At 66.7% G+C, this 57,671-nt stretch carries 49 protein-coding genes, 1 tRNA gene and 1 pseudogene (2 of these 51 running past the window's edge); 26 read left to right on the top strand and 25 right to left on the bottom strand.

What is annotated here, in order from left to right; all coding sequences use genetic code 11:
• The 7 genes and pseudogenes from selA to IEW24_RS26505 all read left to right on the top strand — a co-directional run.
• A protein-coding gene (gene selA / locus IEW24_RS26535; RefSeq protein ID WP_188583923.1) for an L-seryl-tRNA(Sec) selenium transferase crosses the window boundary here: on the top strand, positions 1-1,163 show its 3' portion. Its footprint begins 262 nt before the window's first position; 1,163 of the gene's 1,425 nt are visible here — the last part of the coding sequence; its start codon lies beyond the left edge, outside the window; its stop codon occupies positions 1,161-1,163.
• The gene (locus IEW24_RS26530) at positions 1,150-1,962 is read left to right on the top strand and encodes a tetratricopeptide repeat protein (RefSeq protein ID WP_188583922.1); all 813 of its coding nucleotides are present in this window, start codon (positions 1,150-1,152) and stop codon (positions 1,960-1,962) included. Before selA ends, IEW24_RS26530 begins: the two co-directional genes overlap by 14 nt.
• Positions 1,962-3,791: pseudogene (gene selB / locus IEW24_RS26525) on the top strand (selenocysteine-specific translation elongation factor); the annotation flags it as partial. The gene IEW24_RS26530 and the pseudogene selB, both read left to right, overlap by 1 nt.
• 186 nt (positions 3,792-3,977) lie before the next feature.
• Positions 3,978-4,073: transfer RNA gene (locus IEW24_RS26520), tRNA-Sec, on the top strand.
• Positions 4,074-4,105: 32 nt separating this feature from the next.
• Entirely contained in the window at positions 4,106-4,579 is a 474-nt protein-coding gene (locus IEW24_RS26515; RefSeq protein ID WP_188583921.1) for a hypothetical protein, read from the top strand.
• Positions 4,566-5,024: a hypothetical protein gene (locus IEW24_RS26510; protein WP_244644690.1), complete on the top strand. Its 459-nt coding sequence runs from the start codon at positions 4,566-4,568 to the stop codon at positions 5,022-5,024. The genes IEW24_RS26515 and IEW24_RS26510 overlap by 14 nt, the downstream gene beginning before the upstream one ends.
• 403 nt (positions 5,025-5,427) lie before the next feature.
• On the top strand, positions 5,428-6,717 hold the full coding sequence (locus IEW24_RS26505) for an MFS transporter (RefSeq protein ID WP_188583920.1): 1,290 nt from the start codon (positions 5,428-5,430) through the stop codon (positions 6,715-6,717).
• A 104-nt stretch (positions 6,718-6,821) separates the two neighbouring features.
• On the opposite strand, the gene IEW24_RS26500 is transcribed toward IEW24_RS26505, so the two are convergent.
• From IEW24_RS26500 to trxB, 3 genes are all read right to left on the bottom strand, one after another.
• On the bottom strand, positions 6,822-7,487 hold the full coding sequence (locus tag IEW24_RS26500; RefSeq protein WP_188583919.1) for a M15 family metallopeptidase: 666 nt from the start codon (positions 7,485-7,487) through the stop codon (positions 6,822-6,824).
• 778 nt (positions 7,488-8,265) lie between these two features.
• The gene (locus tag IEW24_RS26495) at positions 8,266-9,156 is read right to left on the bottom strand and encodes a LysR family transcriptional regulator (protein ID WP_188583918.1); all 891 of its coding nucleotides are present in this window, start codon (positions 9,154-9,156) and stop codon (positions 8,266-8,268) included.
• 114 nt (positions 9,157-9,270) lie between these two features.
• A complete protein-coding gene (gene trxB / locus IEW24_RS26490; RefSeq protein WP_188583917.1) occupies positions 9,271-10,248 on the bottom strand; it encodes a thioredoxin-disulfide reductase in 978 nt (325 codons plus the stop codon).
• A 451-nt stretch (positions 10,249-10,699) separates the two neighbouring features.
• Between trxB and IEW24_RS26485 the strand changes: the two genes are divergently transcribed.
• Positions 10,700-11,185, top strand: coding sequence for an Lrp/AsnC family transcriptional regulator (locus IEW24_RS26485; RefSeq protein ID WP_188583916.1), 486 nt, complete (start codon positions 10,700-10,702; stop codon positions 11,183-11,185).
• Between the two features lie 87 nt (positions 11,186-11,272).
• On the opposite strand, the gene greA is transcribed toward IEW24_RS26485, so the two are convergent.
• Both greA and carB read right to left on the bottom strand, forming a co-directional pair.
• Complete coding sequence (greA, locus tag IEW24_RS26480) at positions 11,273-11,746, bottom strand: transcription elongation factor GreA (protein WP_188583915.1); 474 nt, start codon at positions 11,744-11,746, stop codon at positions 11,273-11,275.
• A gap of 455 nt (positions 11,747-12,201) precedes the next feature.
• Positions 12,202-15,561 carry a carbamoyl-phosphate synthase large subunit gene (gene carB, locus IEW24_RS26475; protein ID WP_188583914.1) on the bottom strand — a complete coding sequence of 1,120 codons (3,360 nt, stop codon included), beginning with the start codon at positions 15,559-15,561 and terminating at the stop codon, positions 12,202-12,204.
• Between the two features lie 221 nt (positions 15,562-15,782).
• On the opposite strand from carB, the gene IEW24_RS26470 reads away from it, so the two are divergent.
• A complete protein-coding gene (locus IEW24_RS26470) occupies positions 15,783-16,232 on the top strand; it encodes a GtrA family protein (RefSeq protein WP_188583913.1) in 450 nt (149 codons plus the stop codon).
• Between the two features lie 23 nt (positions 16,233-16,255).
• On the opposite strand, the gene IEW24_RS26465 is transcribed toward IEW24_RS26470, so the two are convergent.
• The 3 genes from IEW24_RS26465 to IEW24_RS26455 form a co-directional block, all read right to left on the bottom strand.
• Positions 16,256-16,948, bottom strand: a complete 693-nt coding sequence (locus tag IEW24_RS26465; RefSeq protein ID WP_188583912.1) for a class I SAM-dependent methyltransferase — start codon at positions 16,946-16,948, stop codon at positions 16,256-16,258.
• A gap of 137 nt (positions 16,949-17,085) precedes the next feature.
• Positions 17,086-17,343 carry a hypothetical protein gene (locus IEW24_RS26460; RefSeq protein WP_188583911.1) on the bottom strand — a complete coding sequence of 86 codons (258 nt, stop codon included), beginning with the start codon at positions 17,341-17,343 and terminating at the stop codon, positions 17,086-17,088.
• A gap of 182 nt (positions 17,344-17,525) precedes the next feature.
• Positions 17,526-18,230, bottom strand: coding sequence for a hypothetical protein (locus IEW24_RS26455; RefSeq protein WP_188583910.1), 705 nt, complete (start codon positions 18,228-18,230; stop codon positions 17,526-17,528).
• Between the two features lie 374 nt (positions 18,231-18,604).
• Between IEW24_RS26455 and IEW24_RS26450 the strand changes: the two genes are divergently transcribed.
• Positions 18,605-19,180 carry a flavin reductase family protein gene (locus IEW24_RS26450; protein WP_188583909.1) on the top strand — a complete coding sequence of 192 codons (576 nt, stop codon included), beginning with the start codon at positions 18,605-18,607 and terminating at the stop codon, positions 19,178-19,180.
• 212 nt (positions 19,181-19,392) lie between these two features.
• On the top strand, positions 19,393-20,106 hold the full coding sequence (locus tag IEW24_RS26445; protein WP_210324293.1) for an alpha/beta fold hydrolase: 714 nt from the start codon (positions 19,393-19,395) through the stop codon (positions 20,104-20,106).
• Here the strand turns inward: IEW24_RS26445 and IEW24_RS26440 are convergent.
• Positions 20,098-20,931: a DUF2711 family protein gene (locus IEW24_RS26440; protein ID WP_188583908.1), complete on the bottom strand. Its 834-nt coding sequence runs from the start codon at positions 20,929-20,931 to the stop codon at positions 20,098-20,100. The genes IEW24_RS26445 and IEW24_RS26440 overlap by 9 nt on opposite strands.
• 87 nt (positions 20,932-21,018) lie before the next feature.
• Entirely contained in the window at positions 21,019-21,261 is a 243-nt protein-coding gene (locus IEW24_RS26435; RefSeq protein WP_188583907.1) for a hypothetical protein, read from the bottom strand.
• A 390-nt stretch (positions 21,262-21,651) separates the two neighbouring features.
• Between IEW24_RS26435 and IEW24_RS26430 the strand changes: the two genes are divergently transcribed.
• Complete coding sequence (locus IEW24_RS26430; protein WP_188583906.1) at positions 21,652-22,974, top strand: MFS transporter; 1,323 nt, start codon at positions 21,652-21,654, stop codon at positions 22,972-22,974.
• Between the two features lie 61 nt (positions 22,975-23,035).
• On the opposite strand, the gene IEW24_RS26425 is transcribed toward IEW24_RS26430, so the two are convergent.
• From IEW24_RS26425 to IEW24_RS26385, 9 genes are all read right to left on the bottom strand, one after another.
• Positions 23,036-23,452, bottom strand: coding sequence for a carboxymuconolactone decarboxylase family protein (locus tag IEW24_RS26425; RefSeq protein ID WP_188583905.1), 417 nt, complete (start codon positions 23,450-23,452; stop codon positions 23,036-23,038).
• A 44-nt stretch (positions 23,453-23,496) separates the two neighbouring features.
• Positions 23,497-24,243, bottom strand: a complete 747-nt coding sequence (locus IEW24_RS26420; protein ID WP_188583904.1) for an SDR family NAD(P)-dependent oxidoreductase — start codon at positions 24,241-24,243, stop codon at positions 23,497-23,499.
• A gap of 3 nt (positions 24,244-24,246) precedes the next feature.
• Positions 24,247-25,071: a LamB/YcsF family protein gene (locus IEW24_RS26415; protein WP_188583903.1), complete on the bottom strand. Its 825-nt coding sequence runs from the start codon at positions 25,069-25,071 to the stop codon at positions 24,247-24,249.
• 51 nt (positions 25,072-25,122) lie between these two features.
• Positions 25,123-26,397, bottom strand: a complete 1,275-nt coding sequence (locus IEW24_RS26410) for a Zn-dependent hydrolase (protein WP_188583902.1) — start codon at positions 26,395-26,397, stop codon at positions 25,123-25,125.
• A gap of 135 nt (positions 26,398-26,532) precedes the next feature.
• A complete protein-coding gene (locus IEW24_RS26405; RefSeq protein ID WP_188583901.1) occupies positions 26,533-27,498 on the bottom strand; it encodes a glutathione S-transferase family protein in 966 nt (321 codons plus the stop codon).
• Positions 27,499-27,731: 233 nt separating this feature from the next.
• A complete protein-coding gene (locus IEW24_RS26400) occupies positions 27,732-28,583 on the bottom strand; it encodes a VOC family protein (RefSeq protein WP_188583900.1) in 852 nt (283 codons plus the stop codon).
• Positions 28,584-28,635: 52 nt separating this feature from the next.
• Positions 28,636-29,052, bottom strand: coding sequence for a DoxX family protein (locus IEW24_RS26395; protein WP_188583899.1), 417 nt, complete (start codon positions 29,050-29,052; stop codon positions 28,636-28,638).
• 113 nt (positions 29,053-29,165) lie between these two features.
• Positions 29,166-30,074: a LysR family transcriptional regulator gene (locus tag IEW24_RS26390; RefSeq protein WP_188583898.1), complete on the bottom strand. Its 909-nt coding sequence runs from the start codon at positions 30,072-30,074 to the stop codon at positions 29,166-29,168.
• Between the two features lie 17 nt (positions 30,075-30,091).
• A complete protein-coding gene (locus IEW24_RS26385; RefSeq protein WP_188583897.1) occupies positions 30,092-31,201 on the bottom strand; it encodes a DUF2157 domain-containing protein in 1,110 nt (369 codons plus the stop codon).
• 204 nt (positions 31,202-31,405) lie between these two features.
• On the opposite strand from IEW24_RS26385, the gene IEW24_RS26380 reads away from it, so the two are divergent.
• The 3 genes from IEW24_RS26380 (at position 31,406) to IEW24_RS26370 (ending at position 36,132) form a co-directional block, all read left to right on the top strand.
• Positions 31,406-33,190, top strand: a complete 1,785-nt coding sequence (locus tag IEW24_RS26380; protein ID WP_188583896.1) for a glucan ABC transporter ATP-binding protein/ permease — start codon at positions 31,406-31,408, stop codon at positions 33,188-33,190.
• A 396-nt stretch (positions 33,191-33,586) separates the two neighbouring features.
• Positions 33,587-34,945 (top strand): D-alanyl-D-alanine carboxypeptidase family protein, encoded by a 1,359-nt coding sequence (locus IEW24_RS29040; RefSeq protein WP_188583895.1) that lies wholly within the window; start codon positions 33,587-33,589, stop codon positions 34,943-34,945.
• A gap of 20 nt (positions 34,946-34,965) precedes the next feature.
• A complete protein-coding gene (locus tag IEW24_RS26370) occupies positions 34,966-36,132 on the top strand; it encodes a CobW family GTP-binding protein (protein ID WP_188583894.1) in 1,167 nt (388 codons plus the stop codon).
• A gap of 12 nt (positions 36,133-36,144) precedes the next feature.
• Here the strand turns inward: IEW24_RS26370 and IEW24_RS29035 are convergent, their stop codons facing one another.
• The 3 genes from IEW24_RS29035 to IEW24_RS26355 all read right to left on the bottom strand — a co-directional run bounded on the left by IEW24_RS29035 (position 36,145) and on the right by IEW24_RS26355 (position 39,908).
• Positions 36,145-37,284: a calcium-binding protein gene (locus tag IEW24_RS29035; RefSeq protein ID WP_188583893.1), complete on the bottom strand. Its 1,140-nt coding sequence runs from the start codon at positions 37,282-37,284 to the stop codon at positions 36,145-36,147.
• Positions 37,285-37,403: 119 nt separating this feature from the next.
• Complete coding sequence (locus IEW24_RS29030; protein ID WP_188583892.1) at positions 37,404-38,570, bottom strand: calcium-binding protein; 1,167 nt, start codon at positions 38,568-38,570, stop codon at positions 37,404-37,406.
• Between the two features lie 111 nt (positions 38,571-38,681).
• Positions 38,682-39,908: a BaiN/RdsA family NAD(P)/FAD-dependent oxidoreductase gene (locus IEW24_RS26355; RefSeq protein WP_188583891.1), complete on the bottom strand. Its 1,227-nt coding sequence runs from the start codon at positions 39,906-39,908 to the stop codon at positions 38,682-38,684.
• A gap of 140 nt (positions 39,909-40,048) precedes the next feature.
• Here IEW24_RS26355 and IEW24_RS26350 point away from each other — a divergent pair, with 140 nt between their 5' ends.
• Positions 40,049-41,119, top strand: a complete 1,071-nt coding sequence (locus tag IEW24_RS26350; protein ID WP_188583890.1) for a GGDEF domain-containing protein — start codon at positions 40,049-40,051, stop codon at positions 41,117-41,119.
• Between the two features lie 4 nt (positions 41,120-41,123).
• Here the strand turns inward: IEW24_RS26350 and ccrA are convergent, their stop codons facing one another.
• On the bottom strand, positions 41,124-42,416 hold the full coding sequence (gene ccrA, locus IEW24_RS26345; protein ID WP_188583889.1) for a crotonyl-CoA carboxylase/reductase: 1,293 nt from the start codon (positions 42,414-42,416) through the stop codon (positions 41,124-41,126).
• 261 nt (positions 42,417-42,677) lie between these two features.
• Between ccrA and IEW24_RS26340 the strand changes: the two genes are divergently transcribed.
• From IEW24_RS26340 to IEW24_RS26295, 10 genes are all read left to right on the top strand, one after another.
• Positions 42,678-43,646, top strand: coding sequence for a Bug family tripartite tricarboxylate transporter substrate binding protein (locus tag IEW24_RS26340; protein ID WP_188583888.1), 969 nt, complete (start codon positions 42,678-42,680; stop codon positions 43,644-43,646).
• An 81-nt stretch (positions 43,647-43,727) separates the two neighbouring features.
• Positions 43,728-45,086, top strand: a complete 1,359-nt coding sequence (gene gudD, locus IEW24_RS26335) for a glucarate dehydratase (protein WP_280514997.1) — start codon at positions 43,728-43,730, stop codon at positions 45,084-45,086.
• Between the two features lie 93 nt (positions 45,087-45,179).
• Positions 45,180-45,905 (top strand): FadR/GntR family transcriptional regulator, encoded by a 726-nt coding sequence (locus IEW24_RS26330; protein WP_188583887.1) that lies wholly within the window; start codon positions 45,180-45,182, stop codon positions 45,903-45,905.
• 78 nt (positions 45,906-45,983) lie between these two features.
• Entirely contained in the window at positions 45,984-46,220 is a 237-nt protein-coding gene (locus IEW24_RS26325) for a GlsB/YeaQ/YmgE family stress response membrane protein (protein ID WP_188583886.1), read from the top strand.
• A 117-nt stretch (positions 46,221-46,337) separates the two neighbouring features.
• Positions 46,338-48,311, top strand: coding sequence for an ethylmalonyl-CoA mutase (locus tag IEW24_RS26320; protein WP_188583885.1), 1,974 nt, complete (start codon positions 46,338-46,340; stop codon positions 48,309-48,311).
• Positions 48,312-49,200: 889 nt separating this feature from the next.
• Complete coding sequence (locus tag IEW24_RS26315) at positions 49,201-50,136, top strand: hypothetical protein (protein WP_188583884.1); 936 nt, start codon at positions 49,201-49,203, stop codon at positions 50,134-50,136.
• Positions 50,137-50,350: 214 nt separating this feature from the next.
• Positions 50,351-51,520, top strand: coding sequence for a serine hydrolase domain-containing protein (locus IEW24_RS26310; RefSeq protein WP_188583883.1), 1,170 nt, complete (start codon positions 50,351-50,353; stop codon positions 51,518-51,520).
• A gap of 355 nt (positions 51,521-51,875) precedes the next feature.
• On the top strand, positions 51,876-52,031 hold the full coding sequence (locus IEW24_RS26305; RefSeq protein WP_188583882.1) for a DUF5993 family protein: 156 nt from the start codon (positions 51,876-51,878) through the stop codon (positions 52,029-52,031).
• Positions 52,032-52,041: 10 nt separating this feature from the next.
• Positions 52,042-52,626: a disulfide bond formation protein B gene (locus IEW24_RS26300; RefSeq protein WP_188583881.1), complete on the top strand. Its 585-nt coding sequence runs from the start codon at positions 52,042-52,044 to the stop codon at positions 52,624-52,626.
• 177 nt (positions 52,627-52,803) lie between these two features.
• Positions 52,804-53,838, top strand: a complete 1,035-nt coding sequence (locus IEW24_RS26295) for a DMT family transporter (RefSeq protein ID WP_244644688.1) — start codon at positions 52,804-52,806, stop codon at positions 53,836-53,838.
• 4 nt (positions 53,839-53,842) lie between these two features.
• Here the strand turns inward: IEW24_RS26295 and IEW24_RS26290 are convergent, their stop codons facing one another.
• Both IEW24_RS26290 and serA read right to left on the bottom strand, forming a co-directional pair.
• Positions 53,843-56,548, bottom strand: a complete 2,706-nt coding sequence (locus IEW24_RS26290) for a CHAT domain-containing tetratricopeptide repeat protein (RefSeq protein WP_188583880.1) — start codon at positions 56,546-56,548, stop codon at positions 53,843-53,845.
• 159 nt (positions 56,549-56,707) lie between these two features.
• On the bottom strand, positions 56,708-57,671 hold the 3' portion of the coding sequence (gene serA / locus IEW24_RS26285) for a phosphoglycerate dehydrogenase (RefSeq protein ID WP_188583879.1). The gene runs 623 nt beyond the window's last position; the window shows 964 of its 1,587 coding nt (coding positions 624-1,587); its start codon lies beyond the right edge, outside the window; the stop codon is at positions 56,708-56,710.

The raw sequence follows: 57,671 nt of genomic DNA, 5'->3' as shown, positions 1-57,671 counted from the left end.
ACCTAACCGGCACGGTGCTGCATACCAATCTCGGCCGCGCCCTCCTCGCCGAGGAGGCGATCGCGGCGGCAACCGCCGCCATGCGGTCCGCCGTGGCGCTGGAATACGACCTCGACAGCGGCAAGCGCGGCGAGCGCGACGACCACGTGCGCGATCTCCTCTGCCGTCTCACCGGGGCGGAAGATGCCACCGTCGTCAACAACAATGCGGCTGCTGTTTTACTCGTGCTCAACAGCCTGGCTGCGGAGCGTGACAGCATCGTCTCGCGCGGTGAGTTGATCGAGATCGGCGGCGCCTTCCGCATGCCGGACATCATGGCGCGCGCGGGCACACGCCTCGTGGAAGTTGGCACCACCAACCGCACACACCCGAAGGATTATCGCAGCGCGCTCTCGCCGGAGACCGGGTTGCTGGTGAAGGTCCACACCTCCAATTACCGCATCGAGGGCTTCACCGCCGAGGTCGCGCCGAAGGATCTCGCGGCCATCGCCCGCGAGGCCGACGTGCCCCTGTTCAACGACCTGGGTTCGGGCACGCTGGCCGATCTCGCCGCCCACGGCCTCGTCCACGAGCCCACCGTGCGCGAGAGCGTGCTGGAAGGGGCCGACATCGTCACCTTCTCGGGCGACAAGCTGCTGGGCGGCCCGCAGGCGGGCTTCATCGTGGGGCGGCGCGACCTGATCGCAGCCATCAACAGGAACCCCATGAAGCGGGCGCTCCGGGTGGACAAGATCCGCCTCGCGGCGCTGGAAGCGACCCTGAAGCTCTATCTCGACCCCGACCGGCTGGCCCAGCGCCTGCCGACCCTGCGCCTGCTCACCCGCACCGCCGACGACATGGCCGCTCAGGCGGCGCGCATGGCGCCCATGGTGGCGGCTCGGCTCGGCGACACCTTCCGGGTGGAGACACGCGCCTGCAAGAGCCAGATCGGCTCCGGCGCGCTGCCTCTGGAGACTCTGCCCTCCACGGCGCTGGCGCTCATTCCCGCCGACGGTTCGGGCCGCAGGCTTTCCGCACTGGCCGATGCCTTGCGGCGCCTGCCCGTGCCGGTGATTGGCAGGGTCGAAGATCAGGCGCTCATCTTCGATCTGCGCTGCCTGGAAGACGAGGCGGGCCTTGCCGCCACCCTCGCGCATCTGGAGCTGTCCGATGGGACTGTTTGACCGCTTCCGCCGCTCCGGCCCCTGTGCCGCGCCGAGCGTGGAAGATCGCATGAACCGTGCCCTCGATGCCGCCCAGCAGGGCGACTATGAGGAAGCACTGCACCTCTGGGAGCCGCTGGCCCGCGAGGGCGTGGCGCGCGCACAGAACAATATCGGCGCCTGCTTCGCCGAAGGGCTCGGCGTGCGCCGCGAGCCCGAGATGGCGCAGAAATGGCTGAGCCTCGCCGCACAGGCCGGCGACATGGTGGGCCAGCGCAATCTGGCCGCCCTTTACTTCAAGGGCGAGGGCGTGCCTCAGGACTATGTGCACGCCGCCGAGCTTTACGGCGCAGCCGCCGCACAGGGCGATGGCCCGGCGCAGGACATGCTGAGCTGGATGCTACTGGAAGGCGAGGTGATCCCGATGGACCCGCTGGAGGCCCGCCGCTGGGCGGAAGCCGCCGCAGCGCAGGGCATCGCTTCCTCCATGACCCGCATGGGCATGCTCTACCACAATGCTGTGGGCGTGGAGCGCGATGCCACCGAAGCCGCCCGCTGGTGGAAGATGGCGGCGGAGGCCGGCGATGCCGACGGGCAAGCCATGCTGGGCGCAGCCTATCACCTCGGCTCTGGCGTACCGCGCGATGCGGCGGCCGCTTATCTGTGGCTGCTGCGCGCTGCGGACGGCGGCAGCGCGCTCGCCCCGCCCTTCCTGGCCACCGCCCGCGAAGCGCTCACGCCGGAGCGCGCCGCCGAAATCGAACACACCGCAGCCCAGCCGCTGCCCGCGCCCACCTCCACCACGCCGGACGCTGCCTGATGATCGTCGGAACAGCCGGACATATCGACCACGGCAAGACCTCGCTGGTGCGGGCGATCACCGGCGTCGATACTGACCGGCTGAAGGAGGAAAAGGCGCGCGGCATCTCCATCGACCTCGGCTTCGCCTATATGCCCGCGGGCGACGGCACGGTGATGGGCTTCATCGACGTGCCCGGCCACGAGAAGTTCGTGCACACCATGCTGGCGGGCGCGGGCGGCATCGACCTTGCGCTGCTGGTGGTGGCCGCCGACGACGGGGTGATGCCGCAGACCCGCGAGCATCTCGCCATCATTGACCTGCTCGGCGTACGCCACGGCCTCATCGCCCTTACCAAGACCGATCTGGTGGATGAGGAGCGCATCCTCGCCGTCACCGTCGAGATCGAGGCGCTGGTGGCAGGCACGGTGCTGGAGGGCGCCGCGATCCTGCCCGTTTCCACGCACACGGGCGCTGGCATCGCCGCCGTGCGCGCAGCGCTGGAAGAGGCCCGCGCCTCTATCGCGCAGCGCGCCTGCGAGGGCCGTTTCCGCCTTGCCGTGGACCGCTCCTTCACCTTGCAGGGCACCGGCACGGTCGTCACCGGCACGGTGCTGTCCGGCACGGTCGACGTGGGCGACCGCCTGATGCTGAGCCCCTCGGGCCGTAGCGTGCGCGTGCGCTCCATCCGCGCGCAGGACCGACCGGCCGAGCGCGGGCAGGCCGGCGATCGCTGCGGCATCAACCTTGCCGGCGAGGGCCTCGCCAAGGACGACATTTCGCGCGGCGACGTACTGCTGGATGAAAGCCTGCATGCGCCCGCTGACCATATCGATGCGCGGCTCAACGTGCTGTCGGGTGAACCCAAGCCCATCGGGCAGTGGTTTCCCGTACGCCTGCATCATGCGGCGCGGGAGGTGGGCGCGCGCATCGTGCTGCTGGGCGACCCCATTGCCCCCGGTGGCAGCGCACTGGTGCAACTCGTGCTGGACGCCCCCATCTCGGCAGCCGTGGGCGACCGCTATGTGATCCGCGACACCTCGGCCCAGCGCACCATTGGCGGCGGCGTCTTCCTGGATTTGCGTGGGCCCGCCCGCAAGCGCCGCACGCCTGAACGCCTCGCCCAGCTCACCGCCATGGCCGAAACGGACCCGGCGGAGGCCGTTAAGCGTCTGCTCGATATCCCTCCGTTCTTCCTCGATCTCTCAACTTTCGCCCGCGACCGGGCGCTGGGCGAGCAGGCCGTGCCGATGCTGGTGACGGCGCTCAACCTCAAGACCTTTGCCGTCGGGCCCGGAAACGCGCTCCTCGCGCTGTCCGGCGCACGGTGGGCCGCTTTCTCATCCGGCCTGTTGGCCACGCTGGACACCTTCCATACCGAGAATCCGGATCTGCCCGGCCTCGGCATCGAGAAGCTGCGTCTGCAATCCGAGCCCCGCTTGCCCGCCCCTGCCTTCAAGGCCGCGCTACAGGCGCTCGCGCAGACGCGCGAGATCGCCCTCGACGGTGCCTGGGTTCGCAGATCGGGTTTCTCCGTTCGTCTCACCTCACAGGACGAAGGCGCCTGGAGCCGGATCGCCCCCATGCTCGGTGACACCGAGCGCTTCCGCCCGCCACGCACGCGCGACATCGCCAATGCCATCGGCATGTCCGAGGCGGATGTCCGCCGGCTGTTGAAGCTGCTCGGCCGCCTCGCGCGGGTGGATGAGGTGGCGCACGATCATTTCTTCCTGCGCGGCACCGTGGGCGAGATGGTGGTCATTCTCGAACGGCTCTCTGCCGAGCATGGCGAGTTCACCGCCGCGCAGTTCCGCGATCAGGTGGACAACGGCCGCAAGGTGGCCATCCAGATCCTCGAATTCTTCGACCGGCATGGCGTGACCCTGCGCCGGGGCGACATGCGCCGCCTCAACCCGCATCGTCTCGACCTGTTCCGCTCCACGGCGGATGATGTGCCGGCTGACAAGCGCCCCGCAGATGCGCTAGACCCTGCGGAGATTACCGTGCCCGAAGCCTCCATGGCTTCGGCGCAGGATGGAGGAGAAGCGTCCCTGGTGGGGCGTCCGGACTTCAAATCCGGGAGGGGCCGCGAGCCGGTCCTTGGTGGGTTCGACTCCCACTCTCTTCCGCCATCTTCCCCCAAAGCCCCCAAGGACGAGCGGCAATGACCGATGCCGATGCTTTCCTCGCATCCCTCGGCGAGGCCGCGCGCGCGGCAGGCAGCCGCGAGGAAGCGTTCAAGGCCGAGGCCGCCGCGAGCCTGAAGCAGCTTGAGGCCGAGCGCACCACGGCTTATCGGCGCCTCTCCTTCCTGCAAGCTCTCACCGCTCGTGCCGCTGCGGCGGAAACGCCCGAGGCTGGGCGGGCCGCCGTCGAGGCCCATGTGCGCGCGACCTTCGGCTGGGACGGCGACAGCGAGGCCCGCACGCAGGTATTCGAGCGCCTCGCTCCATTATCGGCGGCGCTGTTCACCGCCACCCATCCGGCAACCGAGGGCGAGGAGAAGCCTGCTGCCCCGCCCGAGGAGCCCGCCGCCGCGCTGGCCGCCTTCGAAGACTGGTACGAACAGACCCGCACAAGCTCCTTCTGGTATCTGTTCGAGCATTACATGCCGGAGACGCCCCGTGTCGATTTCTAGAAAGCCCGCACGGGCGGCGAAGTCCAGGAAGACCCGGGAAGACGCGAAAGCCGGACGCACGGATAGACCTGCCCCCGCCAACGATTTCGAACCCTGGCTGAGGGAGACCTTCGCGGACGAAGGCTCTTTTACGTCGCTGGTGATCCTGGTGGAGATCGGCGAGACCCATGTGGCGCCACTCGCATCCACTTTTCTCAACTTCATCGGCGATGAGATCACCTGGCCGCAGGTGGTGTCGCTGTTCGCCGGCTCTGGTCGCAAATGGGATGGCGTCGCCTTCTTTCCTCAGCTCGACGGGGAAGGCCCGCTGGAGAATGACGACGCGCGCACCCGCCTTCGCTCCATCGAGCAGCGCGTGCGCGAAGATCGGCTGGTGCTGAACGAAGGCCAGTTCTTCGATGGCTGGGGCCGCCGGCTGCAGATCGAGGAAATCTCCCTCTCCTGAGCCGTATGCCATCGCATGCCTGCCGGCTCCTGAAGCAAGATTTACCGCAGGACAGGCAAGTGCAGAGTCACCCTACCCGATGCGCCTGCCCTTCCGAAAATGCATTGCAGCATCGCAAAATGGCGTTTCGACCGGTCCCGGGGCCGAAAACGTAAGATTCTTGCCGCACTGCACTAGCGTTGGAACATAAAATTCTGCTATCGGCCTTCGCGCGTGCAGCGATCAGCGAGGTCCTGCGATCGCCCTTCGGCCCCGGACCTGATCGTTCGATGCGGCCAGGTGTTTTCCGCCCGGATGTGATTTCCCTTCACACGCCGTGTCTGCTTAACCATTGTGCCTGCGCGCATCCTTGATCCGTGCCGGCGCCTTAAGAGCCTTTCGTCGCCTCAGGACGGCGTTGACCATGACAGCCATCACCAGCACCAGCACTCGACGCAAGAACACTCCGGCGCAGGTCCTGACGGCCAGCCTGATCGGTACGACGATCGAGTTCTACGACTTCTACATCTACGCCACGGCCGCCGTTCTGGTGTTCCCCGCGCTGTTCTTCCCCGGTTCGGACCCCATGTCCGCGCTGCTGGCCTCCTTCGCGACCTTCTCCATCGCCTTCTTTGCGCGCCCGCTGGGCGCCATCGTCTTCGGCCATTTCGGTGATCGCATCGGCCGCAAGGTCACGCTCGTGACGGCGCTGCTCACCATGGGCATCTCCACCGTCACCATCGGTTTCCTGCCCGGCTATCATCAGATCGGCGTAATGGCCCCGCTGCTGCTGGCCCTCTGTCGCTTCGGCCAGGGCTTCGGCCTCGGCGGTGAATGGGGCGGCGCCGTCCTGCTCGCCACTGAGAACGCCCCCGAGGGCAAGCGCAACTGGTACGGCATGTTCCCCCAGTTCGGCGCGCCGCTCGGCCTGTTCCTTGCCTCCGGCTCGTTCTGGGTGCTGCTGCACTACATCTCGCCTGAAGCGTTCCGTAGCTGGGGCTGGCGCATTCCCTTCATCGCCTCGATCCTGCTGATCGCCATCGGCATGTGGGTGCGGCTGTCGATCACCGAGACGCCCGAGTTCAAGAAGGCGCTGGAGAAGAAGCAGCGCGCCGACGTCCCGCTGGTGGAGCTGTTCCGCAACCATAAGCGCGGCCTGTTCCTCGGCACCTTCATGGCGCTCGCCACCTTCGTGGTGTTCTACCTCTGCACGGCCTACCTGCTGTCGTACAACGTCAGCGTGCTCAAGATCAGCTTCCTCGAAGCCCTGAAGGTGCAGATCTACGGCTCGGCCCTGTTCGGCCTCACCGTGGTGATCTCCGGCAAGCTGGGCGACCGCTTCGGCCGCAACCAGATGCTGGCGATGAGCATCGCGCTGACCGCGCTGTTCTCCTTCAGCTTCCCCTTCCTGCTGTCGGGCAGCATCGAGAAGATCTACATCTTCTGCACCATCGGCATGCTGATCTTCGGCATCAACTACGGCCTGATCGGCACCGCGCTGGCGGCGCCCTTCCCGACCCACGTGCGCTATACCGGCTCCTCGATGACCTTCAATCTGGCGGGCATCGTGGGCGCCTCGCTGGCTCCGTATATCGCCACTTGGCTGAACACCAACTACGGCCTGCCCTTCGTTGGCTACTACCTGCTCGTGGCCTCGCTGATCTCGCTCGCCTGCGTGTTCGCGCTGGGCATGAACAACAAGCAGGCCAACTGAGCAGAGCTCATACGCATCGGCGCGAGGAGGTTTCTCCCCGCGTCTCAATTCAGCTGCCGGGATCTCCTCCCGGCAGCTTTTTTATGCCTACGCCCCTTGCCCGTTCAGCGGATGGGCACGTCGAAATAGCTGTCGGGAAATGGCTCGCCCTTCAGGGTGAAGTGCCACCACTCCATGAAGAAGGGATCGAAGCCCGCCGCCTCCATGGCCGCCGCGAGCCGGCGGCGGTTGGCCTGCTGCGCCTCGCTCACTTCAACGGATGCCGGCCATGACAGCGTGCTGAACAGATCAAAGGGCGTCCCCATGTCCAGATCCGTACCGTCGGAGCGATGCACGAGGGTGAGATCAAGAGTCGAGCCGCGCGAATGGCTGGAGCGGCCAGCAATGTAGCCCAGCTCGAACAGTTCGGGCTTGTGGTAGTCGGGATAGTAGGCCGCCTTGGTGGCCACATCCGCGCCATCCGCCGCCCAGCGCCCGAAATGGGCCACTGCGCGGGCGGGGCGGTAGCAATCCAGCAGCTTCAGGATCAGCCCATCACGCTTCACGTCGGCGGCGACGCGGGCCACGGCCTCAACGGCAGGCCGCGTCAACAGGGCACGGTTGGCTTCATAACCATCCACGCGCGTGCCAACGAAATTGTTCGAACCCGCGTAGCGCAGATCCACGATGGCATCCGGCACCAATTCCGGAACATCCAGAAACAGCGGCGGCAACGTCTCAACTGGCCCCCGCTGCGACGGTGCTCCAGCATTGCTTGAAAAAGGGGCCATGACACTCCTTGCGTGCCTCGGCCGCTGGCGGGATGCGCGTTCTCAGTTCAGCGGCACATCGCCCACCCTATCAGGATCATCCAGAGGAGGGGGAGTGGGATAAGGCTCGCGGCGGGGCTCTCGCGAAGGGTCATCGTCCGGGAGTGGCGGCAGATCGGGCCCCGGCACGGGCACGTCGTCAGGATCCTCAGCCGGCGCTGGCGGGGGAATGGGAGGCTCCGGCGAGCGGCCGGGATCAGGCTGGCCCGGAATGGGGAAAGGCCCGAAATGCATGGACGCCCGATGGATGGCCACCAGATGGACCGCTACGGGGCGGACAGCCCGAGTGCGAATGCCGGCACCCCAGACAAGGGCCTGATCCGTGCGACAAGGGCGCGGAACCGGGCTGAAAAGCTGCACCATGAGGCCCTCCTGTGATGAAGCACAGGAACGCGAGGGAAGCAGCGACCGTTCCCTGCCCGGCCAGCGCCTTTCGTCGCTCCGAAGCATGCTGCGTCGCAGCAAAAACAGGAGATGAAAGATGTCGGGCCCGTAAAAGAAAAATGCCCGACCTCAATGAAGAGGCCGGGCAAGTATCGCCGCAGAGCGGCGAACCTTCCAGAGGGGAACACCTGACTGCGCCTAGCGCGATCAGGGCAAGAGCAAAGTGCACTCCCCTTAGGCATAAGGCAATGCAAAATGACCGCATGTCAGGCATGTGCCTAACGCTTGGCTTTTCGGCAGGGTTGTCCTCACACCTTTCCGTCAACCAGAAAGCGCCGTCACCCTTCCGTCATGATCAGTAGTTCCAGCGCTGCGCCTTGGAGATGAGGAAGTCACGGAACACCTGAATACGCGCCACCGAGCGCATTTCCTGAGCGTAAGTGAAGTATGCCTCCAGAGTAGGCGTCTCGCGGTCCGTGAACAGCTGCACGAGGGAGGTCGAGTCGTCGGACAGATAGTCCGGCAGCGTGCCGATGCCGACACCCCGTTCCACTGCCCGCTTGAGACCCAGCACACTGTTGACCTCGAACGCCGGCACACGCGGCGTGGAGCCGTCCCGCCCCGCATGTTCCAGCCAGTTCAAGCCCTGGAAATAGCTCGGGATCGGCCCGCCCAGCAGCAGGATGCGGTGCTTGTCCAGCTCGTCCAGCGTGCGCGGCTGGCCGTGACGCTTGAGATAGTCCGCCGACGCATAAGCATGGAAATGCACGGTGAACAGTTTGCGCTGCACAAGATCCGGCTGCACCGGCTGGCGCATGCGGATGGCCACGTCCGCCTCACGCATGGCGAGGTCGAGTTCCTCGTCGGTCAGGATCAGCTGGATACGGATATCGGGATAGAGGTCCACGAACTCTCCGACCCGCGCCGTGAGCCAATGGGTACCGAGGCCGACGGTAGTGGTGACGCGCAGTTCGCCGTTGGGCTTCTCGCGACTGTCGGTGAGCTGAGCCCGCGCCGATTCCAGCTTGAGGAAGACCTCGTGAGCGGTGCGATAGAGCAGCTCGCCCTGCTCGGTCAGGATGAGGCCACGCGCATGGCGATGGAACAGCGGAACCTTGAGCTCCTGCTCCAGCGCCGAGACCTGACGGCTCACCGCGGACTGGGAAAGGCCGAGCGTCTCGCCAGCATGGGTGAAGGAGCCCGCCTCGGCGGCCACGTGGAAAACCTTAAGCTTGTCCCAATCCATAACACCACGCCCCGGGACACGCGGCGCCCTGGCGACGGCGCGGGTCCCATTCGAGTTTCGGTGCCGGGTTCACCACCGCGGCCCACCGGCCGCGACGCACCCGGCGCCGCCGGCCTATTCGGCCGCTTCTGCCATCTCGTGCTGCGCCAGGAAGCGTTCCGCCTCCAGCGCCGCCATACAGCCCCGGCCTGCAGCCGTGACGGCCTGCCGAAACACATCATCCGCCACATCGCCCGCAGCGAACACGCCGGGTACCGAGGTGGCAGTGGAGTCCGGCGCCGTCCAAACATAGCCGCCGGACTTGAGCCGAAGCTGACCTTCCACCAGCGCCGTGGACGGCGCATGGCCAATGGCGATGAACACGCCATCGGTGGCCAGTTCCGCATGCGCGCCGGTGACGGTGTCCTGAAGGCGAACGCCCGTGACCTTTGATACGGGTTCACTCACCCCGAGGATTTCATCGATGGCCGCATTCCACACCACCGACACCTTGGGGTGGGCGAACAGCCGCTCCTGAAGGATGCGCTCGGCACGCAGCTTGTCGCGCCGATGCACCAGCGTGACCTTGGCGGCGAAATTGGTGAGGAAGAGCGCCTCCTCGACGGCGGTGTTGCCGCCGCCCACCACCACCACGTCCTTGCCGCGATAGAAGAAACCGTCGCAGGTGGCGCAGGCCGAGACGCCGAAGCCGCGATAATCCTCTTCCGAATTCAGGCCGAGCCAGCGCGCCTGCGCGCCGGTGGCCAGAATCACCGTATCGGCGGTGAGGGTCTCGCCGCCCTCGGTGACGAGGCGGAACGGACGGTGCGTCGTATCGAGGCTCGCCACATGCTCGGACAGGATGCGCGTGCCCACATGTTCGGCCTGCGCCCGCATCTGCTCCATGAGCCACGGCCCCTGGATGACGTCGGCGAAGCCGGGATAATTCTCCACATCGGTGGTGATGGTCAGCTGGCCACCGGGCTGGATGCCCTCGAACAGAACCGGCTCCAGCATGGCGCGGGCGGCATAGATGGCGGCCGTGTAGCCGGCGGGGCCGGAACCGATGATGATGACCTTGCTGTGGGAAGATGACACGCTCTGAGAAACCATGAATGCCTCGAACCGATGAACGGCCGCCGAGATGCAGGTCAGGCAAATCTCTTGGGCCGGAGCGACTGCAACCGGCGCGGATCGCGTCCTAGGGCTGCATCGCGGAATGATGACGTAGCTATGCGAGAATGTAGGGACGGGTTGCGCCAGTCGCAAGGCTCAACAGCTGCTGCGCTTCACTGCCGCGAGGATGTCCCCATGATACGCCGCCATTTCGGAGAGGGTCACTGCAAAGGCGATCCTTCGAACCGGAAAAGCGGGCCGCGACCGGATGCCGCTTTCACACCGTGCCACATGTAAGCACTGCGGACAGCGCCGCTTGCGCAATATTATTTCGTTGCGCAGCGGGGCGGCTTCACTAAGGTGCCATGCGCACCGACCTTTCTGCTTCGGTGCCCCCACCCTGCTCGGTCTTCCTGACCGCTTGGCCCGCCTCCCGGAGGATGCCCCTTTGACCGATCGTCTCGACGCCGTGGACTGGAAGATCCTGGCGGAACTGCAGCGGGACGGCCGCATGACCAATGTTGAGCTGTCGCGCCGCGTGGGCATCTCCGCCCCGCCCTGTCTGCGCCGGGTGCGTGCCCTCGAAGAAGATGGAATCATCCGCGGCTACCGGGCGCTGCTCGATGAGAAGCAGCTCGGCTACCACCTCATGGCCTTCGCCATGGTGCATCTGGTCAGCCAGGCAGGCACGGACCTTGCCGCCTTCGAGGAACGCATCGCCAACTGGCCGCTGGTTCGCGGCGCCTGGATGCTGTCCGGTGAGGTGGACTATCTGATGCTGTGCGTGGCGCCCGACCTGCCCACCTTCCAGAACTTCGTGCTGGAGATGACCTCCGCCCCCAACGTCCGCAACGTGAAGACCGCGCTGACGCTCAAGCAGGCCAAGAACGCCCCCATCGTGCCGCTTGAGGAAGGCTCGCCGCCACCGGAGTGAGCGGGCGGGAGAGCTGCCCAAACGAAAAACGGGGGCCACTGGCCCCCGTTTTCATAAGACAGATGTGATTCGCTCAGGGCTCAGGGCTCAGGCCCAGCGCACCGCCACGATCTCGAACGAGCGGGCGCCCTTGGGCGTCACGACCTCGACCGAGGAGCCCTGCTTCTTGCCGATCAGCGCGCGCGCCACCGGCGAGGAAATGGAGATCCGGCCAGCCTTGGCATCGGCCTCGCTGTCGCCGACGATCTGCCAGACCTTCTCTTCCTCGGTGTCCTCGTCCACCAGAGTGACCGTGGCGCCGAACTTCACGATATCGCCGGACAGTTTCGACACGTCGATCACGTCGGCGCGGGAGATCTTGTCTTCCAGTTCCGCAATGCGGCCCTCGTTCAGCGACTGCAGTTCCTTGGCGGCGTGATACTCCGCATTCTCGGACAGGTCGCCATGGGCACGGGCTTCTGCAATGGCAGCAATGATCCGGGGGCGTTCCACCTGCTGACGGAAACGCAACTCTTCCTCAAGGGCGACGAAACCCGCCCCCGTCATGGGAATCTTTTCCATGGGTCCTACTTGGAACCTCCTGATGCCGCGATGCGCGGGACTGGCTTTTCGGCCCTCGTCCCGACGCTCACACGTCGATCTACAGAGCACGTTCCAATCGGACTGCGTCGCAGTTCGATTGGAAGAACGTTCTCTATCAATGGATTAGAGGCTGACTCACCGATCAGGTCTGATCGGATCAGGCTCTAAGAAGCAGTGTCCGCACCGAACGCCGATTGTCCCGCGAGGGTGGCGACGGACGGGCGCCCTGGGCGCACCGGAATGACCGCACTCCTCACAAAGCCGGCCGTCTCGCCCGGCTCAGGCCGGAACAGAACGATTGCCGGGGACAATAGCCGAACGGCCCGCACGGGCCTGAAGCCCATGCAGGTCTCACGGATGCCACCACACCCGGCGTTGCCCCGCTGGCGCGCCTGTCGGCTCCGCCCCGCGGACGTCCCGCCGCTCCCTGCCGGTCAGGCGACGTGGGTTGCCCCCGTCGTCCCCGGCGCGCCATCGAAATAGCTCTGCAGCGCGCGGACCTGGAGATCGCCGCCCACATAGGCCTTGACCCCCTGCGCCGCAGCAATGGCTCCGGACAGCGTGGTGTAATATGGCACTTTGTGCAAGAGGGCCGCCCGGCGCAGCGAACGGCTGTCCGAGAGCGCCTGCGAGCCCTCGGTGGTGTTGAACACCAGTTGCACGTCGCCATTCTTAATGGCGTCCACGATATGTGGTCGGCCTTCCAGCACCTTGTTGATCTTGCCCGCTTCCACGCCATTCTCGGCGAGGTAGCGCTGGGTGCCCGAGGTGGCGATCACCTTGAAGCCCAGCCCGGCCAGCATCTGGATGGTGGGCAGGATGCGCGGCTTGTCGCTGTCCTTCACGGAAACGAACACCGTGCCGGACTTCGGAACCTTCGTTCCACCACCGAGCTGGCTCTTGGCGAAAGCCACGCCATAGTCGGTGTCGAGGCCCATGACCTCGCCGGTGGAGCGCATCTCCGGGCCAAGCACCGTGTCCACGCCCGGGAAGCGGGCGAAGGGGAAGACGGCTTCCTTCACGGCGATGTGCTTCAGCGGCTCCTTTTTGAGCCCGAAGCTGGCGAGCTTCTCGCCCGCCATCACCCGCACCGCGATCTTGGCGATGGGCGACCCCACCACCTTGGCCACGAAGGGCACCGTGCGCGAGGCGCGCGGGTTCACTTCCAGCACGTAGATGGTGCCGTCCTTGATGGCGTACTGCACGTTCATCAGGCCGCCGACGCCGAGCGCCATGGCCATGGCCGCCGTCTGCTTCTCCAGCGCGGCGATGGTGGCCTCGTCCAGCGAATGGGGCGGCAGCGAGCAGGCGCTGTCACCCGAATGGATGCCCGCCTCCTCGATATGCTCCATGATGCCGGCGACGAACACTTCCGTGCCGTCGCACAAAGCGTCCACGTCCACCTCGATGGCATCAGACAGGTAACGGTCGAACAGCAGCGGGTTCTTGCCCAGAACCGTGTTGATCTGGCCGGTCTTGTCGTTGGGATAGCGCGCCTTCACATCCTGCGGCACGAGGCCCGGCAGGGTGTCGAGCAGATAGTCGCCCAGCTGCGCGTCATCGCGGATGATCTGCATGGCCCGGCCGCCCAGCACGTAGGACGGGCGCACCACCAGCGGATAGCCAAGCTCCGACGCGATCGTCCGGCCCTGCTCCACCGAATAGGCGATGCCGTTGGCCGGCTGGCGCAGCTTAAGCTTGTCCAGCAGATGCTTGAAGCGGTCGCGATCCTCGGCGAGGTCGATGGCGTCCGGCGAGGTGCCGAGAATCGGCACATCCGCCTCTTCCAGAGCACGGGCGAGCTTCAGCGGGGTCTGGCCGCCGAGCTGCACGATAACGCCCTTCAGCGTGCCGTTGGTCCGCTCGCGGTCGATCAGCTCCAGCACGTCCTCGGCAGTCAGCGGCTCGAAATAGAGCCGGTCCGACGTGTCGTAATCGGTGGAGACCGTCTCCGGGTTGCAGTTGACCATGATGGCTTCATAGCCCGCGTCCTTCAAAGCGAAGGCCGCATGGCAGCAGCAATAGTCGAACTCGATGCCCTGGCCGATACGGTTCGGCCCGCCGCCGAGGATGACCACCTTCTGGCGGTCGGACGGCTGCGATTCGTCCGCCACGGCGCCCGCGAACGGGGCTTCGTAGCTCGAATACATATAGGCGGTGGGCGAAGCGAACTCGGCCGCGCAGGTGTCGATACGCTTGTAGGCCGGGCGCACGTTCAGCGCATGGCGGCGCTCCCGCACCTCTGCCTCGCTGAGACCGGCGAGCGCGGCAAGACGGGCATCCGAGAAGCCCTGGGCCTTCAGGCCGCGCAGCGCATTCGGCGTGGTGGGCAGGCCGAACTGGGCCACCTTGGTCTCGGTGTCCACGATGGCGCGGATCTGCTCGAGGAACCACGGGTCGATCTTGCACGAGGCGTGGATCTGCTCGTCGGTCAGACCGAAGCGCATGGCCTGGGCCACCTTCAGCAGGCGGTCCGGCGTCGGGATGCCGATGGCGGCGCGGATGGCGCTCTTGTCGTCGCCCAGCCCGAGGCCCTCGATCTCGATCTCGTCGAGGCCGGTCAGGCCCGTCTCCAGCGAGCGCAGGGCCTTCTGGAGGCTCTCCTGGAAGGTGCGGCCGATGGCCATCGCCTCGCCCACCGACTTCATGGAGGTGGTGAGCGTGTTGTCGGCGCCGGGGAACTTCTCGAAGGCGAAGCGCGGGATCTTCGTGACAACGTAGTCGATGGTCGGCTCGAAGGCCGCAGGGGTCGCGCCGCCGGTGATGTCGTTGGCGATCTCGTCCATGGTGTAGCCGACCGCGAGACGGGCAGCGACCTTGGCGATGGGGAAGCCGGTGGCCTTGGACGCCAGCGCCGACGACCGCGACACGCGCGGGTTCATCTCGATGACGATCATCCGGCCCGTTTCCGGGTCGATGGCGAACTGGACGTTGGAGCCGCCGGTCTCCACACCGATCTCGCGCAGCACCGCCAGCGAGGCGTCGCGCATGATCTGGTATTCCTTGTCCGTCAGCGTCAGCGCCGGTGCCACCGTGATCGAATCGCCGGTGTGGACGCCCATCGGATCCAGATTCTCGATGGAGCAGACGATGATGCAGTTGTCCGCCTTGTCGCGGACGACCTCCATCTCATACTCCTTCCAGCCCAGCACGCTCTCTTCCACCAGCACTTCGTTGGTGGGGGAGGCGTCGATGCCGCGCTCGATGATTTCGATGAACTCGGCCTTGTTGTAGGCGATGCCGCCGCCGGTGCCGCCCATGGTGAAGGACGGACGGATGATGGCGGGCAGGCCCACCTCGTCCAGCGCGTCCAGCGCCTCGCCCAGGGTCTTGATCTGGCGGGACTTGGGCGTGTCGAGGCCGATCTTGGTCATGGCGTCGCGGAACAGCTCGCGGTCCTCGGCCTTGTCGATGGCCTCCGCGGTCGCGCCGATCATTTCCACGTCGAATTCTTCGAGCGTGCCCATCTTCTTGAGCGACAGGGCGCAGTTCAGCGCCGTCTGGCCGCCCATGGTGGGCAGAAGGGCGAAGCCCTTGGAGCGATCACCGCGCTCCTTCTCGATGATCCTGGCGACGATCTCCGGCGTGATCGGCTCGATGTAGGTGGCGTCCGCCATGTCCGGATCGGTCATGATGGTCGCAGGATTGGAGTTCACCAGGACGACCCGGTATCCCTCCTCCTTCAAGGCCTTGCAGGCCTGCGTGCCGGAATAGTCGAATTCGCAGGCCTGTCCGATAACGATCGGGCCCGCGCCGACGATGAGGATGGTTTCGAGGTCGGTGCGTTTCGGCATCTATCTCTGGCGCTCGACGGGCGCAAAAAAAGGGCCGCGGGTCACGCGCCCCTGAATGAGTGGGTCCGTCTCGCGGACGGCGGCTGCGCGCCAGGCAGCGAAAAAATCTTCCACCCCTGCACGCGGATTGGGCTTCCTTAGACCATAATTCACCGCGACGGAAGACACGTTGCCGACAGCCCCGTCATGCATAGTCTCCCGCCACCGTCGGAGCCCGCCCCGTGTTCGCCTTACTCGCCCGTCTTTTCCAGGAGCATCGCGCCTTCGCGATGCAGTTCGCGACATTCGTGGGGGTGGGCCTGACGGCAGCAGCCGGTCATTTCGCCACGCTGGCCTTCATGGTGGAGCATGAATTTGCCGGCCCTGTGCTGGCTTCGCTGTCCGGCTTCATCGTCGGCAGCATCATCTCCTACATCCTCAACAGCCGTTTCACCTTCGAATCGACCCGCAGCCATGCGGGTGCCCTGCCCCGCTTCGCGGCTGTGGCGGGTATCGCCTTCGTGCTCACGGGCATTCTGATGGAACTGCTCGCCAACCGGCTGGGTCTCTATTACCTGCTGGCGCAGGCCATCACGACCGGGCTGGTGCTGATCTGGACCTTCACCGCCTATCGCCTCTGGGCCTTCGCCCACAAGGCTGGCGCACGGGCGGAACGCAAGGGCGAGCGGTAGGGCGCACGCACCGGCTGCGGCCCTCACTTCACCGGCACGGCCCTGAACGCCATGCGGCGCTGGTTATGGCCGATGTTCGGATGAAGCCGCTCGGGCGCATAGCCGGCGGCCTTCAGCAGCGCCAGCATCTCGGCTTCCTCATACATGGTCAGGCCGAGGTCGGCGCGCAGCTTGCGATAGGGCGACACCGCCGTCTTGGCGAGGCCAATCACGGCCGCGGCCAGAAATCCGTCCCGCGCGGCGAAGGAGAGCAGCGCGCCGGCATCCTGCACGGCGCTGACGCCGGGAGGAATCACATCCGCCAGCACCACCGCGCCGCCCGGCGCCAGCAGGCGATGCCAGACGGCCAGCAGGTCCTTCAGCACATCCTTGGACAGATACTGCAACAGCGAATTGGCGATGATCAGGTCGAGGCTGCCATCCGGCAGCAGGGCCGCTTCCTCGGGCGAGAGCACCGAGACCTTGCGATCGCCCGCGAACTTCTCCTTCAACCGCGCCCGCACGGTCTGGGCGGAATCGGCAAGGATGAGCTGGCCCGATGCGCGGGCGAGATCGGCGGCGCCCAGCGCTTCGCCGCAGCCATAGTCCATCACCCGCGCGGCGGGATCGGGCACCAGCGCCACGATGTCGGCGGTGATGCGGGCGTAGTGCACCGCCTTGTGGCGGTCGTTCACATAAATGGAGTGGGCCCCATCCCAGAACGAAACCCAATCCATACCTCGCCTCCGTTCTGCCACCGGGCCGGATGCCCCGCGCACGCCGGGGCGGATATGCACCGCCCGCCCCGCGCTTCATGGCGCGGGCGGACGGCAGATTTGCGGCCCCGACAAGATGCCGGAGCCGGGCGCCTCGATCAGCGGGCGAAGGCGATGCCCTGCTCGGTCTGGTTGATGGCCTGATTCACCAGCTCGATGGCGCGCTCGCGGTGGCCGCCCTTGTTGGGCTCGGCCTTGATGAGGTTGGCTTTCGCGGCCTGCAGGGAGCCGAGGGCGGCCTCCATGAAGGGCTGGTTGGCGAGCGCCGGCGCATTCAACAGCGCCTGACCGCCAGCCATGGCGCCGACACCGAGCGCAACACCCGCAATGAGCGACTTGTTGAAAAACTTCGACATGGCTTGCTCCTCCCGAAGGCGCCACCGCACCGGCGGCCCTGGCAAAAAAGGTTCGACTGCTTTGATCTATACCTCCGTCGCCCCACCATTCGATGACGGGGCGACGGCAGGGTCAACGGGCAGAGTTGCCGGCTGGTCGCAATTCCTGTCGCAGAACTGCTCACGCTTCTGCGGGAATGGCTTCAGCGGGCGTAATAGACCCAGAAGCTGCCGACCGTCGGCCGGAGCGTACGCACGTTGCGATCGGACGAGGAGAAGACGCGGGGGCCGACCACCTTGGCCTGTGCCGACGCCGGGGCCAGAGCGGAGATGGCGAGCTGGACGGTCAGCGCGCAGCCGCCCTGCAGATTGGAGAGCGTGCCGCCCTGCCAGTCGGTGACGAGGCCGCCATTGTCGCCGCCGAAGCCGACGAGACGGAACGGCTTGCCGTTGATCTTCTCCAACTGAGCCAGCGTGGTGCCGATGCCCACACCATTGACGCTCCACGCGGTTTCCTCGGAGAAATTGAAGCGCAGCGGGCCCGCATAGGCGAAGCCGTCCGCCCAAGCCACCGCCACGCGCAGCTTGGGATCCTCGGGCAACACGATGCTGCCCGGACCGGTTGCCCCGCTCGGCTGCAGCACGTCGGGCGCCTGCACCACGCGGCTCACGCCGAAGATGCCCTTCAGATAGGTGTCGGAGGTGGTGGCCGACCATGGGCCGACGCAGCTGAAGGCGCGCGGGGCGCCCGTGGGCAGCGGCACGTTGACCACTGTCTCGTAATAATCACCGAAACCGTCGGTTTCCTTCACCACCGCCGTGCCCCAGCTGCCGCCGGGCGCCTGGCAGGCGGCCACGAACAGCCCGAGGGTCACTGTAGCCCCAAGGGCGCGCGCCAATTTCATCATGCCAGCCTCCCATGCCGTGCTTCCATGGTCTTAGCGCAGAGCGGACCGCGTTTGGAGCGCTCCTTGCCCGAACGGTAAATAGCTCCGTCCCTCGCCCACACTCTGCGCACCACAGCACGCGCACCCTATATGCTGACTGTTTTTGTCAGCTTAAATTGCGCCAAGCGATCCGGCGATTCACGCCCCGCACCAAAATCAGCACTCCATTCAAGGCCCACATCACATCCGCATCGTTGAACCACGTCATTTTAAATCTACTAATTTAGTTGATTAATGCCATCCACTAACGTACGATCAATCTCACAATATCCACTGTGATTTGGGGGTGCGGTAGGCTGGATGGCCATGGACCGCTCCCTGCAAAGGCAAGCCTTATGAATGCCCACGCCGCCCCGGTGCGCACCGCCGAAGCCGCATCACCCATCGCAAGCCCCCTGCGCCAACCGGTCTTCACGCCCCCGCCCAGCCCTTCCGCGCTCGCCTTTCGTGGCGCCATGCGCAAGCTGGCCGGGGCCGTGAGCCTCGTGACCACCGGCACGGGCGAGAGCCGCACCGGCCTCACCGCCACCTCTGTGTCATCGCTCAGCGTCGATCCGCCGACCCTCATCGTTTGCGTCAACCGCAGCGCCTCGGCGCGCGACACGCTGCTCGACGCCCGCCACTTCGCCATCAATGTGCTGCGCCCGCACCACACGCCGCTGGCCGATCGCTTTGCAGGTCGCACCGGCGAACAGGGCGCGGAGCGCTTCTCCGGCACCCAGTGGACGCAGATCGAGACCGGTGCACCGGTGCTGGCGGATGCGCTTGCGGTGTTCGACTGCGAGCTGGAGGAAGTGATCACCCGCCACTCGCATCTCATTCTGCTCGGCCGCGTGGTGGCAGCGCGCATCACCGAGAATGCCGATCCCCTGCTCTACTGGTCCGGCGCCTACCGCACGCTGGAAGGCTGACCCCTCGGCTTGTCCGGCCTCGCCCGGCAGTCTATCCCCGGAAGTACAATCGCCGCTTCCGGGGTCCGGTTCTCATGATGTCGTCCCGCACACCCGCTCCTCCGCTCCCCGAGGCTGCGTCTGTTGCAGACAGATGGATCGACACGCCCGACGGAAAGCTGTTCGCCCGCATCTGGGGCGCAACGCCCGGAGACTGGCCTCGCACACCCATCGTGCTGCTGCATGAATCACTGGGCTGCGTGGACGTGTGGCGCACCTTCCCTGCCCGGCTCGCCGCCGCCACAGGGCGGCCTGTCATCGCCTATGACCGGCTTGGCTTCGGCCGCTCCGATCCCTTTCCCGGCCCATTCCCGTCCGACTTCATCCGCCGCGAGGCAGACGAGGGGTTTGCGCACCTGCGCGCCGCGCTGGGGCTGGAACGCTTCATCATTCTAGGCCACAGCGTCGGCGGCGGCATGGCGGTGGGCATCGCTGCCGCCTTTGGAGACGCTTGCCAGGCGCTGATCACCGAGGCGGCCCAGTCCTGTGTGGAGCCGGTAACGCGGGCCGGTGTCGCCGCCGCCAAGACCCTGTTCTCGCAGGATATGCACATGTCTCGCATCGCCCGCTTCCACGGTGAGAAGGCCGCCTTCGTGCTCTCCGCCTGGGTGGACAGTTGGCTCTCGCCCGCCTTCGATCACTGGTCGCTCGATGCCGATCTGCCGCACATCTCGTGCCCGGTGCTGGTGATGCATGGGGCTGATGACGAATACGCCACGGCAGCCCAGCCCAAGCGCATCGTGGAGGGCGTTTCCGGCCACGCGCGCCTCGCCCTGCTGCCGCGCTGCGGACATGTACCCATCTGCAGGATGAGGCCCTGGTGCTGGCCACCGTCACCGCTTTTCTCGACGATCTCGCCCTGGACTAAAGCAGAAACCTCAACCTGACGGGCCGACCAGCGGCTGAACCGCCTGCCGCTGCCACGACAGTTCGGTGTCCGGCGCGCACCAGAAGCCCTCGAACAGGGCGCCCGGATCAGCTTCGGCAAAGCGCGCATGCGTGCCGAGGATGAGGGTGAAGAAGCTGTCCCAATCCACGCACGCCATAAGCGAGCCGTCCTCCGCCAGAAGACGCCGCGGCAGGTTCCTGGGATAGTCCGGCACGAGATGCCACGGCCGGGCATCCTCCAACACGGCGCGCGGTCGCACCTCCTGCTCTTCCCCGAACTCGTCGCCGACAACGACCCGCTCACAGCCGCAGGCCGCGAACAGCGCGGCCAGTCGCGCCTCCATGAGCGGCTGAAACACGCCCTCGGTCGGCAGGAACAGCTTTTCCCGCGCGCAGAACGCCTCCAGCGCTGCGGCACCTTGGGGGTCTGCGAACGCCGGCTTCAACGCGCGGATATGGGTGCGCAAGGCGCGATTGACGGCGCGATGGTCGGCAAAGCCGGCCCGCGCCGCCAGAACGCTCCATGACATGGCGATGCCTTGCGCCTTGGCGGCCATGTCCACGGCATCTTCGTCCAGCGTGACGTCGGCGTGTCGCCCGGCTTGCTGCGCGTCGAGATGATCCCGGAGTGACATGCCCTCGGGCACCTCGTCGCGCTCCATCACCAGCGTGCCGTGAGCGCAGGCCGCCGGATCCACGCCCGGTAACGCGAAGAAGGGATGCAGCGCCACGAAGGCGGCATCGAACCGCCCGCCGTACCAGGGCAGAATGGCAGTGTCATAGGGTGGAGCCACAAGCCGTGGGGGCGCGCTCATGTTCGACATGGAGACCTCAAGCTCCCCACCATCCCAGGACACTCTGCGGCCGGGAACGCGCCACGGGACTCGCCTTTGCCGCCGCTTCCGGTTGCGTCATGGATGATCCGGTTCCGGGGCGCGGGAGACGAATTCGAGATCAGGTTCCATGTCCTCATAGAAGATGAGGCCTATAGCCTCGAAATCCACCATGACGCCTCGCTTCAGATCGCTCCAATCCTCTTTCACATAGCCCGGCGCGAATTCGTCCGTATCGAGGGAGAACACGACCACGCCCCTGCGATGGTCGATGCGCACGCGGTCGCCGAGACGCGCCAGCGTGCCGTCCGCATAGTTCATGCCCCCCCCTTACCTTGCGCAAAATCCCATGACCACATCGGACCCTATGGCACCAGCCGGCGGCCGCTTGCGGTATCACGGCTGCCATATTGTCAGTCATGCTTGACATTCCTGACCATTCAAACTCACATATCCCACATAATGCAATAACGTCCCACAATATGGGACGACAACAACAAGCACTATAGGGAGATGAGATCGTCGCATGGCGACGATACACGCCACATCACGCCGAAGTTCCGTCCGATGAGCAGCATCACGCATGTGCGTTGCTGCGGCACGTGGCGCCATGGCGAACACATCTGGCCCTCCGGGGGCCGGCAATAACAACAGATCCACCCGGCCTTGCAGCCGGGATTCTAATCACACGATCAATAATGAGGAAACCCCATGTCGTCGGTCGCCTTAGGTTCGCCGATTGATAGCAGCGAGAGCATCCGCAAGCGCGTCGCCTCCAAGCTGCGCTGGCGCATCGTCTTCTACTGCTTCGTCCTTTTCATCATCAATTACCTTGACCGCGTGAACGTCGGCTTCGCCGCCACGCACATGAACAAGGATCTGGGCCTGACGGCGACGATGTACGGCTTCGGTGCCGGCATCTTCTTCCTCGGCTACATTGCCTTCGAAGTGCCCAGCAACATGATCATGCACAAGGTGGGGGCCCGCATCTGGATCGCCCGCATCATGGTCACGTGGGGCCTGCTGTCCTGTGGCATGGCCTTCGTGCAGGGAGAGTATAGCTTCTATGCCCTGCGCTTCCTGCTGGGCCTCGCCGAAGCCGGCTTCGTGCCCGGCATCCTGCTCTATCTCACCTACTGGTTCCCCGCCCGCGACCGCGCCAAGGCCACCGCCGGCTTCATGACAGCTACCGTGCTCTCCACGGTCATCGGCGCGCCCATCTCCGGCTGGATCCTCGCCACCGTGCCCAACTGGCATGGACTGGCGAATTGGCAGTGGCTGTTCATCCTCGAAGGCGTGCCGGCCGTGATCCTCGGCGTCTTCACCTTCTTCTATCTCGTGGACAAGCCGCAGGACGGCAAATGGCTCGACAAGGAAGAGCGTGAATGGCTGATCGGCGAGCTGGAGAAGGAGAACCGTCAGGTGGAGGCCACCTCGGGCCACTATAGCCTGCGCACCCTGTTCAGCGACAAGCGCGTGTGGCTGCTCACCCTGATCTACATGTTCAATGCCATGGCCGTGTACGGTGTGGTGCTGTGGCTGCCGCAGATCGTCCGCCAGATCGGCGGCCTCAGCGACCTGCAGACCGGCTTCGTGACCGCGATCCCCTTCGTGTTCGCCGCCATCGGCCTTGTCTTCGTCGCCCGCAGTTCCGACCGCACCGGTGAACGCAAGTGGCATACGGCGCTGGCCGCACTGTTCGGCGGCCTGTTCCTTGCCGCCAGCGCGGTGGCGCCGACCCCGCTCATGGGCCTGATGCTGCTGAGCGCCGCTGCCTTCGGCGTGTGGGCGGTGCTGGGCGTGTTCTGGTCGCTGCCCACCCAGTTCCTCACCGGCGCGGCAGCGGCGGCGGGCCTCGGGGCGATCAACGGCTTCGCGCAGATCGGCGGCTTCGCCGGCCCCTATCTGGTGGGCTTCATCCGCGACACCACACAGAGCTTCACCCCGGCCCTGCTGACGCTGGCCGCCGGCCCCATCATCGCGGCGCTGCTGTGCATGACCCTGAACCTGAAGGGCAAGGCCGGCAGCCGCTGAGGTCCGCCCCTTCAACAACAGACGCGCCGCCCCAACGGGCGGCGCGTTTTTTTATTGGCCTTCAACGGGCGGCAGCCTCGGCCTTCTCCACCACCTCGACCGCATGGCGCAGCACTTCAGCGCCGGTCTCGTTCCAGGTGGTGACGCCGCCTGCCATCACCACCTGCACCAGCGCCTCCGCCAGTTCCGGCACGCTCAGGCCACGGCGGACGGCGGCAGCCGCATGGGCCTTGGCGCCCTCGGTCTGGCCGATGAGCGTGTCGAGCACACAGAAGATCAATTCCTTGGTCTTCAGGTCCAGCGCCCCGCCCGCGTCTCGGTCGCGCATGATCGCGTCGCGCATCAGGCCATAGCCAGCGAACGCCCCCGGCGCATGTTCCGCCATCAAGGCGAAATTCACCGGCACCTCACCGAACGTCCGGCCGAAGCTTGCCGCGGCGACTTCGCTCGCGGCCTTCACCACGTCATCCTTGCTCATGGTGCACTCCTTGGCATCCCCTCGTCACAGGCACCGCCGTCGCATCAGGACAGCATCGCGCCGCCATCGGCGATGAGCGTCTGGCCGATAACGCACGCCATCCTGCCGCTGCACATCTCGTGGATCAGGCCCGCGATTTCCTCCTGCGTCATCAACCGCCCGAGTGGCAGGCGGGAGAGCACCGCCTCGCGGCGCGCGGGATCGGCCATCACGTCGTCCATCAGCGGCGAACCCACCGGCCCCGGCGCGAGACCGATGACGCGGATGCCGTGGGGCGCCCATTCCGCACCCGCCGTGCGGGTGAACTGCACTAGTGCCGCCTTGGACATGGAATAGATGCCGCGCCCCATCCCGCCCACAAAGGCCTGATGGGAGCTGACGTTCAGGATCACCCCCGGCCGGCCCGCCGCGCGCATGGCGCGGGCCATGCCGATGGCCATGCGGGTGGCGCCCACCACGTTCACATTGAGCACGTGAGCGATGTCGTCATCGTCCGTCTCCAGCAGCGGCTTGCGCAGCAGCACGCCGGCATTGTTGACGAACACGTCCACCACGCCGATCTCGCGCAGCGCGCGGGCGGTCTCCTCACCGGCAGCCTGATCGCAGACCACCACCTGCGCCACCGCCTCACCAAGCGCATGGCGCAGGCCGGACAGAGCCGCTTCATCCCGATCGATCAGGACGAGAGAAGCCCCCCGTGCGGCGAAGACACGGGCGGTTGCCGCTCCGATGGCCCCCGCCGCCCCGCTGATGGCAACGCGGAGCGGGTTGGGCTTTTCCTCAGCCGCCATTCCTCAGCGCCCCGCCACCGACCAGCCCCCGGCTTTCATGGCGCCGAGGCTGTGTTCCAAAAAGGCGATCACCGGCGGGGTATCCGCATGGAAGCAGACCGTCTGCGGGTCGATGCGCACGTCGGCCCCCTCGATGCTGCGCACCACGCCCTCTTGCACCATGCGGATGACACGGGCCGCCACCTCCTTCGGGTCGAGCACCATGGCATCCGGCCGGCGGCGATCCACGAGGCGACCGTCCGCATGATAGGCGCGGTCAGAGAAGCCCTCGCGCACGAAGGGAAGGCTGATGGCATTCGCCGCGTCCTCCAGACAGGAGAAGGGGAAGCCGTAGAGCGGCAGGTCGGGATTGTAGCGCGCCACGCCCTCGGCGGCGGCGGCGGCCACCTCGGGATCCTTGACCGCGCGATTGTAGAGCGCGCCATGGAACTTCACATGGTGCAGTTCCATGCCCTCCATGCGCAGCAGGCCGTCGACGGCGGCAAGCTGATACTGGATGCAGGCCATCAGCTCCTCTTTCGTCATGTCCATGTAGCGCAGCCCGAAGCCGGCGAGGTCCGGATAGGACGGATGCGCACCCACGGAGCAGCCGGCCTTCTTGGCTTCGGCGATGTAGCGCTTCATGAGCAGGGGATCGCCGCCATGGAAGCCGCAGGCGAGATTGATGGTGGAGACGGCGTGCATCACCTGCACCACGTCCGGCACCGGGGTGTCGGCGGCCGGCTGGAGCGGACCGCCCCGGTCCAGCTCCGCCGCCCACAGCATGGAGGGCAGCGCCCAGACGCCATAGCCTTCGCCCATGTCGGCGTTCAGTTCGATCTCAGGCATTGTGGATGCTCCTCCTGGCGGATGAGGAAGGGAAGGACGAAAGGACCGCGCTCAGGCGCTGGCGAGGTCGGCAACCAGTTGGGCATGCACGCGGGTGCCGGCGACGAGATGCTCGTCCTCCGCATGCTCCGCCTCGTTATGGCTGACGCCGTCCCGGCAGGGGATGAACAGCATCAAAGTCTGCGGGCACACGCCGGCAATGGGGCCGGCATCGTGGTTGGCGCCAGAGACGAGCTGCATGGTGGGCAGGCCGAGCGCCTGCGCCACGCCCTCCGCTTGCGCCACCAGCCCGGCATCGAAGTCGAGGGGATCGGTGGTGGTCGCCAGCATTGTCGCGGTGGCGGTGCAGGCGCCGGCGTGGGCCTTCACCCGCTCCGCGAAGGCGGCCACGAGGCGCTCGAGCGTGTCGCGATCGGTGTGGCGCAGGTCCACCACGAAGCTCACACGCCCCGGCACCACCGAAGCCGCGTTCGGATACACGCTCAGCTTGCCCACGGTGAAGCGGATCGCATCCTCGTCGTCCATGCACATGGCACGCAGGTCAGTGATGATGTCGATGGCATCCTGCAAGGCATCACGCCGGTGGCGGCGGGGCGTGGTGCCGGAATGGGCTTCCGCACCCACAACCTCGATGGCCATGCGGCGCATGCCCTGAATGCCGGAAACGATACCGACGGCAAGGCCCGCCTCTTCCAGCACGCGGCCCTGCTCGATGTGGATCTCCACATAGGCCTTGATGGGAAAGCCCAGCGGCCGCTGGCGCAGGCCAACCATACCGGGTGCCGCGGCGCGGACCGCCTCGCCGAGCGTTATGCCGTCCGCGTCCTTGAAGCCCAGCGTCTCGTCCAGCGTGCGGCGACCGGTGAAGGCGGATGAGCCGAGCGTGCCCACGGGATAACGCGCGCCCCCCTCCTCGCCGGTCCACACCACCGCCGTCACCGGCACGGCGGTCTCGATACCGGCGTCGTCGAGCGCTTGCAGCGTCTCCACGGCGGCGAGAACGCCATACATGCCATCGAAGCGGCCGGCATAAGGCTGGCTGTCGGTGTGCGAGCCGCACAGCACGGGCGGGGCATCGGCATCGCGCCCGGCGCGGGTGATGAAGAGATTTGCCACCGCATCGGTGGAGACGTCATAGCCGCGCGCCTGCGCCCATTCGATCAGGGCCGCGCGGGCCTCCAGATCGGTGTCGCCGAGGGCGAGGCGATGGACGCCGCCATTGGCCGTGGCGCCGATGGCGTCCATGCGGCGCTGCCAGCCGACCACGCGCTCCGCGCTGACGGCGGCGCCCACGGCGGTCAAGTGTCCAGTGTTCTCATTCGCCAAGGCGCAACTCCTTCGGGGCATCGGGCACAGCAGTCCCCTTCCCCTTCAAACGCTACCGTTCTGCGGTCAAGACAGCAGCCACGGACGGAAAGGGAAAGCAACTCCTGCGTGTTGCCCGACAACCGAAGGCGCGTCTCAGGCCGCGCCGAACAAGTCCGAAAGGTCCGGCCCCACCGGCACAAGACCGGCCGGGTTCAGCGTCTTCATGGAATAATAGCCACGCTTGATGTGGTCGATGTTCACCGTCTCCCGCACGCCGGGAAGTGCCAGTACGCGCTTCAGGAAAGCTGTGAGCGCCGGATAGCTGGAGATCTGGCGCTGATTGCACTTGAACAGGCCATGATAGGCCGCATCGAAGCGGATCAGGGTTACGAAGGCACGGATGTCCGTCTCCGTGAAACGCTCACCGAACAGGAAGGGACCGGAGCCCGCCAGCCGCTCTTCCAGCTCGCCCAGCACGCCGAACACATCGGCGAAGGCCTCCTCATAGGCGACCTGCGTGGTGGCGAAGCCGGCGCGATAGACGCCATTGTTGAGGCGCGGATAGATGTGGTCGTTCAGCGCGTCGATGGCGGGAGCCAGATCCGCCGGATACAGATCGAACGCGTCGCTCGCCAGTCCGCCGAAGCCGGAATTGAAGATGCGCAGGATATCGGCGGATTCGTTGTTCACGATGGTGCCGGTCTGCTTGTCCCACAGCACGGGCACGGTGGCGCGTCCGGTGTAGTGCGGATCGGCGCGGGTATAGATCTCGTGCATGTAGGTGGCGCCGTTCAGCGTGTCGCGATCCGCGCCCGGATAATCGCCGAAGCGCCAGCCTTCATCGGTCAGCGCCGGCTCCACCACGGAGACCGACACCACCTCCTCCAGCCCCTTGAGCTTGCGGGCGATGAGGGTGCGCGAGGCCCAGGGGCAGATGAGCGCCACATAGAGATGGTAGCGCCCCGCCTCCGCCCTGAAGCCGCTTTGCCCGGTCGGCCCGGCGGCGCCGTCCGGGGTCACAAAACTGCGGAAGCCGGAGATCTGCCGCACGAAGCCGCCCTTCGCGTCGCTGGCCTGCACCGGCTGCCAGTTGGCGGTCCATTTCCCATCGACGAGCATGGCGATCTTCCTCGGGGTTGTTTTGGGTATCGGCTGCAAGCGCAACAGGTTCCCTCTCCCGCTTGCGGGGGAGGGATAGGGAGGGGGCAGACCGGGAAGAAGGGCAGGAAATCACCGGCATAGCGATGGCAGGCGGGCGGTGCCCGTCTCCGCGCTGCGCGCGGCCCCCTCCCCAACCCTCCCCCGCAAGCGGGAGAGGGAGTTACGTAACGCTTGACCCTCTGCCTCAGGCCTCACAGGCCGGTAAGAAGGATGGGCGTGCCCCATGGATCCTTGACCGAAAAGCCGGACGGCCCCGGCTTGCCGGCGGCGCGAGCCTGCATGGCGGCGAGCCGCTCGGGACCAACCTCGATCACCACCTCGGCGAGGCCGGTGGAAGGGAACTCCCGCAGCGGCGCGCCCCGGCTGTTCCAGATGTTGGTCGCCAGATGATGGTGATAGCCATTGGCGGCATAGAAGGTGCCGCCGGGATAGCGGCAGGTGATGTCAAAGCCGAGGATGCCGGCATAGAAAGCCTCGGCGGGGGCCAGCGCCCCCACCTGCAGATGCACATGGCCGACGCGGGAGCCCTCCGGAAAGCCCTGCCACTTGCCGTCGAGGGCGGTGGTCAGCAGGTTCTCGAAGTTCAGTTCCTCCGTGACCATGGTCACTTGTCCATCCTGCCAAACCCATTCGGACGCCGGGCGGTCGGCATAGATCTCCACGCCGTTGCCCTCGGGGTCCGAGAGGTAGATCGCCTCGCTGACCGCATGGTCGGATGAGCCCACCACGGGCGTGTGGCTGTCGATGGCATGATCGGTCCAGCGGGCGAGATCGCCGCGCGTGGGCAGCAGGAAGGCGGTGTGGAACAGGCCCGCCTCCTTGGGGGACCTGCGGCGGGCATGGGCATCCCGCCGCAGTTCGAGCAGCACCGTGCCACCCGCGCCCAGCTCGACGCTTTCCCCGTCGCCCTTCAGGCGGTGGAGCCCCACCGCCGTCTCGTAGAAGGCGGCGACCTGATCGAGGTCGTTCACGGTCAGCACGACCCGGCCCATGGCGAGGGCGGAGGCGGCATCCGGAGCGGCGAGCTGTGCGGTGGTGGTCATGATACGTCTCCCTGACCCGTGTCAGACGGGCAGATAGTCAGCGGACAGGCGGTCAGCGCGCAGCCTTGCCGATGGGGGTGGGCTTGAGGGCGAAGGCACCGTCACCCGTCAGCGCAAGCGCGATCAGGCCGACGATCCAGAACGCCGGAAACTCCCAGCCACCCTTGGGATTGGTGAAGAAGAAGCCGGCCGCACCGTGCACGGTGAAGATGGCGCCCAGCAGGACCGGGATCAAGATCACCGCGAACAGGCGGGGCCACACCCCGAGGATCAGGGCCAGCGCGCCGACCACTTCCCAGACGATGGTGACATAAGCGAACCAGCCCGGCAGGCCGAGCGAGCCGAAGAAGGCGGCGGTGCCGGCGGGGGTGAAGACGAAGATCTTCAGGCCCGCATGGGCCAGGAAGAGGATGCCGAGGGCGAGCCGCAGCACAAGCGCGGCGTAAGGGGCGGTCTTGGTGTCGGTCATTGCAGTGTCTCGCAGTGAGGGTGCGTCGATGGCCGGCACCATGCGCCCCTTCCTGCTGCACGATTAAGTAGGACAACCGGAGATGTTTCCTTCCTATTTGGAAGAAATAGACCCTACCAGCCCTTGTCCCACTCCGGCGTGCCCCGGAAGCAGGTCGCGAGGAAATCCACCAGCGCCCGCACTTTCAGGGCGAGATGCCGGCCCGGCGGATAGAGGGCATAGACCGCATGACGTTCATGCTCCTGCGTGCGGAGGAGCGGCACCAGCGCGCCCGCCTTCAGGCGGGGGCCGGCGATGAAGCTGGGCAGGCGGGCGACGCCGAGCCCCGCTTCCGCCGCCGCAAGGCAGGCTTCGCCGTCGGAGAAACGGATGCGACCCGTCACCTGCACGCTCGTGGCCGCCTCCCCCATGCCGAACTGCCAGTTGAAGGGATCGCGGAAATTGGTGTCGATGATGCAGTCATGCGCCAGCAGGTCGGCGGGGCTCTGCGGCGTGCCGCGCGCCTCCAGATAGGCCTTCGCCGCCACCAGAACGATGCGGGCATCGCACAGCCTTCGGGCGATCAGGCTGCTGTCGCCGGGCTTGCCGATGCGGATGGCGGCATCGAACCCCTCGTCCACCACGTTCACCACCCGGTCGGTGAAGTTCACGTCGAGCTGGATGTCGGGAAAGGCACGGGCGAAGTCGATCAGCAGCGGCGCGAGCTGGATGGTGCCGAAGGATTTCGGCGCGGTGAGGCGCAGCCGGCCGGCAGGGGCGCCTGAGGCGTTGCGCACGGAGGCATCCAGCGCGTCGAACTCGTCGATGAGCTGCTTCAGGCGCTCGTAATAGGCCTGCCCCACCTCGGTGGCCGCCAGCGCGCGGGTGGTGCGCTTGATGAGCTGCACGCCCACGTCCGCCTCCAGCTTGGAGACAAGCTTGGACGCCTGCCCGCTGCTGGTGCCGAGCCGCTCGGCGGCGGCGGCGAAGCTGCCGCTGTCCAGCACCGCCACGAACATGCGTTCCGGGCCAAGACGCTCCATCACCGCCGCTCCATGGCTCAGGCGCCCCGCGAAACGGAGGGCAGGATAGCGGACAGGCGGCGATGGATGGCCTCCTCGTGCCGCTGCCACCAGATGCCGATGGCCACGATGCCGAGCCCGAGCAGGCTGAGGGCCAACGGGAACAGGAGGCTGTCCTGGAACAGATCGAACGCCAGATAGCCGAGATAGGTGGCGATCCCGAACGCGCCCAGCACGGTGAAGATGCGCCGCCCGATGGCCGCGCCGAACAGCACCAGACCGGCATTGAGCAACGCATAGCCCAGACGCCCGAACTCGTTGCCGGCGCCGCTGAAGGTCAGCCCCGTCCAGGCGGCGATGCCGCCGAAGAGATAGAGCCAGGTGGAGAAATCCGCCGTGCCGCGCCGCCGCCGGTAGATGTCGAGCCCGCCGGCCACCACGCACATGCCGATGCCGAACAGCAGCGACACATGGCGGGCATGGTCCCAATCCCAGTCCCACACGTCCTGCCCCTGCCCGACGCGGGCGAAATCCATACTCATGTACCAGAGCGTGACGGCCAGCGGCATGACCATGAAGGGCAAGGGCAGACGCCAGAGCATCAGCCCGCCGATGATGAGCGTCGTCACCTCCAGCGTCAGCCAGCGGGCATCCACCCATTGGTGATACTGGCTGTAGCGGGCACCCGAGACCCCGCCGGACAATTCCGGCCAGAGCCCCAGCGCGTGCTGGATGGCCCAGGTCGCCAGCGGCACCAGACAGACCGCCAGCGCCCCCAGCAGCCCGGCAGGAATGGAAAGGCCGCGCTTCAGCAGCGTTTCAGCCGCGATCCAGCAGGCGATGGCATAGAGCACGGCCAGCACCGCGATGCCCCATGGCCCCAGCACGTCCCAGCTGAGGGTCATGAACAGGGTCATGGCGGCAATGGCCAGCAGGCCGCCGAAATAATAGAGCGTGTGGCCGAAGCTGAAGCGCGGCGTCTCCAGACCATTCGGCGCGAAGGCCGGCCGCCCGCCGAGATAGGCCCAGAGCGCATCGGCCTGCGGTCGGCCGATCACCCCCGCCACGACCGCCGCATCGAGATCATCAAGGCTGATCAGGATGCGCTTGGCCCCGGAAGGCGGCGAGGAAGGGTGCGGGTCGCTCATGACGTCTCCGGGCTGGCGCGTGGGCTGCTTGAGCCGCGTTTTATCCTTCATGCGCAATGACGTGGACCGCATCAAGGCCGACCATGCGCGCGGCCGGAGGATACCGCATCACAAGCTCTTGCCATGCTCCCGGCGATGCGGCTTGCTGGACACGTCCATCGGCGGCGTCCCCGGCTGCCGCGCGCTTAAGGCCCCGGAGACGGCATGAACCTCCTCGCCATCTATGCCCGCGCCCTCGCGCTGCTCGGCCCGCAGGCAAAGGTCGGCATCGCGCTGGCGGTGGGCAATCTTGCCCTCGCGCTGGCGCAGTTCGCCGAGCCTATCCTGTTCGGCCGCATCATCGATGCGTTGGCTGGCTCACAGGGTAGCGGCCGCCTGCCGGAGTATGGCGAGCTGGCGCCCCTGCTGGGCGGCTGGGTCGCCTTCGGCCTGTTCAATATCGTGGCCGGCGTGCTCGTCTCGCTGCATGCGGATCGCCTCGCCCATCGTCGCCGGCTGGGCGTGCTGACCGAATATTTCGAGCATGTGCTCCAGCTCCCCCTCTCCTTCCATGGCGAGACCCATTCCGGCCGCCTGCTGAAGATCATGCTTCAGGGCACGGATGCCCTGTGGGGCATGTGGCTGTCCTTCTTCCGCGAGGACTGCGCGGCCATCGTCTCGCTGATCGTGCTGGTGCCGGTGGGCATCTGGATCAACTGGCGCCTCGGCCTTGTGCTGGTGGTGCTGATGGCCGTGTTCGGCTTCGTCACCGGCTATGTCATGCGCCGCACGGAGGCGCTCCAGCGCGAGGTGGAGGAGCACCACGCCAGTCTGGCCGAGCACGCCACGGATGCACTGGGCAACGTCGCCCTCGTGCAGAGCTACACCCGCATCGAAGCCGAGGTGCGCGGGCTGAAGGACACCGCCGGGCAGGTGCTGGCGGCGCAGATCCCGGTGCTGTCGTGGTGGGCCCTGGTGTCCATGGCGACACGGGCGGCGACCACCCTGACCATCCTTGCCATCCTGCTCATCGGCACGTGGCTCTATATCCACGGGCTGGCGGCCATCGGCGACATCGTCACCTATGTGGGTTTCGCCACCATGCTCATCGGCAAGCTCGACAGCACGGTGGGCTTCATCAACCGCCTCGTCATGTCGGCGCCGGGCCTCGCCCAGTTCTTCGAGGTGCTGGATACGGTGGGGCAGGTACGCGACCGGCCGGGCGCGAAGACGCTCGCGGACGTGAAGGGCGATGTGCGCTTCGAGACCGTCTCCTTCTCCTATGACGGCAAGCGCAGCGCGCTGGCGGACGTGTCGTTCCACGCCGCGCCGGGCGAAACCATCGCGCTGGTGGGCTCCACGGGCGCGGGCAAATCCACGGCCCTGACGCTGCTGCATCGCGTCTTCGACCCGCAGTCGGGCGCGGTGCGCATCGACAACACCGACATCCGCGACGTCACGCTCGCCTCCCTGCGCCACCAGATCGGCGTGGTGTTTCAGGAGGCCATGCTGTTCAACCGCACCATCGAGGACAATCTCCGGGTCGGAAAGCCGGACGCCACGGAAGCCGAGCTGAAGCTCGCGCTGGAGCGGGCGCAGGCGTGGGAGCTGGTGGAGCGCAATCCCATGGGCCTGAAGGCCATGGTGGGCGAGCGCGGCCGCTCGCTTTCCGGCGGCGAGCGCCAGCGCCTGTCCATCGCCCGCGCTCTGCTGAAGGATCCGCCCATCCTGATCCTCGACGAGGCCACCAGCGCGCTGGACGCCTCCACCGAACAGAAGGTGCAGGCGGCGCTGGACGAGGTAATGAAGGGCCGCACCACTTTCGTGATCGCCCACCGCCTCGCCACCGTGAAGGATGCGGATCGCATTCTTGTGTTCGAGCAGGGCCGCATCATCGAGGCCGGCACATTCGACGAACTGGTACGGCTCGGTGGGCGCTTCGCCCAGCTGGCCCGTGCCCAGTTCCTCGCGCCGAGCGAAACAGTGGATAAGCCGCTGGTGGAGACCTGACCAAGATACCGCATATCATTAACCCTTCGGCACGCTTCTCCAGCGCGGAATGCCGGTTGCGGGAAAATTGGAAACGGTTTCGCATCAACATCTTAGCGGCAGGAACCTACCGCGAGACCCGGCATTCGCAAGCGGAAGCGCGGCAAAAGTGATCATGCGCAAGCGGGCCTGAGGCAAGCTAGCGCCTTTTCCCAAGGGTCGAAAAAGGCTAAGGAAAACACCAGCGTCGCCGGGGGGCGTCCTTTTCGGTCACATGCAGAGCGTTCCCTCCCGGTCGCCGCCTGTGCCGCGTTCACGACGCGTGCGCTTCAAGCCGGCCCTCTGGCCAGCGGCGCGCGCCTGAGGGAGCCCGCATTGTCCGGCCTGTTCAGCCTTTCCGCCCGTTTAGCGGCTGCCATGTCGTCCTCGCGCGATCTTACGCGCCGCCTTCTGCTGCCGGCCGCCGTGGCCTGCCTCACCGCGACCGCCGCTTCCGCCGCCCCCGTGCTGCTGGTGGAAGCCGATACCGGCCGCGTGCTCGAACAGCAGGATGCCGGCAAGCCCTGGTATCCCGCCTCCATCACCAAGCTGATGACCGTCTATGTGGCGCTCGACGCGGTGAAGGAAGGCCGGATGACCTTCGACACCCTCCTCACCGTCTCCCCGCTCGCCGCCGCGCAGCAGCCCAGCAAGATGGGCTTCAAGGCCGGCACGCAGGTGACGCTGGAGAATGCCCTGCGCATGCTCATGGTGAAGTCGGCCAACGACATGGCCGTGGTCATCGCCGAGGGCGTGGCCGGCAGTGTGCCGGCGTTCTCCGACGAAATGAACGTCATGGCCCAGCGCCTGGGCATGCACGGCACCCACTACAACAATCCCAACGGCCTGCCGGACCCGGAGCAGTATACCACCGCCCGTGACATGGCGATGCTGGCCCGCGCGCTGATCTATCATTTCCCGGAGCAGGAAACCCTGTTCCGCATCCCGGCCATGAAGCTCGGCAAGACGGTGTACCGGAACTACAACCGCCTGATCGACCGCTATCCCGGCGCGGACGGCATGAAGACCGGCTTCATCTGCTCCTCGGGCTTCAATCTGGTGGCCACCGCCACGCGCGGCAACAAGCGCCTCATCGCCGTCATCCTCGGCGCCCCCTCGGCCGTGACCCGCACCGAGCAGGCCGCCATGCTGTTCGAGAAGGGGTTCCAGCCGTCCTGGTCCATCTTCGGCTCGGCGGCCCCGACGCTTGCCAGCATCGCCGACACCGGCGGCGAGCCCACCGACATGAAGCCCTATATCTGCGGCGGCAAGCGCGGCCAGCTGGCCGCCGAGAATGAGGACGACGCCATCTTCGGCAATGGCGGCACGGCCTCTTCCTACGCCACGCAGGCAGCTGCCGCGGCCGGCTTCTCCGGCAAGAACCCCGGTGCGGCCCTGCTGCAGACCCTGCCGCCCTCCATGCCTCCGGTGGAAGTCTTCATCGGCCCCCGTGGCGCGCCGCTGCCGCTGGAAACCGCCTATCCGGAAGAGCCCAAGAAGCCCGCCAAGCCTGTCGCGTCCAAGCCCGCCGACAAGAAGGCCAAGCAGGCCTCCACCGGCGATGCCAAGGACGCACCGAAGCCGGCCCCCAAGCCCGCTCCGAAGCCATCCGCTGCAAAGCCTGCGGGCGAGAAGTCATCGGCTGTGAACAATCCCAACAGCCTCTACACACCCAAGCCCAAGACCGCTGCCGCCAAGCCTGCGTCTGACGACGCACCCGCGCGCGCCGGCAACTGAGCGGTCGCGAAGGCCCCAACTTGACCGAGCAACCCGCGCAAGCGCCTGCCCCCGCCGCCCCGAAGCGGCGCGGGCCACCCGAGCCCATCCCCGTCACCGTGCTCACGGGCTTCCTCGGCGCGGGCAAAACCACGCTGCTCAACCACCTGCTGGCCGATCCGGGGCTGGCGGATACCGCCGTGCTCATCAACGAGTTCGGCGAGATCGGCCTCGACCATCTGTTCGTGCGTGAGGTGGAAGAGGGCGTGGTGCTGCTGGCGAGCGGCTGCGTCTGCTGCACCGTGCGCGGTGATCTGGTGGCGGCGCTGGAAGACCTGCTGCGCGGGCTGGACAACAACCGCATCCCGCGCTTTTCCCGCGTGCTCATCGAGACCACGGGCCTCGCCGACCCCGCCCCCATCCTGCACACGCTGATGACGCATCCCTATCTCGTCATGCGCTACCGGCTGGACGGCGTGGTGACGGTGGTGGACGGGCTCACCGGCAATGCCACGCTCGACAGCCAGCCGGAAGCGGTGAAGCAGGCGGCGGTGGCCGACCGGGTGGTGCTGACCAAGACCGACCTCGCCAACACCCCGGACTCACAGGCCGGCCTCGTGACCCTGCGCGCCCGGCTCGCCCGTCTGGCGCCCATGGCGCCGGTGCTGGATGCGGCGAAGGGTGAGGCCGATGCGGCCGGCATCCTGAAGGCGGGCCTCTACGACCCGACCCGGAAAATTCCGGACGTGGCCCGCTGGCTGGCCGAAGAGCAGATGGCGGCCAATGCGGAAGCCGTCGGGGCAGAGGGCGTGGACCCCAACCGGCATGACGACCGCATCAAGGCCTTCACGCTGGCTACCGACGCGGCCATCGGCGCGTCCACGCTGGATCTGTTTCTGGAGCTGCTGCGCGCCACCCATGGCGGCAACGTGCTGCGCATGAAAGGCATCGTGAAGCTGCAGGACGACCCGTCCCAGCCGGTGGTGCTGCATGGAGTGCAGCACGTCATGCACCCGCCGACCCGCCTGCCCGAATGGCCGGATGATGACCGCCGCACGCGCCTTGTCATGATCGTGCGCGATCTCGATCCGTCCGTGATCCAGCGCCTGTTCAATGCCTTTCTCGGCGTGCCCGCCGTGGACACGCCCGACCGGGCGGCGCTGATGGACAATCCCCTCGCCCCACCCGGCCTGTCCGGCGGGCGCTGAAGTCCCCCGCTCTCAGCCCCAGAAATTGTCCAGGTTGAGATTGTCCGGCGTCAGATCGGAGATGCTGACGCCCTCGATGATGACGCCGATGGGCCACGCCTCGGGGCCATGCAGGTCCAGATAGACACCCTCGTCCGTCTCGGTGAGGTGATCGAGGAAGTCCTCGAAGGAGTGGATGCCCCCGTCCGTCTGCCGGTTGAGCGACAGGACGATCTTGTCGCCGCCATCCCCGGCCTCGAAATCGAGGATGCGGTCGCGGCTGGAATTCAGGTCGTTGAAGAGGAACCAGTCCGAGCCGGCACCGCCGACCAGATAATCGTTGCCCCAGCCACCTTCCAGCCGATCGTCCCCGGCCCCGCCGCGCAGGCTGTCGTGGCCGTTGCCGCCATAAAGCCGGTCGTTGCCGTCACCGCCCCGCAGATAGTCCCGGCCGTCCCAGCCGCTCAGGGCGTCATCGCCGTCGCCACCGTAGAAGGTGTCCGTCAGCACGGTGCCGAACGCCTGTATGCTCTCGAAATTGGTGAGGATGCTGCCGTCCACCTCGGTCAGTGCAGGGTCGAAATGCAGGGTCACGCCCTCGGTCCCGGCGCGAAAGGAGATGGCCACCATGTCGTCGCCATCACCGCCGTCGGCAACGGCCTTGCCGTAGTGGATGAACACGGTGTCGTCCCCACCGCCCGCAGAGACGGTGTCCACCACCTCATAGCCGGCGTAATAGGCAATCGAGATCTCATTGGCATTGTCATCGCCGATCAGGACATCGGCGCCCGTGGTGCCACGAATGTTCTCGATGCCGGACAGGATATCGCCCTCGGCATCGCCGCCGTACGCTGTGCCGGTCGCCAGATTCACCGTGACGCCGGTCTGCGGCGGGGCGTGCCAATAGCTGACGGTGTCGATACCGTCGCCGCCTTCGATGATGTCGGCCCCGGCCCCTCCGGTCAGTTCGTCATCGCCCGCTCCGCCTCGCAGAATGTCATCCCCAGCGCCGCCCTGCAGGGTGTCGTTGCCATCGCCGCCCTCCAATGTGCTGGAGCCCGTGCCGGGATAGGCGGCCAGGTAATCATCGCCGCCCAGCCCGAGGATCACATCTCCCGTGAGTGAAGCGCCGATGAGAGAGTCCGGCTCCTGTGTTCCGACGATGCGGGCCATGGTGTCCTCCTCGGCAAGAGAAGAGATGCGTTGGGAAGAGATCTGCTGGGATCCGGGGCCCCGGGGCGGATCAGGTCACATGATCCGCCCCGGCCCCCCGCGCATCCGGTGAGGCGCGATCAGGCGAAGGGATCGTCGGCCAGCACCAGATTGTCCGACGTCAGGTCGGCGATGTTCACGCCTTCGATGATCACGCCGATCGCCCAGTCGCCGTGGCCCGACAGGTCCAGATAAAGGCCCTGATCGGTCTGGGTCAGATGATCGAGAAAATCGTCGAAGGAATGGATGCCCGTCTCCGACTGCCGGTAGAGAGACAGCTCGATCTTGTCGCCGTCATCGCCGGCTTCAAAGTCGATGATCCGGTCGCGACTGGCGTTCAGGTCGTCGAACACGAAGGTGTCCGAGCCGGAACCGCCCACCAGGAAGTCGTTGCCCCAGCCGCCTTCCAGCCGGTCGTCGCCGGACCCGCCGCGCAGGCTGTCGTGGCCGTTGCCGCCATACAGGCTATCGTTGCCGGCTTCGCCACGCAGATAGTCCCGGCCATCGCCGCCATAGAGGATGTCGTTGCCGCCGGCGGCATAGACAGTGTCGCTGCCGGCATCCCCATAGAAGGTGTCGGAAAACCGGCTTCCCGACACGTCCATGCTTTCGAAGTTGGTGAAGGTGCTGCCGTTTGCCGTCGCTCCATCAGCGAAGGAGAAGGTCACGCCCTGCGTCTCGTCGGCAAAGGAGATCACCACCTGATCGAAGCCTTCGCCGCCATCGGCGATGGCGCTGCCCTCGCCGATGATGACGATGTCGTCGCCGCCGCCCGCGAACACCGTGTCCACGGCGCCATACAGGCCGTCGCCGACGGAGATCACATTGGCATTGTCATCGCCGATCAGCACGTCCGCCGCGTTGGTGCCGACGATGTTCTCGATACCGGACAGGAAATCGCCTTCGGCATCCCCGCCCGTCCCCGTACCGTTGGAAAGGTCCACGGTGACGCCATCCTGCGGCGCCACCGACCCCGAATAATCCGCGGTGTCTATGCCGGCCCCGCCGACGAGAATGTCCGCCCCAGCCCTGCCGATCAGCCTGTCGTCGCCGTCGCCACCCAGCAGGATGTCGTCACCGGCGCCGCCGATCAGGGTGTCATTGCCCTCGCCACCGTCGAGGGTGCTGGAGCCCGTGCCGGGATGGGCAGCGATGTAATCATTGCCGCCGCGCCCGACGAGCACATCACCCGTAGGAGAAGTGCCGTTCAGATAGTCCGAATCGAGTGTTCCAACGATGTCCGCCATGGTCTCCACCACGCCATGAGAATAGGTGCGGCGGGAGTATGATGCGGCGGAGGACGATTACCTAAGGTTTCAATTTCAACCTATTTTCGCGCAAACATATACACTGTCAGGCTACCTGATATGGTCCAGAATACCCTCGGCTGCGGCCCGTCCGGTGGCGAAGCAGGCCTGCAGCAGATAGCCGCCCGTGGGCGCTTCCCAATCCAGCATCTCGCCGCAGGCGAACAGGCCCGGCTGGCCGCGCACGCCATAGTCCGGCGCCATGTCGGCCCATGACAGGCCCCCGGCGCTGGAGATGGCCCGCTCCAGACCGCAGGTGTCCGTCACAGTGAGTTCCACCTGCTTGATGAGCCGCGCCAGAGCTTCGGGCGTGGCGGGCCGCGCCGGCATGCCATCGCGCAACACTCCGGCCTGCACCGGGGACAGGCCCGCCGCCTTGCGCAGGCGTTCGGCGAAGGAGAGGCGCTCGGGCGCCGCCCGGAGCTTGGACGCGAGTTGCTCCACGCTCAGATCAGGCCGAAGATCGATGGCGAGCTTCGCCTTTCCGTCGCGCGCCACGGCGTTGCGGATGATGCGGGAGAGGGCATAGACCGCGCCCCCTTCCAGCCCGCCTCCGGTGATCACGGCTTCGCCCCGCACGCTCACCCCGTCGCAGGACAGAGCGATGCGCTTCAACGGCTCACCGGCGAAACGGCCGCGCAGATGCTCCGACCAGTCCAGCAGCACGCCCATGTTGGCCGGTGCGAAGGGCGCGACCGTCAGCCCCCTGCCCTCCAGCAGCCCGCGCCAGCCGCCGTCCGCCCCGAGGCGCGGCCACGACGCGCCGCCAAGCGCGAGCAAGGTCGCGCGCGGCCTAACCGTGACGGTCCCCTCGGGCGTGCGGAAAGACAGCGCGCCGTCCTCCGTCCAGCCGGTCCAGTCATGGCGCGCATGCAGCGTGACGCCCGCCTCGCCCAGCCGTCGCAGCCAGGCGCGCAGCAAGGGCGAGGCCTTGAAGCTCTTCGGAAACACCCGCCCGCTGGAACCGACGAAGGTCGGTTCGCCCAAGTCCTCCACAAACGCCCGCAGGGCCTCGGGCGGAAAGGCGTGGATGGCGGGTGCGAGATGGTCGGCGGCGGGGCCGTAGCGCGTCAGGAAGCGGTCCAGCGGCTCGGAATGGGTGAGGTTGAGCCCACCTCGCCCGGCCATGAGGAATTTGCGCGCCGGCGCCGGCATGCGGTCGAACAGCCGGACCCGCACGCCGGCCGCCGCCAGATGCGAGGCTGCCATGAGTCCGGCCGGGCCGGCACCGATGATCGCCACGGGGGTGTCAGGATCGCGGGGCGCTTGGGAAATCATGGGCGGGCTTGTGCCGCCAATCGGCGGCACTGTCCATCATGTGAAGGCGCCTGCCCGCTTCGGTGTTAGGGAAGCTTGCCTTACTTTATGGACGTCGCCGCCGATTTCTGCCATCTGGGCGGTACTTGGGAAGGGCCCGCATGGAACAGAAGCTCGGCCGTCAACGCCAGTTGATCTGCCGCATCCTGACAGCCATCGGCTGCATTGCCGTCATCTGCCTCTGGACGTTCGAGACCCGCGCCGGGCTGATCACGCGGATCGACCGCGTCGCCTATCCGGTGCTTCTGACCGCGCTCGGCACGGCGCTGGGGGTGATGGTGCTTCTGCCGCGATGGCACCGGGCGGCGGAATGGCTCGCGTATCTGAGCTTCGCTTCCTACTGCATCCTGATGGTGTCCTTCTTCACCGCCTTCGATGCGGACACCCAGCTCTACGTCATCTCCAATACCCTGCAATGGATGCCCATGCTCTACATCGCGGCCTTCGTGATGTTCCGCAAATGGGAGGCGGTGGTGGCCGGCGTCATCGTCTTCGTGCTCGCCACCATCCCGCTGATCTTCATGGCGCTACGCGGCGAGTTTTCCGACACCGACCATATGATCAGCTCGCTGGTGATCAATGCCTATGCGGTGCATCTGGTGGTGCTGGTGTCCATGTCGCTGTTCGTGGTGACGACCATGGCGTTCGACGACGCCCGCGCCCATGCGGCGGTCCTGGAAGGCGTGGCCTTCACCGATGCGCTCACCGGCATCGCCAACCGGCGCGGCCTTGAGCGCATTCTCGGCAACGTCGCCGCCGGCGAGACGACGGCCTTGCGGTCGATCGGCCTCATCCTCATGGATGTGGACCACTTCAAGGCCATCAACGACACCAACGGCCATCTCGTGGGCGACCGGGTGCTGGAGGCGGTGGCCGAAAGCATCGCCGGGCAGCTGGGACCGGGGGATCTGGCCGGACGCTGGGGTGGCGACGAATTCCTGCTGCTGTGCGGCCGCCCCACACTGACCGACGCGCACGACCTCGCCGAGCGCGTCCGCGACGCTGTCGCCCGCCTCAACATCAATGGCGTGAAGCTGACCATGAGCGCGGGCGTCATGCTGTGGAACGGCGCCGGCAGGCCCGAGGACGCGCTCCACCGCGTGGACCGCGCCCTCTATGCCGCCAAGGCCGAGGGCCGCAACCGCACGGCCCGCGAGCCGGCGGTGGCCTGAAAGGTCACGCCCCTTCGGCGATGGCCTCCAGCACGTCCTCGTAGGAGCGCAAGCCCGCGCGCGGGGCATTGACCAGCACGGACATGTTGCCGGGCGGGTGCTGGTTCTTCCACATCATGGTGTGCGCCACCGGGATCTTCTCCCACGGGAACACCTCGGACATGCAGGGGTCCACCCGGCGGTCGATGATGAACTGGTTGGCCGAGGACGCCTGTTTCAGATGGGCGAAGTGCGAGCCCTGGATACGCTTCTGCCGCATCCAGACATAGCGGGCATCAAAGGTGATGTTGAAGCCCGTGGTGCCGGCGCAGAACACCACCATGCCGCCGCGCTTGGCGACGAGGCAGGAGACCGGGAAGGTCTGCTCGCCGGGATGCTCGAACACCATGTCCACGTCGCGCTTGCCGGTGATGTCCCAGATCGCCTTGCCGAACTTGCGGGCTTCCTTCACCCAGTCGTTATATTCGGGCGAATTCACCTTGGGCATCTGGCCCCAGCAGTTGAAATCCTTGCGGTTGATCACGCCCTTGGCGCCGAGCCCCAGCACGTAGTCGCGCTTGGTCTCGTCCGAGATGACGCCGATCACATGGGCGCCCGAGGCGGCGGCGAGCTGCACGCCGAACACGCCGAGGCCGCCGGACGCGCCCCACACCAGCACGAACTGGCCGGGCTTCACGTCATGGGGCGCATGGCCGAACAGCATGCGGTAGGCGGTCGCCATGGTCAGCGTGTAGCAGGCGCACTCTTCCCATGTGAGATGCTTGGGGCGCGGCATGAGCTGGCGGGCCTGCACGCGGCAGAACTGGGCGAACGAGCCGTCCGGCGTCTCATAGCCCCAGATGCGCTGGGACGGGGAGAACATGGGGTCGCCGCCATTACACTCTTCGTCGTCGCCGTCGTCCTGATTGCAGTGGACGACGACCTCGTCGCCCACCTTCCAGCGCTTCACCTTGGAGCCCACCGCCCAGACGATGCCCGAGGCATCGGAGCCGGCAATATGGTACGGCTGCTTATGGACATCGAAGGGGGAGATGGGCTGCCCGAGGCCGGCCCAGATGCCATTGTAATTCACGCCGGCCGCCATCACGAGCACCAGCACGTCGGCCTCGCCCAGCTCCCAGGTGGGCACCACCTCAACCTGGAAGGACTCTTCCGGCGGGCCGTGCCGATCGCGGCGGATCGCCCAGGCGTACATCTGCTTGGGCACATGGCCCAGAGGGGGGATTTCCCCCAGCTCGTACAGGTCCTTGAGGACCGGCTCGGAAACGGGCGAGGTGGCGGCGGCTGGCTGGCCCATGGGTCTCTCTCCTCTGCCGGACCATTCGGTCTCGTGCGTACAATCGGTGGTTTACGATCACGCTGTTTCGCGTTGCAGCGTAGCAGAGAATTTGCGTCCCACTAGCCTTCTTTGGGCGAAGACGACGGCCCATCATCCCCGCGTTTCAGGGCATTTCGTCGCCCCAACTTGTATGATGACTGACATCGTATAGGATCGCTCTGCCCATGCGTCATGGGCGAAAGAGAATGGCAGGCCGAAGCGGCCGCCGGAGGAAACGCCATGAAGGTGAGGACGCCGCTCGCGGCGATGCTCGGGCTTGTCCTGTGCGTTGCAGCGACCCCGAGTTTTGCCTATCCCGACAAGCCGATCACCGTGGTGGTGCCGTTCCCGCCCGGCGGCGCCACGGATACCACCGCCCGCGTGATGGGCGAGCAGATGGCCCACACGCTGGGCAAGCCCGTGGTGATCGACAACCGGCCCGGCGCTACCGGCGCCATCGGTGCCGCGCAGGTGAAGAATGCCGCGCCCGACGGCTACACCATGATGGTCGCCTCCATCGGCACCTATGCGGTCAATCCCTTCCTGCAGAAGGATCTGCGCTACGATCCGCAGAAGGATTTCGACCTCATCACGGTTGCGGTGCGTACGCCCAACGTGCTGGTTGCGACGCCCGCCTTCCCCGCCAACTCCGTCGCCGAGCTGGTGGCCCTGATGAAGAAGAGCCCCGGCAAGGTGACGTTCGCCTCCTCCGGCTCCGGCTCATCCGACCACCTCACTGCCGCCCTGTTCTGGCAGAAGACCGGCACCGAGGGCTCGCACATCCCCTACAAGGGCGGCGCCCCGGCCATCTCCGACCTCATCGGCGGCCATGTGGAGGTGTCGTTCCAGAATCTCGGCGCCGTCGTCAACCAGATCAAGGCCGGCAAGCTCAAGGCGCTGGCCGTGACCAGCGACAAGCGCGTGCCCCAGTTGCCCGACGTGCCGACGCTGGAAGAGGCCGGCGCCAAGGACGTGGTGGTCTATTCCTGGCAGGCCGCCGCAGCGCCCAAGGGCCTGCCGGCGGACGTGCGTGCCAAGCTCAGCGGTGCGGCCATCGACGCCTTGCGCGCGCCCGAGGTGGCGGCGAAGTTCAACGACCTCGGCTTCGAGATCGTGGCCAATGACAGCAAGGCGTTCGACGCCTTCCTCGCCGCCGAGCTGGCCCGCTGGAAGGCGGTGATCGAAGCCGGCAACATCACGGCGAACTGAGGCCCACGCTCGGGCTCACCCGGCCCGGCCGCCGCGCCCGCGCGGCGGCCTTTCTTCCGCACGCACATCAGGACAGCGACCGTGACCACATCCCTCGCAGACGCCTCGCAGACCACCGGCGCCCCGCGCATCACTGGCATGACCGTGATCCCCGTGGCGGGCACCGACAGCATGCTGCTGAACCTCTCCGGCGCGCATGGCCCCTTCTTCACCCGCAACATCGTCATCCTCACCGACAGCGCCGGCAACACCGGCCTCGGCGAGGTGCCGGGCGGCGAAGGCATCCGCACCACACTCGAAGCCGCTCGGGAACTGGTGATCGGCCGCGGCCTTGGCCAGATGAACGCCTGCCTTGAGGCGGTGCGCGCGGCCCATGCCGGCAAGGATGCCGGCGGGCGCGGCTTCCAGACCTTCGACCTTCGCATCACCATCCATGTGGTGACGGCGCTGGAAAGCGCCTTCCTCGACCTGCTGGGCCAGCATCTGGGCGTGCCGGTGGCCGAGCTTCTGGGCGAGGGCCAGCAGCGCAGCCATGTGGAGATGCTGGGCTATCTGTTCTACGTGGGCGACCGGGCAAAGACCGACCTGCCCTATTTTTCCGCCCCCGATGCCACCGACGACTGGCTGCGCCTGCGCCACGAGGAAGCGGTGACGCCCGCCGCCGTGGTGCGGCTCGCGGAGGCCGCCTATGAGCGCTACGGCTTCAACGATTTCAAGCTCAAGGGCGGTGTCTTCGCCGGCCGCGAGGAGGCGCTTGCCATCCATGCGCTGGCCGAGCGCTTCCCCGAGGCGCGCATCACGCTCGACCCCAACGGCGCCTGGTCGCTGGAGGAGGCCATTGCGGTGGGCCGCGAGCTGAAGGGCGTGCTGGCCTATGCGGAAGACCCATGCGGCTCCGAGAACGGCTTCTCCGGCCGCGAGGTGATGGCGGAGTTCCGGCAGGCCACGGGCCTGCCCACCGCCACCAACATGATCGCCACCGACTGGCGCGAGATGGGACATGCCATCCGCCTGCTATCGGTGGACATTCCGCTGGCGGACCCGCATTTCTGGACGCTGCGTGGCTCTGTGCGCGTAGCCCAGATGTGCCGCGACTGGGGCCTCACCTGGGGCTCGCACTCCAACAACCATTTCGACATTTCGCTGGCCATGTTCACCCATGTGGCCGCCGCCGCGCCGGGCAAGGTGACGGCCATCGACACCCACTGGATCTGGCAGGACGGCCAGCGCCTCACCCGCGATCCGCTGAAGATCGTCGGCGGCCTCGTGGCGGTGCCGGAGAAGGCCGGGCTGGGCATCGAGATCGACATGGACGCGGTGGACGCGGCGCACCAGCTTTACAAGGCCCACGGCCTGGGGGCGCGCGATGACGCCATCGCCATGCGCCAGTTGATCCCCGGCTGGCAGTTCGACCGCAAGAAACCCTGCATGGTGCGCTGAGCATCCGCGAAAACGGCAGCGGGGCACCGCCACCCTGGTGGCCCCGCGCCGCATCCTGCCCTACACCGTCTGGGCAGATCGGGAGACAAGCCCTTGGTCCAGTTGAAACGCCGCGACACCCTCGTCCAGCAACTGGTGACGGCCCTGCGCGCGCGCATCACCGATGGCGGGTTCAAGGGCGGCGAGCGGCTGCCCAGCGAGCAGGAGCTGGTCGCGGAGTTCGGCGTCAGCCGCACCGTGGTGCGCGAGGCCATCACCAATCTCAAGGGCATCGGCCTCGTCACCACCCAACAGGGCGTGGGGGCCTTCGTGCTGCGCACCTCGCCCGGCCTGCCGTTTCACATCGAGGAGGCCAGCCTCGGCGTGATCCAGGAGGTGGTTGCCGTGCTTGATGTGCGCATGGGGCTGGAAACCGAGGCAGCGGCGCTGGCCGCCGTGCGCCGCACCCCGGCGGACCTTGCCGCGCTTCAGGCGGCGCTGGACACCATGGCGGACGCCATCCCCTCCCACGATGATGCGGTGCAGCCGGACCTCGACTTCCATGCCGCCATCGCCCGCGCCACCGGCAACCGGCACTTCCTCGATCTGTTCTCCCATCTCGGCGGGCCGCTGATCCCGCGCTCGCGGCTGCACACCTTCCAGCTCATCGCCGCCTCGCGCGAAGCTTATCTGGGCGTGCTGTTGCAGGAACATGCGGACATCTTCGCCGGCATCGCGGCGGGGAACTGCGAGCAGGCGCGCGAAGCCATGCGCATCCATCTCGGGCGCAGCCGCGACCGGCTGCAACGCGCCAGCCTGCCGCAGGCGACCGCCGGCTGAGCCCACCGTCCCCTCTTCCGGCCCGCCTGCCGATGCCCCAAGATAAGGCGGGCATGGGCAAAGGGGACGGAGGGACACATGGCCGCACTCATCGGCATGATCGTGATCGGCGCCATCGCCGGCTGGCTGGCGGGACAAGTGTTCCGCGGCAAGGGTTTCGGGCTGCTCGGCAACATCGCGGTCGGCATCGTGGGCGCGCTGATCGGCGGCTTCCTGTTCGGCAATGTCTTCATCGTCGGCGGCGTGGTGGGCAAGATCATCTGCGCCACCATCGGCGCGGTCATCCTGCTGTTCGTGATCTCGCTGGTGACGTGAGCCCCCCGGCTTCTCAGCCAAAATGAGCATCGACGGATGCTGCGTTGCGGCGCAAGATACCCAAAGGCAAGAGCCGGAATGGCCAGCCAGGGAAACCGGGATCAAGGGGGAGGCACCATGGCGGGCCGTGACAAACCGTGGCTGTTCCGCACCTATGCGGGCCATTCGACTGCTGCGGAGTCCAACAAGCTCTATCGTTCCAACCTCGCCAAGGGCCAGACCGGCCTCTCGGTGGCCTTCGACCTGCCCACCCAGACCGGCTACGACAGCGACCATCCCCTCGCCCGCGGCGAGGTGGGCAAGGTGGGCGTGCCGATTTCCCATCTCGGCGACATGCGGACCCTGTTCGAGGGCATCCCGCTCAGCGAGATGAACACCTCCATGACCATCAACGCCTGCGCCCCGTGGCTGCTGGCGCTCTATATCGCGGTGGCCGACGAGCAGGGGGCGGACCGGGCCCGATTGCAGGGCACCACCCAGAACGACATCATCAAGGAATACCTGTCGCGCGGCACCTATGTGTTCCCGCCGGCCCCGTCCATGCGGCTGACCAAGGACGTAATCGTCTTCACCACCAGTCACTTGCCGCGCTGGAACCCGATGAACGTCTGCTCCTACCATCTGCAGGAGGCGGGGGCGACGCCGGTGCAGGAGCTGGCCTTCGCGCTGGCCAATGCCATCGCCATCCTCGACACGGTGAAGCGCTCCGGGCAGGCCGAAGGCGATGTGTTCGGCGAGGTGGTGGGGCGCATCTCCTTCTTCGTGAATGCGGGCATGCGGTTCGTGACCGAGCTGTGCAAGATGCGGGCGTTCGTGGATCTGTGGGACGAGATCTGCGTCAATCGCTACGGCATCACGGACGCCAAGCAGAAGCTGTTCCGCTATGGCGTGCAGGTGAATTCGCTCGGCCTCACCGAGCAGCAGCCGGAGAACAACGTCTACCGTATCCTGTTGGAAATGCTGGCGGTTACGCTCTCCAAGAAGGCCCGTGCGCGCGCCGTGCAGCTGCCGGCCTGGAACGAGGCGCTGGGCCTGCCGCGCTCCTTCGACCAGCAATGGTCGCTGCGCATGCAGCAGGTGCTGGCCTATGAGACCGACCTTCTGGAATATGGCGACATCTTCGACGGATCGGCCGAGATCGACCGCAAGGTGGAGGCGCTGAAGGACGAGGCGCGGGCGGAACTGGCGCGTATCGAAGCCATGGGCGGCGCCGTGGCGGCGATCGAAAACTCCTATATGAAACAGCAGCTTGTGGAGTCCAACACCCGGCGCCTCGAAGCCATCGAGACCGGCGATCAGGTGGTGGTGGGCGTCAACCGCTGGACCGACACCGAGCCCTCGCCACTGACCACCGGAGAGGGCTCCATCCTCACCGTGCCCGAGCATGTGGAACCGGAGCAGGTGGCGCGGCTTCAGGCATGGCGCGCGGCGCGGGATGCGGATGCCACCGCCAACGCACTGGAAGCATTGAGAAAAGCGGCGCGGGAGGGGGGCAACATCATGGAGCCCTCCATTCTCTGCGCCAAGGTGGGCGTGACCACCGGCGAATGGGGCACGGCGCTGCGCGAGATCTTCGGCGAGTATCGTGCGCCCACCGGCGTCGGACGCGCGGCACGCCTTGATACGCAAGGGCTGGACGAGGTTCGCGCGGGCGTCGATGCGGTGTCGGAGAAGCTCGGGCGGCGGCTGAAATTCCTGGTCGGCAAGCCGGGACTGGACGGGCATTCCAACGGTGCCGAGCAGATCGCCGTGCGGGCCCGCGATGCCGGCATGGAGGTGGTCTATGAGGGCATCCGCCTGACACCCGCCGAGATCGTCAACGCCGCGCTGGAAGAAAGCGTGCATGTGGTTGGATTATCTATCCTTTCCGGCTCCCACGTACCGCTGGTGCGCGACGTGATGGAGCGCATGCATGCGGAAGGATTGTCCGACATTCCGGTGGTGGTGGGCGGCATCATCCCGCCCGAGGACGAGGCGGCGCTGCGCTCCTTCGGGGTGGCGGCGGTCTATACGCCGAAGAATTTCGAGCTGAACCGCATCATGGCCGACATCGTCGCCATCGTCGGCCGGGAGGCGCGGGACGCCGCCTGAGCGGCTCCCGATACCTCCAAACAGAACGGAGTGCGCACGGCGGCGCGCATCCGATTCGGACACATTGTGTTCACGGACGTTCCCGGATGGCACGCCGATGGTCCCGTTTTGGCACAATGGACCACGGTTGGTGTTCTGGCTGCTGCGCCTCTCCGGAAAGGTGAGCGCGGGCAAGGCGTTGCGGCGTCTGGACCGGGCGGGCCCCGGCGGGCCTGTGCGCGTAACGGGTGCGGATGGCACACGCTGGCACAGGGACATGGCACACGCAGTGGCACCATGACCGCCACCATTGCTTGCTATTCATTCCGTTGCGAAATGAATAGCTTGGAACTCATCATCTGACATCTCATGCTGACGGTTTCGTTCCGGGGGCAGATTGCGAGCATTCCATTCGCCGCCGGACCTCGCGGCCCGCCGTCTCGCCGAAAGCGCGCCACCGAGACACCGTCGCCCCCTGCCGCACCGGACGTGCGCGCTCCGCATCCGCGACCTTACAGATCATCCGCTCAACAATTCCATGCGCGCCGCCTCGCGCCCGCGCACGGCGGCGCGCCCCTTCAGCGTCGCATGGGTGAGCCTGTCAGGCGAGGTCGGTCAGGTGAGGTCTGTCGGGTGAGGTGGTCAGGTGGCGACGGTCCCGCTCCGCCCGGCCACTCCCGCATCACCCCTCCGGAATTACCCCCAAAAATGGCACAGAGCTCATGCGCCCCCACATGCCATATTCAAATGCAGAATGCTCTGCACCTTGATAGATAGCAAATATAGTTTCTCTCTATTTCAACTCACTCCCGCAGCATTCAGCACATTCGCCCGATACGCCCGGCCGAGGATGCCCGCCGCGCAATCACGGCCTGCGGCGCCTGCGGCGCACGGTCGATGAGGAGGGGTCATGGGACTGCCTACGCCGGAGCAACTGGAAGAGCTTGGCCGCATCATCAGCCCATTGGAATTCTGGGCACAGCTGCGGGAAGTGTCGGAGGAAGTCGATGCGGATGACATCGTCGACGACAAGCTCTTCAAGGGCCTGCAGCGCTCCCCCGCGAGCAGCCACATCGGCTACTGGAGTCTGGAGAAGCAGCAGGCGACGATGACGCGCTTCAACGTGCCGCCGACCCCCGAGAAGATCCTGCCGTACCAGCTCAAGAATCCCGGCTTCATGTCAGCGACGCCGCCGCCCTCGCCCCCGCCCCGTCCAAGCCCGGCGCGCCCGCCCCGCCCGCTGACGGACCGTGGCGCGCAGCTTGCCAGGAAGCCAGGCGAGGCCGCGCTTGAACACGGGGTGAAAAAGGGTGTCGATAGCCTGGCCGTCAGTGGCGCTGCCGTCATGGGCGTGACCTTCGCTCCGGTATCGGCGGCCGCTGCGTTGTGGATCGGTGTGACTGTCGTGGCGGTCCAAGCGGGAAAGGTCTTCAACCTTTATACGCTGCGCGACGATGCCCGGAGCCCGACCCGGAAACGCACCACATATTACTGCAAATGCGGCAATTGCGCCGACAATATACAGTACATCATCGACAAGAAGGAAAGAAACGCCGGCGTCGTCGCCCTGTCGGTGGGCACGGTCGGGATCGTCGGGATCGGCAAGAAGATCCATTCCCTCGGCAAGAGGATTAAATCCGCGATCAAGGGTGAGGAGAGGCCGAAGGAAAAGGTGAGCAAAGCCATGGTCAAGTCCGCCCGCGAGGGTTGCCTCGCCTCCATGGCCGCCGTTTTCCTGCTGTCCGGCTCATGGTGGAACGGCTATCGCGACGTGGCGACCATGCAGCAGGCCGTGATAACCCTCACCACCGAGGACGGGTGGAAGAAGTTCAAGGACAATTGGTAGGCCGGCTACCAAAGGAACCTGGCCCATCCCCGGCGCTGCCCCAGTCACGGCCCGGTCCCAGTCCCAGCCCCCCGTCCGTCGTGACAACGCCATACCCCATGGCGCAAGCTGAATCCCGGCGTGGCCCGCGACACGGCACCGGCCGTGCGCAGCCACCGGCCGATGCCCTGTCGGCCGCCGCGCCTACCGAGGACACAGCACCGGGGAGGACTTCATGACCATTATCGTGCAGCCATCCGAAGACGATCTCGCAGCGCTCGTCGCGCCCTATCTCGCCTTGCAGGCAGACAACACCAGCCTCGCCTTCGCCATCGGCATCGCCAGCCCGGAGCCCGATTTCTCCGCCATCTACACCTTCGGTGCCGTGCAGCGGCAGGATGGCGGGCCGTTGACGCTGGATGCCGACACGCCCTTCGTGCTCGCCTCGGTGTCCAAGACCTTCGCCGCCACCGCCTATGCCTGGTACCTGACCACGCAGGGGCCGGAAGATGCCACGCTGGGCGATTATCCCGAGCTGGAGATCGGCCCGCAGTTCGCCGACATCAGCCTGACCTCGCTGGTGAACTATGCCTCCGGCCTGCCGCAGGACAATGGCAGCGCCGATGACGAACCCACGAACATGCCCCAGCCCTACACCGTGCCGGGCATGCTGGGCTTTCTCAACTACACCAGCATGGCGCCGTTCCCGAAGCCGGCCTATCGCTATTCCAACCTCGGCTTCGGCCTCATGGGCGCGGTGCTGCCGGCCTATGCGGGCACCGACGATGCCTATGAGCAGATCGTCATCGACCTGATCTTTTCGCCCCTCGGCCTCTCCGCGCAGTTCTTCGACGAGGTGCGGCTCGATACGCTGCCGCAGGGCTATTATTTCAACGGCCAGAGCTATGATTGCGTGGCCCCGCCCGGCTGGCCGCAATTCCCCGCCTATAATGGCGCGGGCGGCATCGTCGCCTCGCCCAACGACATGCAGACCTGGCTCCTGTTCAACATGGGGCTGATGCAGGAGCAGCCGCTCAACAGCCTGCTGCCGGTGCTGCAGACCGTCTCCACCCCGGTGAAGACCGGCTGGGGCGATCATCTCGGCCTCGGCTGGTTCCTCGGCTCCAATGACGGCGCGCCCTTCGCCACCGTGTGGAAGGACGGCGACCTGCCGGGCTTCTCCAGCTACATCGCCTTCCTGCCCAGCGCCGCGCCGGGCAGCGCCACCTCGCCTGCGGGCGTGTTCGTGCTCAGCAATACGGAGGGCCTGAACGATGCCAGCGGCATCGAGATCTGCTCCTCGCTGGCCAATGACGTGCTCTATCTCATGCAGGGCATGACCCCGCCGGAGGACAAGTCCGGCTACCGGCGCTCGAAGCGGCCGGACATTCCGGCCGCGACCTGAGCGCATCCGGTCGTTTGCAGGTTGTGTCCCTGCCCCCTTCCCTTTCGCGGAACGCGCCCTCTCCCCCTTTCGGGGGCGGGAGACCCTGGAGCATGTCCGGCTTTGATTGCTCCGCAATCGAAGCCGCAAGACATTCTCCATCGAAGAGTTGGAGCGTTTCAGTGTTTCCATGAACCACTGAAACGCTCCAGGGTCGCTGCCCCGAAGGGGGGAAGCCTGTCGCGCCGCCCGCCTCGGTCGGCCGGTTCCGCGCAAGCCCCGCCCCCTATAAGCTGCCGCCGCAACGGCCATGCCGGCGCACAGCCGCTGCGGCGCCGCCGCGCGGGAGAGGCCACGCAGGAGAGAGACCGCCCCCATGATGAGCATCCCCTTCTTCGGCATTCTCGCCGCCTTCCTGTGCGTCTTCTCCGGCCAGCGCGGCGCGGCGCTCATGCTGTGGGCGCTCTCCATGGTGGGGCTGGCGGTGCTGTTCCGCCTGCACGCCACCGATGCCCTTAACCTCGTGCTGTGAGGGCACACGGATGATCGGCCTCCTTAACGCCCCCACCGCACGCCTGCTCAATGCTCTCGGCCTGCTGGCGGTGAGCCTCGTGCTCATCGTCGCCTTCGTGGACCAGATCGCCTTCGGCGACATCCCCTGCCCGCTCTGCATCCTCCAGCGCGCGGGCTTCGCGGGCGCCTCGCTGGGCCTTGCGCTCAACGTGAAGTTCGGCCCGCGCCCCAGCCATTATGCGGTGGTGATCCTCTCCGCCTTCCTCGGCGCCTGCATCTCCTCGCGGCAGATCCTGCTGCACATCGTGCCCGGCACCGGCACCTATGGCGATGCGCTGATGGGCCTGCATTTCTACACCTGGGCCTTCATCGTCTATCTGGCCATCATCCTCGGCAGCGCCGCCATGCTGCTGTTCGACGGCCAGTTCGTGCGCGAGGAAGAGGCGGACGCGCCCGCCTCCGGGAGCGCCACCTCCACCGCCGCCACCTTCAGCCTTGCCATGGTGGCGCTGGCGGCGTTGCTGGCGCTGGCCAACGGCACCTCCACGGTGCTGGAATGCGCCGGTGGCCTCTGCCCGGATGATCCCACGGGCTACCTGCTGCTGCAGAACTGAGCCGTTTCCGAACGCGACTTCCCTCCTCCATCACCGGACGAGATGGGTTCCCCACGCAGTTTCATTTCCCGTGGCGGCCGAGGCGGGGTAGAGGTGGATGCAGGGCGTTTCGTAAGGGCGCCTGACAAGAAGACGCCCGGCCCACCGGGCGCCACAGGAAACGTGCCACGAGGACCGATGTCACCGGGACCGATGCCCCGCCCCGCCCCCAGCGGCCGCACCGCCGACTCCGCGCCAGCCAGTCCGCCCGGAGAGGCGCACCAGCCGGATGCCCCCCGCTCCCCCACCGGCCGCCTGCTGGCGCCGCTCGTCAACGCGCCCTATGCGCTGCTCACGCTGACCTCGCTGCTGTGGGCCATCAACATCGTGCTCGGCCGCTTCATGGCCGGCTCGGTGCCGCCCATCACCATCGCCTGCCTGCGCTGGTTCGGCGCCACGCTCATCATCCTGCCCTTCGCCTGGGCCGAGCTGAAGCGCGACGCCCCGCTCATCCGCCGGCACTTCTGGCGGCTGGTGGTTCTCGCCGCCTGCGGCATCTCCTGCTACAACGCCATGAGCTATTACGGCCTGCAATATACGCAGGCCATCAACGGCCTGCTGGTGCAGTCCGTGGGGCCGCTGCTGGTGGCGCTGTGGAGCCTGTTCCTGTTCCGCGATCGCCTCTCCGGCGGACAGGCGACGGGTATTCTCGTCTCGCTGGCCGGCGTCATCGTCATCATCAGCAAGGGCGATCCCGACACCCTGCTGCATCTTCGGCTCAATGCCGGCGACGTGTGGATCCTGATCGCGCTGGTGATCTACGGCTTCTACATGGCCATCCTGCGGGTGCGCCCGCCCATGGGGCAGCTGTCCTTCCTCGCCAGCATCATGCTCATCGGGGCGGTGCAGTTGGTGCCGGCGGCGATCATCGAGCAGGCGAGCGGCGTGCCGCTGCACTTCGATCGCTTCACGCTGCTGGTGCTGGCCTATATCTGCACCGGCCCCTCGCTCATCGCCTATCTGGCCTTCAATCGCGGCGTGCAACTGGTGGGAGCCAACCGGGCGGCGCCCTTCCTGCACCTGATGCCGGTGTTCGGCTCGGCGCTGGCCATCCTGTTTCTGGGCGAGCGTTTCGCCTGGTTCCACGGGGCGGGCTATGTGCTGGTGCTGGTGGGCATCGTGATCGCCACCCGCGCCCGCCCGGTGCCACCCGTGCCGCCGGACGGGGCGTAAGTCTTCACCCCTCGAACATCACGAAACTCGCCCACAGATCCGGGTCTTCCGCGCCCCTGATCTTGCCGGCGATGGCATCGCGGCGGGTCTGGCGCAGCGCGGCGGCGTACGTGGTGCCGGGCTCGGCCGCGTGCTTGTAGAAGGCGATCATGAAGTTCGCCGCCCCCGTATCCGCCACCGGCCACAGGGTGAGCAGCGAGCGCCGCGCCCCGGCAATGCCCAGCGCCGTGGGCAGGCCGCGAATGGCGCTCACCGCGCTTTCATCGCCCGCCCCGGTCTCGCAGGCGGACAGCACCACCAGATCCACCGCCGACAGGTCCCAGCCCATCAGCTCCTGCGCATAGAGGAAGCCGTCCGTGGGATTGGGACGCGGCGGCTTGTCGTCGCCGGAACGGGCCAGCACGAGGCCCGCCCGCCACAGCGCGCTGACACCGCGCTCGGGCTCCTCGAAGAAGCCGTGGGTGGCCAGATGCACGATGGAGGCCTGCGGGATCGCCGCCTTCAGCGCCGGCTCGGTGCCGGCGGCGCCGGTGAGCAGGGTGGTGCTGTAGCCGGCGCTCGCGAGCACCGTGTCGATCTGGCTGACTTCCCGGGCCGTCGCGGGCAGTGCCCGCGCGCCCTTCTCCTTGCCGCTGGAGAAATCGAGCCCGCCGGCCAGCAGCGCCTTGCCGCCGGATGCCAGGCGATCATTGCGGCCGGCGGTGAGTACCGCATCCTCGCGGGTGAGGATATGCACCTCGAAGCGCTCGTCGAGATAACGGCCCGCATCGTCGCGCAGCAGCGGGAAGGGCACGGCGTAAAGTTCGGCCGAGGGTACGATGAACAGCCGCTCAGCGCCGCCGAGGGCGCCGGCCAGCGGGGCAAGGAGCACATCGTTGAAGCCCGCACCGCCGGCCTTCTCCTTGCCGGCATCGCGCGTATCTTCGCCTTTGGGCTTGCGCTCGGCCACCAGCCTGTCGGCGATCCCGTCCAGCGGGCCGTAATCATGCAGCGCCGGGGTCAGGCCCTTGCGACGCACCACCGCGACGAGGCGCACATCCTCGATGGCGTCCGCGCTGCTGCGCAGGCCCGCGCGGCGGGTGATGACCACGAAATTGACCAGCGCGTCCTTGTCCGCCAGCGCCTCGGCGACCATGCCGCTCGGGGCCGGCATGTCCTTGAGGCGCGCTTCCAGCGTGGCGAGCTTGGCCTTGGCATCCGCCGCCAGCGCGGCATCGGCCACGCGATCGGCGGCCGAGCGGCGCTCGGAGAGCACCTCCTGCTGCTGGCCCATGAGGCGGATCACCTCCTGCGCCTGCGGGCGCAGATCGTCGGGCAGTTGATCGACCATCTGGCGCAGGCGCACGCGGGTGCCGCTCTCCATGGTCTTCCAGCGGCCGGCGGCGTCCGCGAATGCTGAGCGGGCGCTCGGTTCTGCCAGCGCGAAGCGGCCGAAGGCATAGAGGAAATTGTCCGCCAGCACGCGCGTGGTCTCGGCGATGAAGCGGTTGCCGGACGTGCCGATCTCCTGCAAGGCCCAGGCGTGCAGCGTGGTGTCGAGCCTGATGAACAGGGCCAGCGCCTTGTCGGGTTCCTGATTGCGCACATGGGCCTCGGCCACGCCGAGCAGCGCATCGAAGGTGAGCGGGTTGCGCTCCGTATAGGTGGCCTTCGAGATCTCATAGGCCGCCTCGCGCAAGGAGAGCCCCTGCCGCACCTTGCCCTGCTTCTCGGCCACCGTGGCGGCAAGCTGGGCGGCCTTCACCTGCATGAGTTCCGGCGCGCTGCGCCAGTTCTTGATCTCGGTGAGTGTCTCCAGCGACTTCGGCCGCGTCTGGCGGTCGGGATCGAACAGGATCGCGGCATAGGTGGCCCAGGCGTAGCCCTGCGCCTCATGCTCGGAGCGCGGATCGGCGAGTTTTTTCCCGAAACGCGCCTGAAGGTCGAAATGGCGCAGCGCCTGCTCCTTGTCGCCCAGCTCCAGATAATTGAGCCCCTGATTGCTGGCGCTCACCAGCGCCTGAATCGACCCTTCCCCATAATGCTTGATGCGCTTCCTGAGCAGCATGCGGTCGATGGGAACGGCGGCTTCCGGCCGGCCGATGGAGCGCAGCCCCTCGGCGAAATTGTTGGCGGTGCGCCAGGTGAGCGGCTCATCCTCGCCCAGCGCACGCTCGGCCGCCTCGTAATTGGCTTCCGCCAGATTGAGCCCGAGCGCAATGGCGCCGGAATTGGTGAGCTGGCTCGCCAGATTGTCGCGGGCGGAGATGGTGTCATAGGCATCCGGGCCCGCCATGCGCTCCAGAATGTCCAGCGCCTTGCGGGCATGATCCAGCGAGGCGGCGGTGTCCGGCGTATGCTGGAGCAGGCGGTAGGAATAATAGAAATGCAGCAGCCCCAGCTGGATGCTGGGCTTTTGCGCCGCCCTGGTGGCGAGCCCTTCCTCGAACAGGGCTTTGGCGGTCTCGGTTTCGCGGCTGCGCTGGAAGGCCTCAGCCCATTCGCGATAGGCGGTGAGCGTCCTGTCATCGTCGGTGCCGGCCGCGAGCGTTTTCAGCGCGCGCCGCAGGCAGGGAACGCCCTGCGCCCGGTCGCCTTTGGCGAGCATCTGCTCGCACCCGTCCAGCCTCGGCGTGAAGGTCTGTGTCTGCGCACGCGCGGGCGCAGATGCCAGCAGACCGGCGCCGAGCGCCACCAGAACCGAGATCCGCGAAACGCTCAAACCGGACATGCCGCTCCTGCCGTTTGCTGCGGGGCGGGCGCCCCCAAGGTCAAGCTGTTGTAGGGCATGAACGCGCGAAAGGCGGTGCAGGTTGCTACCGCCTCGCCGAAGAACGCAAAAAGGCCGCCCGAGGGCGGCCTTTTCCAGAGCGTGAAGGGCGGAAAACCCTCAGAAGGTCAGGGGCTTGGCCTGCTTCACATGCGGCAGGGCCGTGACCTTCTCCAGCACCTCCGCCGGCAGCGGGCCGTCCACTTCCACCAGCGCGATGGCGTCCCCACCCTGCCGGTCGCGGCCGAGCGCGAAGGTGGCGATGTTGATGCCCGCATCGCCCAGAAGCGAGGCGAAGCGGCCGATGAAGCCGGGCTTGTCCTCATTGGTGATGTAGATCATGGAGGGCGCGAACTCCGCATCCACCTTGATGCCCTTGATGTCCACGATGCGCGGCTGGCCATCGGCGAACACCGTGCCCGACACCGCGCGCTCATACTTGTCGCTGGTGATGGAGAGGGTGATCAGGCTGTCGTAATCGCCCTCGGCGGCGCGGGTGGTTTCCTCCACCACGATGCCGCGCTCCTTGGCGATGCTGGGGGCGGACACCACGTTCACGTCCGCCAGCGCCGGGCGCAGCAGGCCGGCGATGGCAGCGCTGGTGAGCGCCTTGATCTTCTGATCAGCCACCGCGCCCTCATAGGTGATGCGCACGGTCTGGATGTCGCTGTCGGTGAGCTGGCCGGCGAACGAGCCGAGCTTTTCGGCAAGCGCGATGAAGGGCTTCAGCTTGGGTGCCTCTTCCGCCGTGATGGAGGGGAAGTTCACCGCATTGGAGATGGCGCCGTTGAGCAGATAGTCGCTCATCTGCTCGGCCACCTGCAGGGCCACATTCTCCTGCGCCTCGGTGGTGGCGGCGCCCAGATGCGGCGTGCAGACCACGTTGGGATGGCCGAACAGCGGGTTCTCCTCCGCCGGCTCCACGCCGAACACGTCGAAGGCCGCGCCCGCCACATGGCCGCTGTCGAGGGCCGCGCGCAGCGCCACCTCATCCACCAGCCCGCCGCGCGCGCAATTGATGATGCGCACGCCCTTCCTGGTCTTCGCCAGCGCCTCGGCCGAAAGCACGTTCTTCGTCTTCTCG

The organism is Azorhizobium oxalatiphilum (assembly GCF_014635325.1).
GTDB classification, from domain to species: Bacteria; Pseudomonadota; Alphaproteobacteria; order Rhizobiales; family Xanthobacteraceae; genus Azorhizobium; species Azorhizobium oxalatiphilum.
Note: the sequence above shows the minus strand (reverse complement) of the source record. Positions and strands in the feature narration are given on the sequence as shown.

Bases quoted from the DNA above. Each gene is read 5' to 3' on its own strand.
- IEW24_RS26420 (WP_188583904.1), bottom strand. From the start codon at position 24,243: ATGGCGGCTGAGGAAAAGCCCAACCCGCTCCGCGTTGCCATCAGCGGG.
- IEW24_RS26390 (WP_188583898.1), bottom strand. From the start codon at position 30,074: ATGGAGCGTCTTGGCCCGGAACGCATGTTCGTGGCGGTGCTGGACAGC.
- IEW24_RS26405 (WP_188583901.1), bottom strand. From the start codon at position 27,498: ATGCTCGTCGATGGGAAATGGACCGCCAACTGGCAGCCGGTGCAGGCC.
- carB (WP_188583914.1), bottom strand. From the start codon at position 15,561: ATGCCGAAACGCACCGACCTCGAAACCATCCTCATCGTCGGCGCGGGC.
- IEW24_RS29035 (WP_188583893.1), bottom strand. From the start codon at position 37,284: ATGGCCCGCATCGTCGGAACACAGGAGCCGGACTCTCTCATCGGCGCT.
- IEW24_RS26395 (WP_188583899.1), bottom strand. From the start codon at position 29,052: ATGACCGACACCAAGACCGCCCCTTACGCCGCGCTTGTGCTGCGGCTC.
- IEW24_RS26310 (WP_188583883.1), top strand. From the start codon at position 50,351: ATGACCATTATCGTGCAGCCATCCGAAGACGATCTCGCAGCGCTCGTC.
- IEW24_RS26305 (WP_188583882.1), top strand. From the start codon at position 51,876: ATGATGAGCATCCCCTTCTTCGGCATTCTCGCCGCCTTCCTGTGCGTC.
- IEW24_RS29040 (WP_188583895.1), top strand. From the start codon at position 33,587: ATGTCGTCCTCGCGCGATCTTACGCGCCGCCTTCTGCTGCCGGCCGCC.
- ccrA (WP_188583889.1), bottom strand. From the start codon at position 42,416: ATGGGCCAGCCAGCCGCCGCCACCTCGCCCGTTTCCGAGCCGGTCCTC.
- IEW24_RS26500 (WP_188583919.1), bottom strand. From the start codon at position 7,487: ATGGCCCCTTTTTCAAGCAATGCTGGAGCACCGTCGCAGCGGGGGCCA.
- IEW24_RS26415 (WP_188583903.1), bottom strand. From the start codon at position 25,071: ATGCCTGAGATCGAACTGAACGCCGACATGGGCGAAGGCTATGGCGTC.
- IEW24_RS26460 (WP_188583911.1), bottom strand. From the start codon at position 17,343: ATGTCGAAGTTTTTCAACAAGTCGCTCATTGCGGGTGTTGCGCTCGGT.
- IEW24_RS26515 (WP_188583921.1), top strand. From the start codon at position 4,106: ATGACCGATGCCGATGCTTTCCTCGCATCCCTCGGCGAGGCCGCGCGC.
- IEW24_RS26295 (WP_244644688.1), top strand. From the start codon at position 52,804: ATGTCACCGGGACCGATGCCCCGCCCCGCCCCCAGCGGCCGCACCGCC.
- IEW24_RS26385 (WP_188583897.1), bottom strand. From the start codon at position 31,201: ATGAGCGACCCGCACCCTTCCTCGCCGCCTTCCGGGGCCAAGCGCATC.
- IEW24_RS26530 (WP_188583922.1), top strand. From the start codon at position 1,150: ATGGGACTGTTTGACCGCTTCCGCCGCTCCGGCCCCTGTGCCGCGCCG.
- IEW24_RS26465 (WP_188583912.1), bottom strand. From the start codon at position 16,948: ATGGATTGGGTTTCGTTCTGGGATGGGGCCCACTCCATTTATGTGAAC.
- IEW24_RS26425 (WP_188583905.1), bottom strand. From the start codon at position 23,452: ATGAGCAAGGATGACGTGGTGAAGGCCGCGAGCGAAGTCGCCGCGGCA.
- IEW24_RS26340 (WP_188583888.1), top strand. From the start codon at position 42,678: ATGAAGGTGAGGACGCCGCTCGCGGCGATGCTCGGGCTTGTCCTGTGC.
- IEW24_RS26435 (WP_188583907.1), bottom strand. From the start codon at position 21,261: ATGAACTATGCGGACGGCACGCTGGCGCGTCTCGGCGACCGCGTGCGC.
- trxB (WP_188583917.1), bottom strand. From the start codon at position 10,248: ATGGTTTCTCAGAGCGTGTCATCTTCCCACAGCAAGGTCATCATCATC.
- IEW24_RS26380 (WP_188583896.1), top strand. From the start codon at position 31,406: ATGAACCTCCTCGCCATCTATGCCCGCGCCCTCGCGCTGCTCGGCCCG.
- IEW24_RS26315 (WP_188583884.1), top strand. From the start codon at position 49,201: ATGGGACTGCCTACGCCGGAGCAACTGGAAGAGCTTGGCCGCATCATC.
- IEW24_RS26325 (WP_188583886.1), top strand. From the start codon at position 45,984: ATGGCCGCACTCATCGGCATGATCGTGATCGGCGCCATCGCCGGCTGG.
- IEW24_RS26430 (WP_188583906.1), top strand. From the start codon at position 21,652: ATGTCGTCGGTCGCCTTAGGTTCGCCGATTGATAGCAGCGAGAGCATC.
- IEW24_RS26400 (WP_188583900.1), bottom strand. From the start codon at position 28,583: ATGACCACCACCGCACAGCTCGCCGCTCCGGATGCCGCCTCCGCCCTC.
- IEW24_RS26320 (WP_188583885.1), top strand. From the start codon at position 46,338: ATGGCGGGCCGTGACAAACCGTGGCTGTTCCGCACCTATGCGGGCCAT.
- IEW24_RS26450 (WP_188583909.1), top strand. From the start codon at position 18,605: ATGAATGCCCACGCCGCCCCGGTGCGCACCGCCGAAGCCGCATCACCC.
- IEW24_RS26300 (WP_188583881.1), top strand. From the start codon at position 52,042: ATGATCGGCCTCCTTAACGCCCCCACCGCACGCCTGCTCAATGCTCTC.
- IEW24_RS26355 (WP_188583891.1), bottom strand. From the start codon at position 39,908: ATGATTTCCCAAGCGCCCCGCGATCCTGACACCCCCGTGGCGATCATC.
- greA (WP_188583915.1), bottom strand. From the start codon at position 11,746: ATGGAAAAGATTCCCATGACGGGGGCGGGTTTCGTCGCCCTTGAGGAA.
- IEW24_RS26440 (WP_188583908.1), bottom strand. From the start codon at position 20,931: ATGTCGAACATGAGCGCGCCCCCACGGCTTGTGGCTCCACCCTATGAC.
- IEW24_RS26495 (WP_188583918.1), bottom strand. From the start codon at position 9,156: ATGGATTGGGACAAGCTTAAGGTTTTCCACGTGGCCGCCGAGGCGGGC.
- IEW24_RS26505 (WP_188583920.1), top strand. From the start codon at position 5,428: ATGACAGCCATCACCAGCACCAGCACTCGACGCAAGAACACTCCGGCG.
- IEW24_RS26350 (WP_188583890.1), top strand. From the start codon at position 40,049: ATGGAACAGAAGCTCGGCCGTCAACGCCAGTTGATCTGCCGCATCCTG.
- IEW24_RS29030 (WP_188583892.1), bottom strand. From the start codon at position 38,570: ATGGCGGACATCGTTGGAACACTCGATTCGGACTATCTGAACGGCACT.
- IEW24_RS26290 (WP_188583880.1), bottom strand. From the start codon at position 56,548: ATGTCCGGTTTGAGCGTTTCGCGGATCTCGGTTCTGGTGGCGCTCGGC.
- IEW24_RS26455 (WP_188583910.1), bottom strand. From the start codon at position 18,230: ATGATGAAATTGGCGCGCGCCCTTGGGGCTACAGTGACCCTCGGGCTG.